At 42.0% G+C, this 57,671-nt stretch carries 45 protein-coding genes (1 of these 45 running past the window's edge); 7 read left to right on the forward strand and 38 right to left on the reverse strand.

Going from position 1 to position 57,671, the window contains the following annotated elements:
• The 7 genes from N482_RS02210 to N482_RS02240 all read right to left on the reverse strand — a co-directional run.
• Nucleotides 1-1,602, reverse strand: a 1,602-nt coding sequence (locus N482_RS02210) for a hypothetical protein (protein ID WP_196765288.1), incomplete at its 3' end; no start/stop codon positions are given.
• A 974-nt stretch (nucleotides 1,603-2,576) separates the two neighbouring features.
• Nucleotides 2,577-2,966, reverse strand: coding sequence for a hypothetical protein (locus N482_RS02215; RefSeq protein ID WP_063375532.1), 390 nt, complete (start codon nucleotides 2,964-2,966; stop codon nucleotides 2,577-2,579).
• Between the two features lie 99 nt (nucleotides 2,967-3,065).
• A complete protein-coding gene (locus N482_RS02220) occupies nucleotides 3,066-5,750 on the reverse strand; it encodes an ATP-binding protein (protein WP_063375533.1) in 2,685 nt (894 codons plus the stop codon).
• A 32-nt stretch (nucleotides 5,751-5,782) separates the two neighbouring features.
• Entirely contained in the window at nucleotides 5,783-8,014 is a 2,232-nt protein-coding gene (locus N482_RS02225) for a TonB-dependent receptor (RefSeq protein WP_063375534.1), read from the reverse strand.
• 113 nt (nucleotides 8,015-8,127) lie between these two features.
• Nucleotides 8,128-10,374, reverse strand: coding sequence for an NAD(P)-binding protein (locus tag N482_RS02230; RefSeq protein ID WP_063375535.1), 2,247 nt, complete (start codon nucleotides 10,372-10,374; stop codon nucleotides 8,128-8,130).
• An 18-nt stretch (nucleotides 10,375-10,392) separates the two neighbouring features.
• Nucleotides 10,393-11,352, reverse strand: coding sequence for a hypothetical protein (locus tag N482_RS02235; protein WP_063375536.1), 960 nt, complete (start codon nucleotides 11,350-11,352; stop codon nucleotides 10,393-10,395).
• Nucleotides 11,353-11,376: 24 nt separating this feature from the next.
• On the reverse strand, nucleotides 11,377-11,988 hold the full coding sequence (locus tag N482_RS02240; RefSeq protein WP_063375537.1) for a hypothetical protein: 612 nt from the start codon (nucleotides 11,986-11,988) through the stop codon (nucleotides 11,377-11,379).
• A 305-nt stretch (nucleotides 11,989-12,293) separates the two neighbouring features.
• Between N482_RS02240 and N482_RS02245 the strand changes: the two genes are divergently transcribed.
• Nucleotides 12,294-13,157, forward strand: coding sequence for a TIGR02285 family protein (locus N482_RS02245; protein ID WP_081227665.1), 864 nt, complete (start codon nucleotides 12,294-12,296; stop codon nucleotides 13,155-13,157).
• 35 nt (nucleotides 13,158-13,192) lie between these two features.
• Here N482_RS02245 and ttcA read toward each other — a convergent pair whose 3' ends face one another.
• From ttcA to seqA, 7 genes are all read right to left on the reverse strand, one after another.
• Nucleotides 13,193-14,086 carry a tRNA 2-thiocytidine(32) synthetase TtcA gene (gene ttcA, locus N482_RS02250; RefSeq protein WP_063375538.1) on the reverse strand — a complete coding sequence of 298 codons (894 nt, stop codon included), beginning with the start codon at nucleotides 14,084-14,086 and terminating at the stop codon, nucleotides 13,193-13,195.
• Nucleotides 14,087-14,292: 206 nt separating this feature from the next.
• On the reverse strand, nucleotides 14,293-15,870 hold the full coding sequence (locus N482_RS02255) for a dihydrolipoyllysine-residue acetyltransferase (RefSeq protein ID WP_063375539.1): 1,578 nt from the start codon (nucleotides 15,868-15,870) through the stop codon (nucleotides 14,293-14,295).
• A 9-nt stretch (nucleotides 15,871-15,879) separates the two neighbouring features.
• On the reverse strand, nucleotides 15,880-16,857 hold the full coding sequence (locus tag N482_RS02260; RefSeq protein ID WP_063375540.1) for an alpha-ketoacid dehydrogenase subunit beta: 978 nt from the start codon (nucleotides 16,855-16,857) through the stop codon (nucleotides 15,880-15,882).
• Nucleotides 16,857-18,074, reverse strand: a complete 1,218-nt coding sequence (locus N482_RS02265) for a thiamine pyrophosphate-dependent dehydrogenase E1 component subunit alpha (RefSeq protein WP_063375541.1) — start codon at nucleotides 18,072-18,074, stop codon at nucleotides 16,857-16,859. The genes N482_RS02260 and N482_RS02265 overlap by 1 nt, the downstream gene beginning before the upstream one ends.
• A gap of 245 nt (nucleotides 18,075-18,319) precedes the next feature.
• Nucleotides 18,320-19,351, reverse strand: a complete 1,032-nt coding sequence (astE, locus tag N482_RS02270; protein WP_063375542.1) for a succinylglutamate desuccinylase — start codon at nucleotides 19,349-19,351, stop codon at nucleotides 18,320-18,322.
• Between the two features lie 69 nt (nucleotides 19,352-19,420).
• Nucleotides 19,421-21,058, reverse strand: a complete 1,638-nt coding sequence (gene pgm, locus N482_RS02275; protein WP_063375543.1) for a phosphoglucomutase (alpha-D-glucose-1,6-bisphosphate-dependent) — start codon at nucleotides 21,056-21,058, stop codon at nucleotides 19,421-19,423.
• Nucleotides 21,059-21,067: 9 nt separating this feature from the next.
• A complete protein-coding gene (gene seqA, locus N482_RS02280; protein ID WP_063375544.1) occupies nucleotides 21,068-21,616 on the reverse strand; it encodes a replication initiation negative regulator SeqA in 549 nt (182 codons plus the stop codon).
• A 126-nt stretch (nucleotides 21,617-21,742) separates the two neighbouring features.
• Between seqA and N482_RS02285 the strand changes: the two genes are divergently transcribed.
• From N482_RS02285 to fur, 5 genes are all read left to right on the forward strand, one after another.
• Nucleotides 21,743-22,516 (forward strand): alpha/beta fold hydrolase, encoded by a 774-nt coding sequence (locus tag N482_RS02285; RefSeq protein ID WP_063375545.1) that lies wholly within the window; start codon nucleotides 21,743-21,745, stop codon nucleotides 22,514-22,516.
• A gap of 88 nt (nucleotides 22,517-22,604) precedes the next feature.
• Entirely contained in the window at nucleotides 22,605-22,826 is a 222-nt protein-coding gene (locus N482_RS02290; RefSeq protein WP_023399386.1) for a DUF2788 domain-containing protein, read from the forward strand.
• On the forward strand, nucleotides 22,826-23,104 hold the full coding sequence (ybfE, locus tag N482_RS02295; RefSeq protein WP_023399385.1) for a LexA regulated protein: 279 nt from the start codon (nucleotides 22,826-22,828) through the stop codon (nucleotides 23,102-23,104). The genes N482_RS02290 and ybfE overlap by 1 nt, the downstream gene beginning before the upstream one ends.
• Nucleotides 23,105-23,117: 13 nt before the next feature.
• Nucleotides 23,118-23,645 carry a flavodoxin FldA gene (gene fldA, locus N482_RS02300; protein ID WP_063375546.1) on the forward strand — a complete coding sequence of 176 codons (528 nt, stop codon included), beginning with the start codon at nucleotides 23,118-23,120 and terminating at the stop codon, nucleotides 23,643-23,645.
• Between the two features lie 115 nt (nucleotides 23,646-23,760).
• A complete protein-coding gene (fur, locus tag N482_RS02305) occupies nucleotides 23,761-24,204 on the forward strand; it encodes a ferric iron uptake transcriptional regulator (RefSeq protein ID WP_063375547.1) in 444 nt (147 codons plus the stop codon).
• A 68-nt stretch (nucleotides 24,205-24,272) separates the two neighbouring features.
• Here fur and N482_RS02310 read toward each other — a convergent pair whose 3' ends face one another.
• The 3 genes from N482_RS02310 to glnS all read right to left on the reverse strand — a co-directional run bounded on the left by N482_RS02310 (nucleotide 24,273) and on the right by glnS (nucleotide 28,292).
• Entirely contained in the window at nucleotides 24,273-24,578 is a 306-nt protein-coding gene (locus N482_RS02310) for a hypothetical protein (RefSeq protein ID WP_063375548.1), read from the reverse strand.
• 126 nt (nucleotides 24,579-24,704) lie between these two features.
• Entirely contained in the window at nucleotides 24,705-26,531 is a 1,827-nt protein-coding gene (locus tag N482_RS02315; RefSeq protein ID WP_063375549.1) for a protein kinase domain-containing protein, read from the reverse strand.
• Between the two features lie 99 nt (nucleotides 26,532-26,630).
• Nucleotides 26,631-28,292, reverse strand: a complete 1,662-nt coding sequence (gene glnS / locus N482_RS02320) for a glutamine--tRNA ligase (protein ID WP_063375550.1) — start codon at nucleotides 28,290-28,292, stop codon at nucleotides 26,631-26,633.
• A 519-nt stretch (nucleotides 28,293-28,811) separates the two neighbouring features.
• Between glnS and N482_RS02325 the strand changes: the two genes are divergently transcribed.
• Nucleotides 28,812-29,084, forward strand: a complete 273-nt coding sequence (locus N482_RS02325; protein WP_063375551.1) for a hypothetical protein — start codon at nucleotides 28,812-28,814, stop codon at nucleotides 29,082-29,084.
• A gap of 147 nt (nucleotides 29,085-29,231) precedes the next feature.
• On the opposite strand, the gene N482_RS02330 is transcribed toward N482_RS02325, so the two are convergent.
• From N482_RS02330 to N482_RS02430, 21 genes are all read right to left on the reverse strand, one after another.
• Entirely contained in the window at nucleotides 29,232-29,837 is a 606-nt protein-coding gene (locus N482_RS02330) for a hypothetical protein (protein WP_063375552.1), read from the reverse strand.
• A 53-nt stretch (nucleotides 29,838-29,890) separates the two neighbouring features.
• Nucleotides 29,891-30,382 carry a hypothetical protein gene (locus N482_RS02335; protein WP_063375553.1) on the reverse strand — a complete coding sequence of 164 codons (492 nt, stop codon included), beginning with the start codon at nucleotides 30,380-30,382 and terminating at the stop codon, nucleotides 29,891-29,893.
• A gap of 78 nt (nucleotides 30,383-30,460) precedes the next feature.
• Nucleotides 30,461-31,036, reverse strand: a complete 576-nt coding sequence (locus N482_RS02340; protein WP_063375554.1) for a hypothetical protein — start codon at nucleotides 31,034-31,036, stop codon at nucleotides 30,461-30,463.
• Nucleotides 31,037-31,263: 227 nt separating this feature from the next.
• A complete protein-coding gene (locus N482_RS02345; protein WP_063375555.1) occupies nucleotides 31,264-34,992 on the reverse strand; it encodes a contractile injection system tape measure protein in 3,729 nt (1,242 codons plus the stop codon).
• Between the two features lie 2 nt (nucleotides 34,993-34,994).
• The gene (locus tag N482_RS02350) at nucleotides 34,995-39,977 is read right to left on the reverse strand and encodes a hypothetical protein (protein WP_063375556.1); all 4,983 of its coding nucleotides are present in this window, start codon (nucleotides 39,975-39,977) and stop codon (nucleotides 34,995-34,997) included.
• Nucleotides 39,974-42,646: a hypothetical protein gene (locus N482_RS02355; protein ID WP_063375557.1), complete on the reverse strand. Its 2,673-nt coding sequence runs from the start codon at nucleotides 42,644-42,646 to the stop codon at nucleotides 39,974-39,976. Before N482_RS02355 ends, N482_RS02350 begins: the two co-directional genes overlap by 4 nt.
• A gap of 99 nt (nucleotides 42,647-42,745) precedes the next feature.
• The gene (locus tag N482_RS02360) at nucleotides 42,746-45,934 is read right to left on the reverse strand and encodes a hypothetical protein (RefSeq protein ID WP_063375558.1); all 3,189 of its coding nucleotides are present in this window, start codon (nucleotides 45,932-45,934) and stop codon (nucleotides 42,746-42,748) included.
• Between the two features lie 166 nt (nucleotides 45,935-46,100).
• Nucleotides 46,101-46,502: a GPW/gp25 family protein gene (locus tag N482_RS02365; protein ID WP_063375559.1), complete on the reverse strand. Its 402-nt coding sequence runs from the start codon at nucleotides 46,500-46,502 to the stop codon at nucleotides 46,101-46,103.
• 14 nt (nucleotides 46,503-46,516) lie between these two features.
• Complete coding sequence (locus tag N482_RS02370; protein WP_063375560.1) at nucleotides 46,517-48,106, reverse strand: phage baseplate assembly protein V; 1,590 nt, start codon at nucleotides 48,104-48,106, stop codon at nucleotides 46,517-46,519.
• A gap of 1 nt (nucleotide 48,107) precedes the next feature.
• A complete protein-coding gene (locus tag N482_RS02375) occupies nucleotides 48,108-48,845 on the reverse strand; it encodes a hypothetical protein (RefSeq protein ID WP_063375561.1) in 738 nt (245 codons plus the stop codon).
• A gap of 2 nt (nucleotides 48,846-48,847) precedes the next feature.
• A complete protein-coding gene (locus N482_RS02380) occupies nucleotides 48,848-49,081 on the reverse strand; it encodes a hypothetical protein (RefSeq protein ID WP_063375562.1) in 234 nt (77 codons plus the stop codon).
• Nucleotides 49,082-49,098: 17 nt separating this feature from the next.
• Nucleotides 49,099-49,560: a phage tail protein gene (locus N482_RS02385; protein ID WP_063375563.1), complete on the reverse strand. Its 462-nt coding sequence runs from the start codon at nucleotides 49,558-49,560 to the stop codon at nucleotides 49,099-49,101.
• A 49-nt stretch (nucleotides 49,561-49,609) separates the two neighbouring features.
• On the reverse strand, nucleotides 49,610-50,056 hold the full coding sequence (locus N482_RS02390; RefSeq protein ID WP_039609825.1) for a phage tail protein: 447 nt from the start codon (nucleotides 50,054-50,056) through the stop codon (nucleotides 49,610-49,612).
• 120 nt (nucleotides 50,057-50,176) lie between these two features.
• Nucleotides 50,177-51,877: a phage tail sheath family protein gene (locus N482_RS02395; protein ID WP_063375564.1), complete on the reverse strand. Its 1,701-nt coding sequence runs from the start codon at nucleotides 51,875-51,877 to the stop codon at nucleotides 50,177-50,179.
• A 346-nt stretch (nucleotides 51,878-52,223) separates the two neighbouring features.
• Nucleotides 52,224-53,561 (reverse strand): S1 family peptidase, encoded by a 1,338-nt coding sequence (locus tag N482_RS02400; RefSeq protein ID WP_063375565.1) that lies wholly within the window; start codon nucleotides 53,559-53,561, stop codon nucleotides 52,224-52,226.
• A complete protein-coding gene (locus N482_RS02405; protein ID WP_155730448.1) occupies nucleotides 53,546-53,851 on the reverse strand; it encodes a hypothetical protein in 306 nt (101 codons plus the stop codon). The genes N482_RS02400 and N482_RS02405 overlap by 16 nt, the downstream gene beginning before the upstream one ends.
• Before the next feature lie 10 nt (nucleotides 53,852-53,861).
• Nucleotides 53,862-54,731: a hypothetical protein gene (locus N482_RS02410; protein ID WP_155730449.1), complete on the reverse strand. Its 870-nt coding sequence runs from the start codon at nucleotides 54,729-54,731 to the stop codon at nucleotides 53,862-53,864.
• Nucleotides 54,732-54,737: 6 nt separating this feature from the next.
• A complete protein-coding gene (locus tag N482_RS02415) occupies nucleotides 54,738-55,679 on the reverse strand; it encodes a hypothetical protein (RefSeq protein WP_063375568.1) in 942 nt (313 codons plus the stop codon).
• Nucleotides 55,680-55,697: 18 nt separating this feature from the next.
• Nucleotides 55,698-56,675, reverse strand: coding sequence for a hypothetical protein (locus N482_RS02420; RefSeq protein ID WP_063375569.1), 978 nt, complete (start codon nucleotides 56,673-56,675; stop codon nucleotides 55,698-55,700).
• 146 nt (nucleotides 56,676-56,821) lie between these two features.
• Complete coding sequence (locus N482_RS02425) at nucleotides 56,822-57,334, reverse strand: hypothetical protein (protein ID WP_063375570.1); 513 nt, start codon at nucleotides 57,332-57,334, stop codon at nucleotides 56,822-56,824.
• A 7-nt stretch (nucleotides 57,335-57,341) separates the two neighbouring features.
• Nucleotides 57,342-57,671, reverse strand: the end of a protein-coding gene (locus tag N482_RS02430; protein WP_063375571.1) for an enoyl-CoA hydratase-related protein. It continues 459 nt past the right edge of the window; only the last 330 of its 789 coding nucleotides appear in the window; the start codon falls outside the window, past its right edge; its stop codon occupies nucleotides 57,342-57,344.

Below are 57,671 nucleotides of genomic sequence, written 5' to 3' on the forward strand. Positions count from 1 at the left end.
GTAGTTAGCTAGACGCTTACGATCAGTAGGAGCCCATAAGGCATTGGTAAATGACATGCTCACATCCTCTTGTGATATGTCTCCCAGTACACCACTTACATCAATATCAAAAACAAAACTGCCCGTACCGTCATAGTCACAACTGTTTGTTGGCGCATATTCGATATTTGCCCGATGATCTGTGCCTAGATAGGTGCTTGTACTAGTGTCATATTCAAAAAATTGTCTTTGTGTGTACGCTTGCAATGTATGGTCGTTTCCAGGTCCTGCCCAGTTACAAATAAACCCTTGAATTAAGCCACTTGTTTGGTCGATATCCGTGCCATAGCCAAAATGAGCTTCTCCATTCTCAAGCGTGGCATCATTGAATCCAATGTTTAAAATACGGCTGTGTGAATCGTTTACACCTGCTTGCCATACATAGGCATAGTCTCCTGCTAGGCTGGTCAAATCAAAATTGGCGCCGAATATTGCAAAGTTTTCGCTCCAACCGTCTGGGTTATCGGTAATATGGTATTTGTTTTTCACATCAACCTGTTGATCACTATTAAATGCACCACTCACGGCATGCCCGCATAGGGTTGCAGCCCTAGCTTGAAGTGACATGTGTTGCGCGTCACGCTCATAGGCAAGCGACCCAACTAAAGTACGTTGGTTTTGAGTACAGTTGCCACCAGGGAACTCAATACCCGATACACCCGTTTCACCTTCAACAGAGTAGTTGAGTAAGCCTGTGTAGTTGGTCCTGTCCCCACTAGGCGTATGCGTCATAGTAAGATCTATGTCATAGCTACTACTACCCACGGTATATTCCAATGTGACATTGTATTGCCAAATACCTGAGTTAAGGCTAATGGAAGCCGCACTAAAATTTATATTTGACAGGCCCTTGCTGTTCATTTGAGAGGTCAAGTCAATAGACGCCCCATCCTCTGGCAAACCTGCTCCATCATCGATAGCCGCTGATACCATACTTGCCAAAGTCATCAATGCCATTCTCGAACGCTCTTTTGTTCCATCTAAAAGTGCATTGGTTTGCGCAACCGCACAAGCATTACCTTCACTATCACTTGCAAGCCAAAGACCTAGATCACCTGAAGGGAGCGTACCAGAATTCGTTGCAGGATCTGCTGAATTTGGATGCCCTTGATAACTAATCTGGGGACCAAAACAGTCAGCATTATTACCAGCTCTGTAGAACGACCTCACTCGAAATACATCTAATAAAGGCGTTTCTCCATTGAGTAATGCGTCAATTCTACGCGTGGCCCAAAAATATGTAGGAGAAGCAGGGCCTCGTGACAAATAAAGCCGCTCTTCTTCATCACTACTGTCTCCAAAAGGAGAGGCCACTACCATAGATTTTGGGAAATATAACCCACGCTCAAGTGTAACCGGATCTTGCATATCATCACTTTGATCGGTTGAATCATTATTCGAGTCATCACCTTGGTTACTATTATCGGAATCCGTATTGTCAGTAGGTGTTTCTTGTGGTGTCTCTTGTTCAGTCGGGGTGGCCTGCTGAGTATTCTCATCACTATCTGATGACGAGCAACCTACCATCAGAGAAGCCATAATTACTGGGATATATGATTTCATGTCTGCATACCTCGTTTGTCTAACCTGTATTTAAGTTAATTCAAATGTGACTGCTAGACAAAATTACGCTGTTTATAAATGTGATTAAATATTCAAAAAACACCCACTTTAGGATTGCTTTTTGAACCTTTATCGAAACATCATTCCGTGAATATTAATTCACCAACACCAACTATTAATTCACAAACCTTATAACCCGCGGAATTTTTTTGAATTATCTCTGCATTTCAAATTTTAGTACAATCAAACATGTTCAATACAATTTATTACATATTACAGTGAACTTTCGAACGTAGAGATGAAAAGCATAAACATAGGAGAATAATTAGCAGAGTCAGCCTATGACAAGAGCATTAAACCTTAGAGTAACTTACCTTCTAAGCAAGATATGACGATAAATTAGAGTAAGGTTTACTTGCTAGTCTGCACCACTACTTGCAGCGCGCACTCAAACGAGTGCCTACTAAAATCGCAGAGCCCTATTCACTTTTACAACAGAGACCAAAAACAAATTTTATCGTTGTCAATGTCTCTGGCCTATGCTGAAAATCTCGCCCACTCCTACCATTACCTTTCCTTCACAAGCACCGAGTTGCTGTGGCAATAGAAATAGTCTTACTGTATTTATCAGTATCCGTTCTCAGAGTATGGTTAAACTCAGTTGCTCCAAAAAGTATGTAATCAATTAATTAAGACTGCAGGACACATGATACATGTGCCGTTACCCTTTTGTTTAAACAAGTGCACGTCAGAGATTCGGTATGAATAGAGATAACCCACTCTCATACCCTTTTTGCTAGCGCCTATTCAACAAAAATAAGCTTTATCAGATATGATAGATAGGAAACAATGGAGAGTAAGAATAGGGTTATATTACACCTTGCTAAAAATTAACCCTTGTTTTTAGCAAGGTGTATACAGCTCTAATTTTTAAAGCTTCATTCCTTCACTGAAAGACGGTAAAAATCCAGTGATTATTTAACCTTCTTCCACACTTCGTATTCGACAAACTTACCGTTTTCAACAAGCTTGTGGTGCCATAAATTACCTTTTATTTCAAAGGTAAACGCCATTCGTCTGCCGATTAGGTTCTCAACATTACCTAATGTGACTACCTCTATAAAATAATTGTCTTTAATTTCATATGTACCACCTCCGGCATAATGAAATTTATTATTGCTGCTGGTAATGTAACTAAAGTGGGTGTTATTTATTATCTTTGTAGATGTAACTGTCGGTGCTGAAGCACTCACCTTACCTTCTGGAGTCGCATACTCTCCTCTCACGAACTCCCATGTACCAACTAGCGGATTTGCCAATAGTAACGGTGAGATAAAGGCAAAAGCCAGTAGTATCAATCGCATTAGATATTCCTTGTTGTCGCTTTTTGAAACATCTTTGCAGTATATTGCTTTGTACCCAATCACAACAACACTAAACATCTTAACTTGCAGAAATTTCAGCTACACAGCTTGATCACAATCGGACTCTTTAATCACTTGATCGATCAGTTCAAACAATCTAGTCAGTGCCTTTTCTACGTCTAGGAAATTCTCTTGCTTGAGCAGCTGATCAATCTGTGTGACAGTTTGGTAGATCTCGTGGCAGTCAAACATCGCTGATGTTCCTTTTAGCGCGTGAATAGATCGTCCCAACCCTTCGTAATCTTTATATTTAAGCTGGTTTTGTAACTGTACGAGCTGCTCGTGGAGTCCATCAATGTATTGCATTTTTAGCTGTTTGAACTCTGCATCAGGCAAACTGAGCTCTTCATCAACCGTTATGTTAAGGTAATGAGAAATTTTCTGAGCAAACTTTGTTCGGTCGATTGGTTTAGCTAAGTGATCTGTAAATCCGAGCTTTATATATCGCTCAACTTCATGACGCATGGTATTTGCTGTCAAGGCAATAACAGGCGCAGTGCATCCGGTTGCTTGGATAAAGTTAAATGCTTGTTCACCATCCATAACAGGCATTTGAATATCCATTAATATGAGATCAAACTCATTATCTAACACTGCTTGAACTGCCAATTGACCATTCTCAACTGCCGTGACATTCAGGCCCATTCTCTCCAGAATCCTTGTTATTAGCCGGCAATTATCACTATGGTCCTCTGCTAATAATACCTCCCCTTTCAGATCTTCCGACTCTACCTCAGGAAGTAATGCTTGACTGGTATTGTTTGAGTGATGGATCTCATCAAATGAATTAACCCAAGTTGTTTTTTCAGTTGTAAATAGACTTAAAGACAAGGTAAATGACGTCCCAGAACCAACTTCACTGTCTACTTCAATATCTCCGTCTAATTTTTGTGCCAAGCTCTTGGAGATGTTTAAACCTAGCCCTGTACCACCATATTTACGCGTGGTTGAAGAATCCGCTTGATAGAAGGCACTAAACAGTTCTTTTTGCTCCTCTGACGTCATGCCAATACCAGTGTCTTTTACACATATAAACAAACGCTCATCATTGCAACTCACCTCAATTGAGATTTTACCTACTGAAGTAAACTTAAGTGCATTAGATGTCAAATTTAACAGTATTTGTCTGAGGCGTGTTGGGTCTATCACCACATAGTCAGGTAGTGGAAACTGATAATTCAATTCAAATTCGAGCCCTTTATCTCGGATCTGCTTTCCTAGCAATGACTCAACATGTGCTATAGATTGAAATAAGTTTGCTTCAATCAGCTCAACCTCGAGCCTATTCGCTTCAATCTTTGACATATCTAGAATGTCGTTAATTAAACCCAGTACGTGCCGAGAATTCTGTAAAATGACTGTAATTGCGTGATTGCGCTCGTGAGGCTTAATATCCCCTAAAATAATGCCGTCTGCATAACCTATGATAGATGTCATAGGCGTTCGGATTTCGTGGCTCATATTCGCTAGGAAACGACTCTTGGCTTCGCTCGCATCACGCAATTCAGATGCCAGCTGCTCCAGCTCATAGGTACGTTTAAGCACTTTGGCTTCGAGGTTTTTATTAAGCTCAATGTTCTCTTCACTGGTTAACCGAACTTTATCTGCGACAGCAAATGCTAAGAACATTGCATCCAAGGCAACCCCAACCAACCCTAGCAAGTAAAGATTAACTGCAATCGGAGGAAGCATTCCTAAATTGGTAAAGTTGCCTATCATATTAGGAACAGCCATACACACATAAGCTAAAATAAAGTATCTCGCAGGTTTAAAGCCTTCTAATATTCTTAAGATACCAATATAAAGACCTAAACATAGAGCGACCCCTGTAGACATCGTGGCCCACAAAAATCCGAATCCAGGGAATAAAATGCTGAACGGAGTACCTATTGCAGCAACAATACCAACCCAAATTGAGGCTGAGGACAGATTTGGGTGTGTTTCTTTAAGTTTTAACAAGCAATTGTAAAACAAGGCATTGCTGATAGGCGATAAAGTGAATCCCAACCAGTGTAAATGCGGGGAGTAGAAACCAAACAGCTGATCAGATATATGGAAAAAGTGGCTCCATGCAAACACCATAGTCGCCGCAAAAATTGCGTAATATAGGTGAGTTAAATCTTTTGAGCCTATATAAATTAACAAGTTATAAAGACCCAATACAATACCAACACTAAAGCACAGGATCATTATGAGGTTATCAACAACGATCTGTTCTTTAAAGTCAGGGACCGGTACAAGCTCTAGCTTGATAGGTGTATAGAAAAAGTCGCTTTCAAACAGAGTGACAATGTAATACTTTTGATTAGGTATGAGTTTTACGGTATTACCATAGTGAAACGCAAACTCATTTTGTACCATACCGCCAGTGTAGTAGCGCTCGACACCAGATTTAGAATAAATCCGAGTTTCAATATTTGATAGCACGGTATTGTATGGATACAGTACGAGTTGCTCATACATAGACTCGTTGACAATTTCCGTTACTAACCAATACCGCCCTGAAAACAGCGCTCTTTCTGTTTGCGGCTCTAAACCTTGTGCCCAAATTTGAACCGAATCGAATGAGCCAGGAAAACGCGTATCATCTTTGGCAGCTAGCACTAAGCCTTTATCGTGCAAATTGACGCCACGATCAATTCCATCAAATACATACTCAACGCTTTTAACATGAGTTGAAAAAAGTACTGCAATTAAAAGCAAGATATATTTAATCAAATGCATTAAAACGCCTAAAGTAAGCTTTAATAGCTCGCTTAAAAGTTATAAGTAACATCCAATCCAACTCTCTGTCCTTCTCCTTTGAAGTCCTCTAACATGCCAAGGAATGAACTTAAATCAAACTTTAGATGACTATACTCTTTGTCAAACAAGTTTTTGGCCCACACGCCGACTTCCCAATCTGCATATTGATATGAAACATTGGCTCGCCAAAGTGCATAGCTTGCTTGATTTGCATATGGGTTTTGATTTTGATCGAAGTAGTAATCTGACTGAAAGTCCACACCGATCACTGTATCTAGTTCTCCACCCTGAATACTCACCTTGTATGCAAGCTCCGCAGCGACATTCCACTCTGAAGTAAATGGCAATCGATTGTCTGTTAATGTATTTCCTAATGGGTCTGTAAACTCTTCAAAGTTGGCCTCAGGAATATAACCGATAGCCAACCTACTCGATAGTTCATTTGTAATAGTGTAGTCAAGCTCGAACTCAGCGCCATAAATCATCGACTCCCCGACATTTTCAAGTAGTTGCAATGGTGGAGCGCCAGGAGTTGAGGCAGCTTGATTCATGAATACTTGCTGGTCTTGGTAATCATAATAAAACACAGCACCTGATACGAAGTAATCCGTTCCGTTTAACTTAAAACCTATCTCATGAGACATTGTCTCTTCAGGGCCATAGTCTGCTAATTGCGCTTGCTCCGCAGAAGACAGTAACCCCCCATTATATCCACCACTTTTACTACCATTTGCCAATGAATAGTAAATCAAAAGCTCATCCGATGGCGTGTAGTTCCAAGCAACCTTTCCTGACACTCCATCATCATTAACTTTACCAACAACGGTATAGAAAGGAATGATTGATCCATTTAAATCAGTGGGATTAGTAATGAAGTTCAAGCGAGAGACCGAATCATAATCTACAGACTCATCAGAGTATCGTATTCCAAGCGTAAACATATGATTTTCAGAAAGCTGCCACTCATACTGAGAGAACAGCGCTATGGACTTGGTAATTATCTCATTATCGTAAAAGAAAGTCGTAGTTAATTGCGGCGCTAGTACGCCACGAAAATCTCGCAAAATGTCATTGTGATTATTTTGGTAAATACGCTCTTCAAGATGAAATACACCAATAGTCAAATGGTCTTTCCCAAATTCAGCTTGGTACCTTAGTTCATTTGTCACTAACTCGCTTTTAAGTCCCAATTCGCCCTCACACAGTTGTGCTGGGCTACCATCACAGTTAAATGCATGATCTCTGTCCAAGCGATTAAAACCATTTAAGTAGGTCACACTTGCACTGTCATTTTGCTGCCATTGCAGCTCCAACCCCCAGCCTTTATAGATGCTAAGGTGGGGTGAATTATTATTTACTCGAACAGCCCAGAAACCATCATTACCATCATTGAAACCAAAGCTATCAACGCAACCAATTTTTCCCGCTTCAGATGGGGTACAGCGAACTTGGTTTGTGGGATCTTTAAATATCCCTATATTGCCAACCGGTTGAACAATGCCGTCCCAATGTCCATAATAGCCTTTTACGTAGGCACTCCAATTATCCCATTCACCTAAATAGCTAAAACGTAAATCATTTTGTGTCAAGCCCGCTTCTGGTGACGTTTCTAAAAGGTTATAGCTGGTATACTCATAGTCAGTGTGACTAAACGCAACTCGAATTGCACTTTCATCATTCAATCGTGCATTATAGGCACCTTGTGCTCGCCGCCAGTCATCGGTTCCTGCACCAAGTTTTACATAACCATAATTCCCGTCATCAGGACGTTTAGTTCGGACTAATAACGCTCCCCCGGTACTATTTCTTCCAAACAGAGTACCTTGTGGGCCTTTAAGTACCTCCACTTGCTCTATATCAAAAAGGTTAGCAATTTGGTTATTTGCCGAGCCAACACTTAACCCATCTACATACATTGCAATAGGCGATGTATTGGCGGTGTTGTAATCTAATAGTCCGATACCTCGAATATTAATTGCTGGAGGAGTTCCCTCGGCAGCATTTTGACTAATCTTTAGATTTGCGACAAACGTTCCGAGCTCTGTAACATCTTTCACGCCTTGGCTTTCTATTTGTTTTGCTCCAATTGTGGATATAGAAACGCTTACATCTTCGATATTTTGTTTACGCTTTTGAGCGTAAACTTCAATGGTTTCCATCGCACTTTCGTCAGCTGAAAAACTAACCGATGGGTTAACGAATAATAAGGATATTGATATTGATAAGGCAGAGAGTTTAAACATGTCCGTTCTCGTTAATATTAGCGGTGTTCACTTTGCTCACTTGAGTATAGTCCAAAAGAAAAGACCTCCAATAAAATTGCAGGCCTTTTCTGTTACTTAAGTTCTATTTTCTCTCAAGTTCCGTCGGGTTCAAAGCCATTTTCACCACTTATTTCTTCTGGAAGTCCACAAATTGCTCTTGAGGTTTGCATACCAGCCATAACAGCAGCTTCAACACATCCTGCATTAACGCCAGTTTTTATCCAATCACCTGTAATATATAAGTTTTCAAACAAGGTACCGTCTGTTTTCAACCTAAAATCACTACTACCTACTACCGACAATACGTAACGCTCACTGGGGTCGACATTTACGCGCCAATACTGCGTATCAAAACGCACGTCTGTTGATGGTGCTCCGGGGTCGTACACAACATCCCACATAAAGTTCCCCGCTGAATCATACGCTAAAGGCCAAAGTGGTTTCATTTCACTGTGAAGTTTTTCAACCGCGTTAACTTTAACTTTAGCCGTTTGTTCTTTAGGGAACGAATGTTCGCTACTGGGTGGGTAATAGTCGCAAGTAAATGCACTACAAAAATAGGCAATGTTACAGGGGGCATCATTTGGCCAGTCCTCAACTTCCAGTAAGTTTGACATTGCTGCCCATGTGTCAAAAGGCTGAGAAAATGCACTAAGAATTGGTCGCTCTTCACTTGGAGGAGTGTAATTAAAACCCAGTTGCTCGTCAGTCTTGTTAAGCCATACCTGAAAAGCCTGAGTCGCAACCGTTTTTACCTGCGTGCTCTGTTGCTCAAACGCATAGTCTAATGCCAATAATTCCGGACACAAATGCTCTAACGACCCAACAGAGATACCAAACACTACCTGATCAAAATCACGCATTCTCTTCAGTGTTTTTCTAGGTAAGGGGCGTTGGTAGTGCTGTTCGTATATTTGTGGCCAATCACTCCAAAATGACTCTAGATTGACATTGTGCTGCTTGAGTAACGAGGCTTGCTCTGCATCAATTTGCTCTAAACTGGGCTTGGCGGGCCAACATGGTAAACCTTTAACATAAACCAGAGGGTCGTACTGCCCATTCTTCAATGCCACCTGTTCAATTACTGAGATTTCCTCTACAACATAGTTACCGTTTTCGTCTTGCCCTGGTTTTAATGATTCAATTTGATTGAAAAACTCAAACTTAACGCCACGTTCACTGAGTAGCTCATAGATAGGCGAAAATATAATGTCTCCCATGCCTGCTTGCATTTTCCACATTACACCTCCTTTGTAGCACAACATGATCCTAATCATCGCCAGCGACGCTACACCGGCTTCTACATCACCATTTTCAAAATCTCCGTCGACATAACCAAAAACAAGATCATAAAATCCGCGAACCGGAGCCGATTCAACTGCATATTCTTTATCTGCGCCATTGCGTGCCAGCCAATATTTAAAATCATACTGATTTAGCACTCCGAACCCTTTAGCATGTACACGATCTCGGATCATACCAACCGTCATCGCAATAGCGAGATCCGCACAAATGTATGCGCGCCTAACAGCGGGGTTATCGTCAATAAGCTCAAGCGCTTCGCTACGTAACCAACGTTTCAACTTTCTGACGATATACCAAGTTACGAGTCTATCTTTTGTATTCGACAGCTTTTTATCTTTGGCTCTTAAGCTCATTAGCTCATGTAACTGTGATATAAGCAGTTTTGGCGTAGAGATTATATCCTGTGCCTCATCAACCGCACTGTCGAAAAATGAACGAACTTTGTCCTCAACGCTGTCTACTGCATCCGAAATTTCACTCGCGAGGTGCTGTAAAAGGCTTCTGTCTCTGCTTTTTCGCGTTTGTAACTCAACTTGCTTGTGAGAGGCTTCTATTGCTTCTTCTAATTCATCTATCCATTTATGCAACCAAGCAACAACGAGTTCTATCAGTTGCCAAAAATGAAGATCTAGTGTGCCGTCAGCTGGATTGCCATCAATAAGTGGAAAATCCACTGGCCATGTTTCCCATTCATTATCTATATACTCCTGCAAAACCACAAAACTATGCGGTTTGAGGGCTTGCTGCCAAGTGTGAATCGGAATTGTTGACGGCCTATTTAGTTCATTATAAACAGTTTCAATAGCGCGAAATGAGTTCACATAAGCCCCAAACCATACATGCAAGCCATGTTCTTCTATTCGTTCACCATATTCCGCGTTTCTGCCGCTGGCGCCTTTGCCACCGAGACGCCAACCTAGCTGGTATACGGTAATATCGTATGAATCCTGCCACTTTTCTTTCTCGGTAAGGTATACAGCCGCAGTCATGGCCGATACCCCTCCACCTAAGATAGCGATATTCTGTTTTGTCATGTTAAATCCTTACAATCATTACAAATCTGCAGTAACTATTTCTTTTGCACCGTCTTGATCAAAGTCCATGCAAAGGAAGTAAGGCAACTTGGCAAATTGCTCTCCCACCTTGATCCCGAACATTTCTTCTAAAGGAAAGGCATCAACCTGATTAAAGGTCACTTTGTATTCATCTTTCAAAAACCCTAATTTGTGGATTTTCTTCACTGTTGATGGAGAATGCACGACTGCACTGTAAACACTATTTTCAGCATACCCATCTGGAAATTGCTTAAATAGAATTTGAGCTAATTGAGGATTAGAGAAACCAGTAAACAAGTGCTTAAAGAAATCAATACCAACACCTAAATCAAGGACACTATTATGAATAAGGTCCGCAACCTCTTTACCAATTTCAATGGCTTCTTCAAACCATGTGTCGTCGTCAGCAACTCTTTCTATCGACAATAATTCGTACCAAGCCATTTTTTTATCTGCTTTAAATGGCTGAAACGTTTCCAAACTTAAGGAAAAATAATCGGCGCGATGTTGACTTGATGGCATCTGATATTTGCACAAATACTTGTTATATCCCCAAGTTTCTCGGCCATTCACCAAAGCGTTAATATTGTTTACCGTGATAAATGCTGGAAACCAATACAGATGCGTCATCTTATTCTCTTGTTTACTAATTTGAGCAATTGGTAGCCACACGATAATATCCGTCTCTTGCATATAACCATAATTACTAAAAGGCGGCACTTTAGAGGCGATATTTTCAATATCTGTAAAAGTTAGCAAGCAATAAGAAGACAAGGCTCTAAAAGCAATGTTTTCACTTGGTACTGAATTTAGCGTTAAATCTACATAGTTTTGGATGGTATCGAGCTCACCTTTTACAAAAAAGCCATACATCATTGCGTTAAGCATTCGGCATGGCGGTTTTGCTATGGGGTTTCCCGGGAAGTGTCGATAAGGAATACTAGGCTGATCTGACATACATAACTCCTTCTACTTTAAGTTTTACATAGTCAATTCTAGTCCACTTTTTATTCTCCGGTTGGCTAATTTTAACTTAATTGCTTGTTCGATATTACCTTGGCAAATTCGCGTATAATGCTGATATGCCTGAGCACAGAAGTTTTCAGAAAGCGAATTCATAAAACCATGTGAGTAACGTGTTCGATAGCAATTAACACCATGCACACTCGATAAGTGCTCTATTACTGGCTTTATATCAAAATGGTTTTCTTCATAGGGGAAATAGATATCGACATCGCACTTTGGGTGTAACTGCAAATGGTTGCGTATCTGACCTGGATAAAATGCAATAAGCTTAGTAGCGCTCTTTATGGGCATCGCAGCTAATGCTCGCCAGCTTGCCACAGCGCCCGCTGAAAACCCAATAATCAAATCAGGCTGTTTACTTGAAATGGCCTCGACGACCTTCTCAACATATTTGTCGTGGCCTGTCATTTCTATAAATTGCTGATAAACGGTTGGCTCATCCCTATCAATGTGCCCCTGTCTAAATGGATAAGGCGAACAAATGGCTGTGCTGCCATCTAATTCATTTACAAAACCTTCAAGGCTTTTGGTTTGACCGAAAATATCACTCACTACAAGCGTAATCATAGCATTTCTCTTATTATTGAAATTAACTTGATACGCCAACCCTGTATTCTACCCAAAGCGTTTGGTTAAAAACACTTTTGATTTACCTAAAAACAAGACCAATCCTTGAACAGACTCTATTGGCCACCGCACTTATTCCCACAAAAAGGTTGGTGTACAAACTCAAATGTAGCAAAAACAATAAAATTGTAAAATTAATTACAAATCTAAGTTTCTAAATTTAATGTAAGTAAGTTAGTTAGTCTAGGTTGGAAATTACGCCGTTTTTGCTAAGCTTTATTGATAAGAAAATAAGAGAGTTAAGCGTGCGCAAAACATTATTTTTGTTATTAATGCTAATTGGGCCTGCTAAAGCCAAGTCTATAGATTGGATCATCACTGATTTTCCCCCATATTACATGATCAGTGACGACCTAGAAGGTACGGGTCGAGAAGAGTTAGAAGGTACGGGTCGAGACGAGCTAGTGATCAATTTACTTCACGAACACTTACCTGATTACAGTGAAAAAAAAATATTTTTTCCTGCCAGCAGGGCTATTAAAGCGTTAAGTGATAAAAGAAAAACTTATTGCATGTTATCACTGTACAAAACCAGAGAGCGGCAAAGGTTTATGCACTTTAGCGACAACTATGCAACAATAGGCCTTTCTCCTACCCTTGCAATTTCGAATAAAACGCTCGCCGCATTAAACAAGCAGCAGCTTGAAACAGTGAGCTTAAAGCAGTTTATTGAAAAAAATAATTTAGTGTTAGGCGTTGTCATGCAACGCTCTTACGGCAGTGTTTTAGATGATATCATTAAATCTCTGCCTAAAGAACAAGTGCTCACAAGACCAGGGCAAGACGCATTAGAGAGCTTGACAAATATGCTCATTAAGAACCGAGTAGATGCTGTTATCGGATATCCGAGCGAACACCATTATATACATAAGCTTACCCATACCAGAGCGCAGTTGTCACAACTGCTGCTCGATGACATAGCGCCACTGGCGTATGGTTATGTAGGGTGTACAAAGAACGATAATGGTAAGCAAATTATCAGTATGATAAACGAAACCATACCAGAACTGACTAACTCTCAAGCCTTCAAGAGCATCATGGTCAAGTGGCTGCCATGTTATTTAGAAACTAAGTTAGATAAATTATTGAAAGGCAAAGTAAGTTCTTAAACCAGACACGCGAATATGTATCTGGTTCAGATTTTTTAGATATTCGTTACATCAATAAACAAAGATTCATCGATGTTAGTTGACGACACTGTCGCTTCACTAAACTGATATTCGCCCCTTTGTGCTTCCCGGTCGATTGGTAAATTTTCAAAATCAAATAGATTCGTATCAGCTAGCTGGCTTGGGCTTACATTTTGCAGTGATTTAAAAATACTATCTACGCGCCCTGGTGTCTTTTTATCCCACTCAACCAACATCGCCTTAATATTTTGTCTTTGCAGATTTTCTTGAGAGCCACACAAATTACAAGGGATAATTGGAAATTGCTTATGCTCTGCATACTTAATCAGATCTTTTTCACGACAATACGCTAATGGTCTAATGACCACATTTCTTCCATCATCTGAGCGCAATTTAGGCGGCATTGCTTTTAATCTAGAACCATGGAACATGTTCAAAAACATAGTTTCAACGATGTCATCCATGTGGTGACCCAGTGCAAGTTTACTTGCACCAATCTTTTCCGCGAAAGAATATAAAGTACCGCGGCGTAATCTTGAACATAAACCACAGGTCGTTTTACCTTCAGGTACTTTTTCTCTCACTACTGAGTATGTATCTTTATCAACAATGTAGTATGGGATATCTAAACTCTCAAAGTATTCAGGTAAAATATGTTCAGGAAAACCAGGTTGCTTTTGGTCTAGGTTAACAGCGACAACATCAAATTTAATCGGTGCAGCTTTTTGCAGGTTAAGCAATATATCAAGCATTGCAAAAGAATCTTTACCGCCGCTAATGCAAGCCATTACAACATCACCTTCTTCGATCATATTGTAGTCTTTAATTACGTTACCAACGTTTCTACGCAGTTTCTTTTGCAACTTATTAAATTCAAGTACTTCTTTTCTATCGTCTTTCTGATTCATTACGACTTCTCAGGGCCCCACAAAACGGCTTATTTAATTGCTACGGGTAAAAAATTTTTAGGGTGTGGATTATACGGACTTTTACAACCAGTTGGAATATATCCGTGTAGATAAACTATAGCGACTGGGGTTGTTTTTAAACAAAAAGTAAAACGCCTCCAAAACAAAGGCTTTGGAGGCGTGTAAAGGTCCTTTACAATATAGATTTAGCGCATAGCCATCATCATTTTTGCAGGCTCCTCCAAGTAAGATTTCCAAAGGTTATTGAATCGGGCAATTGTGCCACCATCAATAACTCGATGATCTCCCGACCAACTTACTTTCATGATAGAACGTGATACCACGTTACCATTCGCATCAAAACGCGGTAAATGCTGTAATTTACCCAGAGCAACAATTGCCACTTCAGGTTTATTAATGATTGGCGTTGCAGTAGTACCGCCAATTGCACCGATATTAGATATCGAAATTGTGCCACCTTTAAGTGCATCAGGTGATACGCGCCCTTCTCTGGCTGCATCCGTTAACTTAGTAACAGCTTCCGCAACGTCCACAATCGACTTATTCTGGCAACCTTTAATATTAGGAACCAGTAAACCTAGTTTACTGTCTACTGCCATACCAATATTGTGATCGTCAAAATAAGTAATTTCTGTACACTCATCATTAACTTGCGAGTTTAGAATTGGAAACTCTTTTATCGCTAAAGACAGCGCTTTGATGAAGAATGGCATCATTGTAAGTTTAATACCTTGCTTCGCATACTGCTCTTTTAATGACACTCTCAGCGCGATTAGCTCCGTTAAGTCAATTTCATCACTGTAGGTAAAATGTGGAATGGTAGACACTGAAGCAACCATCTGCTTAGCCATCGCAGCTTTCATACCACGAATTGGTTCCACATGTGTACCACCAGAGCTTGTTACAACAGTTTCTGGTGCAGAAACTTTCTCAGGCGAGGATAAAACTGGCGCTGCCGCTTGACCGCCCTTCAGATACTTTTCTAAATCTTCCTTATAAACACGACCGTTTTTACCGCTGCCTTGCACCAAACGAATATCAATATCCATTTCACGCGCACGCCTTCTTACAGCTGGAGACGCAACCGCTTTGGCTGAAACAGCTTTGCCGTTTACTGAGTCACTACTTGGCTGAGCCGGTTGCGGTTTATGTATTTCTAACTGAGCTTCTACGGATTGTGCAGGTGCACTCTGTGTACCCGCAGAGCCAGAAATACGTACCTGAAATAGAGGACTATGTACCTGGGCAATATCACCTTTTTGATAATAGAGCTTTTCAACAACGCCGTCGTACTTTGCAGGGATCTGAACCAGTGCTTTGTCTGTCATTACATCACAAACTGCCTGATCTTCTTTGATCTCTTGCCCTTCGGATACTAACCACTCTACGATTTCACACTCAACAATCCCCTCACCGATATCTGGTAAGATAAAGTCTTCAAGGTGTGAACCCGTTACTGGTGCGTACTCAGTTGCATTTGAGTTTTCATTACTATTAGTCTCTGTGGCTTGTGGCGCAGAATCGCCTGCTACATCCATCGCGAATAACGGTTCGTGCACTTTTGCAATGTCACCTTTTTCATAGTGCAGCTGAGTGATCACACCATCATGTACAGCTGGAATTTGTACAAGGGCTTTGTCTGTCATGACATCACAAATCGGCTGATCTTCTTTTACTGTATCGCCAACCGCAACCAACCACTCTACAACTTCGCACTCTACGATGCCTTCGCCGATATCTGGTAAAATAAATTCTTTAGACATGACTTATCCTTAAAATTCCACTGACTTTTTAATCGCTTCAAACACTTTCAGTGCATCAGGCACATACTCTTTTTCAAGTGACAATGGGTAAGGAGTATCGAGTCCACACACTCGCTCAATTGGCGATTCAAGATGCAGGAAACACTCCTTTTGAATCGTTGCTGCAATCTCTGCACCAAAGCCATTAGTAATAGGCGCCTCATGGCTAACAACTAAACGCCCTGTTTTAGTTACTGACTTGATCAGTGTTTCTGCATCCCAAGGTAAAATCGAGCGCAAGTCGATTAGCTCACAGCTAATTCCTGCTTCTTCAGCTTTTTGAGCGGCTTGTTCAATAATTTCCATTTGGGCACCCCAAGCAAGCACAGTTACATCTGAGCCTTCTTTAACGACTTCAGCTTTACCAATTTCAATGCTGTAATCTTCTTCAGGTACTTCACCTACAGACGCACGGTAAAGTCGCTTAGGTTCAAAGAAAATCACTGGGTTGTCGTCTTTGATACACGCCCTTAATAAGCCCTTTGCTTGATAAGGGTTACGCGGCACAACCAACTTTAAGCCAGGTGTATGAGCAAAGTAGGCTTCCGGTGATTGAGAGTGGTATAAACCACCTGCGATCCCCCCCCCATATGGTGTACGGATTGTTAAGTTTCCTACGTTAAATTCATTACCTGAACGGTAACGGAATTTGGCTGACTCATTTACGATTTGGTCAAACGCTGGAAAGATGTAATCTGCAAATTGAATTTCAGCAAGAGCTGGGGCGCCAAAAGCAGCCAAGCCATTAGCAAAGCCAAGTATTCCCTGCTCTGTCAAAGGTGTATTAAAAACACGGTGCTTACCATACTTTTCTTGAAGACCTGAAGTCGCACGAAATACACCACCAAAATAACCAACGTCTTCCCCAAAAATACAAGCTTGTGGGTGCTCAGCCATGCTGATATCTAACGCCGAATTAATGGCGTGTAACATATTCATCTTAGCCATTATTTGATTCTCCCTGCTGTTACTGGATAGGCGTCCGGATATTTTTTGATATGCTCTTTTAGATCTTCATATTGCTGTTGTAGAGCTGGAATTGGTGTGTCGTAAACGTCAGAAACAAGCTCTTCTAACGCTGGCTTTTGTATCTTTTCAGCCACTTTTAACGCAGCTAAAATCTCTTCTCTGATCTTATCTTTGATAGCCTCGTCTTCATTTTCATCTAGCCAACCTTGTTTTTGTAGCCAAGTTTTAAATCTTGCTACAGGGCAGCTATTTTTAAACTCAGCTTCTTCGTCTTTTGTGCGGTAGCCCGATGGATCGTCTGAAGTTGAGTGCGCACCTAAGCGATAAGCAATAGACTCAATAAGCACAGGTTCGCCTGTTGTTACTGCGATTTCACGCGCTTTTTTGGTAGCTTCATATACAGCTAGTGTATCCGCGCCATCCACACGGATTGTTTTAATACCGTAACCCACACCACGTGAAGCGATGCCATCCCCTTTGAATTGTTCGTCAGCAGGTGTAGAAATCGCATATCCGTTGTTACGAGCAAAGAAGATCACAGGTGCTTTGTGCACTGCCGCCATATTCAGACCAGCGTGGAAGTCACCTTCAGAAGCGGCACCCTCACCGAAGTAACATATTGTTACGTTGTCTATTTCTGAACTCAACTCTCCTGAAGCTTTATCAATGTGCTTGAGTTTTTGGCCGTAAGCATACCCTGTCGCCTGAGGAATTTGAGTTCCTAATGGAGAAGAAATTGTTAAGTAGTGAAGTTCATTCGAACCATAGTGAACCGGCATCTGACGGCCTTTACCTAAATCTTTTTCGTTTGAAAAAAGCTGGTTCATAAACTGTTCTAACGTGAAACCACGGTAGTGTAATGCAGCTTGTTCACGGTATTGTGCCATGATCATGTCATCTTGCTTTAATGCAGCAGCACTTGCTGTGATTGCTGCTTCTTCGCCCAAACACTGCATGTAAAAACTGATACGGCCTTGGCGCTGCGCAGCTTGCATACGTTCATCCAACAAACGGATAAATCTCATTGTGCTATATATCTTAAGCGCCGTTTCTTTATCTAGCTCTGATGCTGTAGCACCATCCAAGATATCACCTTGCTCACTTAAGATTTTTAATGTTGGAATGTTAAGCGCATGACCATCGATGAATTCGAGTGCATGGCTTATATTTAACGATATGTTATTGGGGTTAGTCATAACCTACCTTCTCTTGTTGTCATCGCCAATTTGCAATACTTGCAGTCAATAGCATCGACATAAAGCCCGCGAATAGAGTTTTGAATAATTAGTGCGGTAAATGCAAATTACTTAAATTAAAGCTTTTGCCACTTTACGTTAACGTAAACGGTTATTCAACTAATCCTAGATGAATAACCGATAATTTGCATTTTTATTCTGGAAAGATTTCGATACGGCTATAAAAACACCTTTATTTCATATGGTTAAATAAAGTTTTCGTTTACTTCCATCGGAATTACGGTTAACAATGCACGTTGACCGAGTGCAACTTTAGCATTTGGGAAGATGATTGCCTCACCTTCGACTTCCGCAAAAATCTGATTTTCGCCGTCGGTGGCTAATAATTCACCTTTAGCAAAACCAGTGAAATTTACAGCACTGTCGGGGAATGGGAAAGAAAAGTCTTCACGAGTGCGATTTATTGTTCTGTGCACTGTAAACAATTCGAAATCTTCCGCATTAAATCTCTTATATTTTACCTCTTCTTGGCTAATTAATGCTTTTAAAGTTTGCCTTGTAGCTTCGAAACTCGCCATATTGTTCTGACCAAACGGCTTTACCTGTCCAAGTTCGACTGTAAATGCGTCTGCACCAAATTGCTTTGAAGAAAAATAGCTAAATGTAGTTGCTGCGGAGCTCATCATTAAAACAGTATTCACACCGCAAGATAATAAGAATTGGAGTTGTGACTTTTTCCACGGTTTACCATGCAAAAATGGGTAAACCGCAAACTTTTCATTTTTAGAACCCCTAATAGCAGTATGTAAATCATAGTGCGCGCGGTAACGACCTTCCTCAACAGTGGTAAAGAAAGTACGTACATAAGCCTCTAATTTAGCAGCTCTCACTTGTTCAGGGTTTTCTGAGCGATTTTCATGCGCGCCATTGAACAAACGATTTAAGTTTTCATCCACAAAACGCTGGCCGATATTGATCGATTTAGGGTTACCATAAATGAACAATACACGCTGTTTTAACTCGAGTTTACCCAGAATAATTTGTTGAATTAGCTCATCACAAATTTCAATAGGTGCAGTCTCATTACCATGCACCGCACTAGAAAATACGATGTCTTTACTGGTTTTGCACTTCGGCGTGAATTCAATAACACCGGTATCGATTACTTTAACCTCTGTACCATTGGCCAAGGTAAACTGGCTCGGCTCAAGTGAAAATTCATTTTCACGAGTTATGGTTAGAAAGTCGCCTGTTGTTTTTAATGTATCAAGGTACATACTGTCACCTTATGAGAGATAGAAAAAAGAAAAGGCCATTAATGAATGGCCTTTGAGGATTGTATTAACTTAACTAATAACACTATCTACTAGTGCTTTCGCTGCGCTTTCCAGTTCAGCTAAGTGTGCCTCACCTTTGAAAGACTCTAAATAAATTTTGTAAATGTCTTCTGTGCCAGACGGCCTTGCAGCAAACCAACCAGACTCCGTTACAACTTTCAAGCCACCAATCGCTGCACCATTGCCAGGCGCATGAGTTAGAATATCGGTAATCTTATCACCAGCCAGTGTCGTCGCTGTCACATCTTCAACGCTCAAAGCCTTCAAACGCGCTTTTTGTGGTTCAGTTGCAGGTGCATCAATTCGCTTATAGCTTGGCGAACCAAACTGTTGCTCTAATTCACGATATCTCTCAGACGCCGTTTTGCCTGTTACCGCTAATATTTCAGCTGCCAACAAGCCAAGAATAAAGCCATCTTTATCTGTGTTCCAAACGTCACCGTTCTTTCTTAGGAAAGATGCACCAGCACTTTCTTCACCGCCAAATGCTAGCCACTTGTCGCTTAGCCCTTCCACAAACCACTTAAAGCCAACTGGGACTTCATAGACTTCATGCCCGAGGTTACTAACAACTTTATCGATCATGCCACTAGAAACTAACGTTTTGCCCACTTTGATATCTTTTGCCCAATCACGATGTTGCAGCAAATAATCGATAGCAACCGCCAGAAAGTGGTTTGGATTCATCAAACCGTCTTTCGTTACTATTCCATGGCGGTCATAATCAGGGTCATTGCCTATGCCAATATCATAGTCGTCTTTCAGTGCAATCAGATTAGCCATTGCGAATGGCGACGAGCAGTCCATACGAATTTTGCCATCTTTATCTAACGGCATAAACGCAAAACGAGGATCAACTTCATCATTGACGACCGTCAACTTCAAGTTATAACGCTCAGCAATTACAGGCCAAAAATTAATGCCCGAACCACCTAATGGATCGATACCAATATTTACCCGTGCTTTCGCAATGGCGTCTAAGTCGATTACATTAGCCAGGTCTTCAACATATGGCGTGATCAAGTCCTCATATTTGATAAAACCAGAGCGCTTGGCTTTAGCAAATGGAAATAACTCTACTTCGACTAAGTCTTCACGCAATAATTGATTTGCTCTTTGCTCAATCCAATTCGTGACATCTGTATCAGCTGGTCCACCGTTTGGCGGGTTATATTTAAAGCCACCATCCTCTGGCGGGTTGTGTGATGGCGTCACGACAATCCCATCGGCTAGCTCCTGAGGGTGTGTCCTATTGTGACCAACAATCGCATGGCTGATAACCGGTGTTGGTGTGAAGTCATCTCCCTCTTGGGTAATCACTTGTACCTCATTGGCAACAAGAACTTCAATTGCTGAGTTAAATGCAGCCTCTGAAAGCGCATGTGTATCTTTGCCCAAGAAAAGCGGACCAAAAATATTGTTTGCCTTGCGGTAGTCACAGATTGCTTGTGTGATAGCCAAAATATGTGATTCGTTAAATTTCACATTATATGAGCAACCACGATGGCCAGAAGTGCCAAAAGCAACACACTGTTCCGGATTAACTTCTAAATCGGGCTCATTTAAATAATAAGCTGAAACCAGCTTTGGAATATTCGCGAGCTGGGATTTGGGAGCTGGTTTGCCTGCGTTTGGATGGTTTGCCATCACATTTCCTTATAGGTAGTCTCGAATGGTTTCTGCTTGTTGCTGAGAATAACCTAAGTTTAGGGCTACTTCGTGCAACATCATCTTTTTACGCGTGGTATTTGAATTGGTCATGACCCAGTATTCACTATCAGTGATATTTTTTGGATTCATACTGCTCCCACTTTCAAGTAACGCTTCTTTACTTTTTGCAAAGTAAATTCTATCTCGCCCTTTAATTTCAAGTACTTTATGAAACTGGGCTTTATGTGTTCTGTGAAATGCAGCCAAAATAAATAAAAACCTGCCCACTACGCCCTTTTGCATAGCAAGCTCTTCTTTATTCAAGATGTTAAACACATTTGCTGTTTCTTTTACTGGCTCAGGCTTCTCTTCAACCTCTTGAACAGGTTGAGTTGGTTCCGCTTTTTCATCTTCGGTTATCGCTGTTACCGAATCGACCTGTGAAGGCTCTAACTCTAATAAACGACGCAGGATCTGTGAGGCGCTCTCACCAATACTCTGCGTATTGCTTGCAATGTATTGATATAGCTCGTCATCTATTTCTATTGTTTTCATGCTTGTCCTGTCATTTTGTACATATACCGCATCTGCGATGGATTATATCTAAATTTATCTTATTCCTCTACGGCTTTGATTTTTGAATTAACACTGGCAAAATAGTCCCGCAAACTTGGAGGTAATATGTTACTCAATTTTAAACAAAGTGGATTGGACCAAAATAACGACAGAACAGTCATTCTGATTCACGGTTTATTTGGCTCTTTAGAAAATCTAAATGTCATCGCCAGAGCTCTGGAGCCCAATTTCAATGTCATCAATGTCGACCTTAGAAATCATGGTCGCTCTTTTAAAAGTGACGACATGAATTACCAAGTTATGGCGGCAGATGTACTCTCGCTTATAAGCCATCTAGGTCTCGAAAATGTTATTTTGGTTGGCCACTCCATGGGCGGCAAAGTCGCTATGCAAGTGGCGATGCTTGACGAACAAATCGTCGATAAGCTCGTCGTCCTCGACATTGCGCCGGTAGACTATCACCCTAGACACAACACTATCATTGCCGCTCTTAATGACGTTACCCAGCAATCACCTGCAAGTCGAAATGAAGCCGACAAAATCATGTCTAACTATATTGAAGAGCTCGGAGTCAGGCAGTTTCTATTGAAAAGCCTTGCGAAAAACCAGCAAGGCCAACTTCAGTGGCGTTTCAATTTGTCGGTTATCGAACAAAATTATTCTAGTATTATATCCAACATAGATACACCTCGTACCTGTTTGTGTGATACGCTCTTTATAAAAGGAAACAACTCCGATTATATTCTGGCAGAACATAGAGAAGCTATTGTCGGCGCTTTTGCAAAAGCCAAAGCAAAAATCATTCAAGGTGCCGGTCATTGGCTTCATGCCGAAAAGCCAGAAGCTGTCAATCGTTCAATTATTGATTTTATTCAATAATTGTCAGAGATTTTTATGCGGGGCAGCTTAATTTATTGTAGATAAATATGCTATAGTAGCCGCCGTTTAAGGTTTTAGTAGTGCAAAGATGATCAGTCAATACATAAATGAGTTTGAAACTCTTGGTTTTTACTTTGCTCTCGCATGTATATTCTTTCTTATTGGAATGGCGATACAGGACGTTCTAAAGAAGGGTGACGTGCCTAAATTTGGTCGATACATCGTCTGGCTGGTGTTGTTTTTAGGTTGTTCTGGTTTCATAGCCAAAGGTGTTATCCAAGTGTTTTGGCAAGGTGCGGGTGTTGGTTAATGGCCAAGTCTGAATTAGATAGAACAACTATCGACTTATTTGAAAATGAAAAGCGCCCTGGTCGGCCCAAAACAAATCCCTTACCTAGGGAGATGCAGCTTAAGATCAACAAGCGTAATCAAATTAAAAGAGATAGAGCAAGAGGGTTAAAGCGTGTAGAGTTCAAAGTTTCTTCAGAACTTTATCAAGCTTTGAGTGATATGGCAGAAGAGCAGAATATCAGCCGTAGTGCACTCATAGAGACCATCTTGCAAGAGAAATTAGCGATTAATAGATAAAGGTAAGTAATTAATGGCAAGCGTAGGTATTTTTTTCGGCAGTGATACGGGTAACACCGAACACGTTGCTAAACAGATCCAAAAAGAATTAGGCAAGAAATTAATTGATGTTAAAGATATTGCTAAAAGCAGCAAAGCTGACATTGCAGAGTTTGACCTAATTTTATTTGGTATCCCTACTTGGTACTATGGTGAAGCACAATGTGACTGGGATGACTTTTTCCCTGAGTTAGAAGAAATTGACTTCGAAGGTAAACTAGTTGCTATCTTCGGTTGTGGTGATCAAGAAGACTACGCCGAGTACTTCTTGGATGCAATGGGCATGGTAAACGACATTGTAACCGAGCGCGGTGCTATCGTTGTGGGACATTGGTCAACTGAAGGTTATGAATTCGAAGCTTCTAAAGCACTTGTGGATAACAGCCACTTCGTTGGTCTTGGTATAGATGAAGATCGCCAGCCAGAGCTAACTGAGCAACGTATTAAAGCTTGGTGCGCGCAGGTTTATGACGAAATGTGCTTGAGCGAGCTAGAAGATTAATTATTGAATTAACAAAACAAGCTTTGACTTGTTGCCCGTGCACGTTATTCTTAAGAAAATGTTCGTGCTTATTCTTAAGAATTGAAGTAAAAGAAATTAGATTGAGACAGATTAAATGACTGATCACAACTTAGAGCTTAAAAAGGCGGGCTTAAAAGTCACCTTACCGCGAATTAAAATTCTAGAGATTTTACAATCTCCAGAAAATCAACATATCAGCGCTGAAGACGTATACAAGATTTTATTAGACAAGGGCGAAGAAATTGGCCTTGCTACTGTATACCGTGTTTTAAACCAATTTGATGACGCTGGTATTGTGACTCGTCACCACTTCGAAGGCGGAAAATCTGTTTTTGAATTATCGGGCAGCACACACCATGATCACTTGGTATGCTTAAAGTGCGGCAAAGTTATTGAATTTGAAGATGACGTCATAGAAACTCGTCAAATTGAAATTGCAACCAGCAATGGCATTAAACTGACCAACCACTCTTTGTACTTGTACGGTGAGTGTGTCGATGAAGAAGCTTGTAGAAAGTTTACTGAGTCAGAAGACTAATAATAGCGTAAAGGCTATTTCGATATTGAAGCCAGCGCTATGCTGGCTTTTTTATGGATAAATTATTCCTACGTTACAGTTTTCTCTAATTCGTATAAAGCATCAGCAACACGCTTTAAATCTACTTCGGAAACAAAATCGTCCGACAATGTTAAAATCGCATTTAGATTATTTTTTAGCTTATCTTTACACATAGGCTCCGGTTTAAGCGCGGTTTGCAATAAGTGAAGGGACATGTCTGCTATCAGTAAGCGCTGCTTTTCAGGCCATGATTCGTCTCCTTGAACTGCTTTATGACGCACGATTGCCTGCTCTACTTCGTCATGGATCCCCCAACTTAACGTTAAGATTTCCTGCCTTTTATCTTTGTCCATAATTCCTCCTTTGAACAAAGGGTGCAACAAGCGGGTGAGAATTACAATTGACAATTCGTCATATACTATGAAGAAATTAACTAGTCTATTTGAGGTAGAAAGCGCTCGCCTTACCACCTTCTACATTCACCGTATCGGTTCAGTTTCTTTTGGGTTTTTTGGATAAAAGTGTTCAGACTGGCGAGGGCACAGCGAAAACTCACGCGTATTTTTATATGGTAGTTTCATAAACCCAGCTACACCATAATCTTGAATACTCACCGTATACTGAATTATCTCACGTAACAAAGCTGAAAACTTCTCTTCTTGTGCTGCATCCAACAATCGATAATAATAGTGGATTTTCAATCTGTCGCTCAATGACTCAAATATAATACAGCCAGTGTGATGAATTTTATTTAGCTCAAATACACATTGAATGATTTGCTTGGGTAAGTTAAGTTGCTCATCGGGGTCTTTACCATCTTCAAAATACGAGTGCGGACGTGTCACTTCCGATGCTACTACGTGGCTAACGCTATATTGTAGCTCCGGTAAATTTTCAAATATATACGCACCAGTGTCATCTCGTTGCAATTGAATTGTTTGGCGAGCATCAAACAGGCAACATTTAAACAGTCCCTTTTGCTCTATACCCTGTGCCAACATCACCGTAGCACTTACGGCATCAGTAAATGCTGCATTTAACGATTCATCATTTAGCATCAAGCTAGACTCTACAAACACAGATTCTTCTTGCCAATGAAAACTCAATCCTCCCACAACGGGGTATTTTGCCAAACGACTGATAGATGCCAAGAAGGCTTTTTCTGTATCTCCAGTATCAAACAAAAACTCTTTGTAATACCGGTCTAATTGAGCATCATTTACGTCCAATAATTGCTGGTTGTGATCAGCTCTGCGTAAAAACTGTTTACGTGAGCTATACACTACAGTATCAGGTTGTTCCTGTAAGTGCGTTATCCAAAAGGGAATAGGCGCTTTGCTTTGCGGTATTTCAAGATCAGGTAAATATACTTTTTCCATAGTCGGCATATTACGCATAAAGTAATCGCCCGCCAGATCTCTCACTTCTTTGTCTTTACTTAGCATACCATCTATAACGCGAGCAAACTCCTTTGGCAGTCCTAAGCTCGCAGCTGGAACCACACTCGCACCAAAGCGGCATGACTGCGCACTGGCCAATGCATAGATTGTCGAAGCGACCCCTTGTTCATCAAATCGAGGAGAAGAGCGCGAGCCTGACATTTGCTCATCCCCTATGAAGTAGACATCCCCCATTCGCGCATTGGTACTAGCAACGTCAGACGACATTAAATCCATAATATTACTCGCGATTGGCTCACCATACACATCCACTTGCGCATAAACAGAGCTTCCCCAGTCCACCAGCGAAAATGCATCTGAGGCTTGATCCCATACGATGTTCGAAGGCTTAATATCACCATGAACAACTGGCTGAGGTGACATGCCGTTTTTTCGCTCTCGAAGATCAACCAATACGTTTCGAAGCTTTAGGGCAAGCTGCACAAGATCTCGCGCGCTGAACCGACCTTGCTTAATTGAAATCTGCTCAAGGTCTTCGCCTTTTGCACGAGCCATCATTAAGATACCCTGCTTTTTAACACGCTCAAACGCGAAAAACTCAGGGACCATCGGGTTATCAATTTGAGACAACATGTAAGCTTCATCTTCAAGCCTGTCGCGAACGCTTTGTGCTAGGGTAATACGTGAAAATTTAAATACCCACTCTGCACCGCCCTCCTCAACTCCCGCAAACACAAAGCCAAAAGCACCTGAGCCGATCAATTCAACATTTTGGTAACCTAGTAAACTTAGCTGTTTTTTACATATGTTCAGCCATTGGCGATGTTTTTTTGCATCATGGTGGGACAACAAATAAATAGATTGCTGCTCATTGATATAAAAATTATGAATTGACTGTTTACCCACGGTCAGCGCTTCTCAAACTAATATGATGAATATATTGAAAAAAAGGCCGACATTTGTCGACCTTTTTTATCAATTACTGCAAATTATAATTGCTAAGCTTTATGCTTTTTCAATTTTTGCCCAAGAGTCTCTTAACCCAACTGTCTGGTTAAAAGTTAACTTCTCAGCTTTATTATCGCGGCTATAATAACCAAGTCTCTCAAACTGGAAACCTTGCTCAGCATCTGCTTTCGCTAATGATCGCTCTAACTTGGCATTGTCGATAATAACGAGCGAGTCAGGGTTTAGCGTCGCTGTAAAGTCTTCAGCAGCCGCAGGGTTTGGTACACTGAACAAACGATCATACTGACGTACTTCTGCTTCAATACAGTGCGTCGCTGATACCCAGTGGATCACACCTTTTACTTTACGGCCGTCCGCTGGGTTTTTACCCAAGGTTTCATCGTCGTAAGTACAGTAAATCGTTGTAATATTGCCAGCATCATCTTCTTCAATACGCTCCGCTTTAATTACATAAGCGTTGCGTAGACGCACCTCTTTACCTAATACCAGTCGTTTAAACTTTTTGTTAGCTTCCACGCGGAAATCTTCACGTTCAATAAAGATTTCTCTTGTAAATGGCAGCTCACGCTCACCCATGTCTAGAGTTGGGTGATTTGGTGCTGCAAGTATTTCAACTTTATCAGCATCATAGTTTTCGACAACAACCTTAATCGGGTCGAGTACAGCCATCGCACGTGGTGCATTCTCGTTCAAATCGTCACGGATACATGCTTCAAGCATACCCATTTCAACCATGTTATCTTGCTTTGTGATACCAATACGCTTACAAAACTCGCGAATTGATGCAGGCGTGTAGCCACGGCGGCGCAAACCAGCAACTGTTGGCATACGCGGATCATCCCACCCTTCAACTTGACCGTTTTCAACCAAGTCGTTCAGTTTACGCTTTGACATTACCGTGTATTCAAGATTTAAGCGTGAAAACTCGATTTGTTGAGGCTGACACTCAATGCTGATATTCTCAAGCACCCAGTCATAAAGACGGCGATTGTCTTGGAACTCTAGCGTACACAGTGAATGTGTAATGTCTTCTAGCGCATCAGAAATACAGTGCGTAAAGTCATACATTGGATAAATACACCACTTGTCACCCGTTTGGTGGTGATGTGCAAAACGAATTCTGTAAATAATCGGATCGCGCAAAACCATGAATGAACTCGCCATATCAATTTTTGCACGCAATACACATTCGCCCTCTTTAAACTCACCGCTTCTCATTTTTTCAAACAGCGCTAAGTTTTCTTCGACAGATGTATCTCTATGTGGGCTGTTTTTTCCAGGTTCTGTTAGAGTACCGCGGTATTCGCGAGCTTGCTCTGGAGATAGGAAACAAACATAAGCTAAGCCTTTTTCAATAAGCTCAACCGCATAGCCATATAAAGCGTCAAAGTAGTTTGATGAGTAACAAACCTCACCATCCCAATCAAAGCCTAACCACTTCACATCTTCCTGAATAGAATGCACATAATCGATGTCTTCTTTTTCTGGGTTCGTATCATCGAAACGAAGATTACAAAGACCTTTATAATCTTGTGCTATCCCAAAGTTCAGGCAGATAGACTTTGCGTGACCTATGTGTAAAAAACCATTTGGTTCTGGCGGGAAACGCGTATGGGTTGACGCGTGTTTACCGCTTGCCAGATCCCCGTCAATAATATTTCTAATGAAATTAGTTGGGCGATTCTCTGTATCCGCCATAGGAGGTATTTCCTCTGAATATGTAGCTTGTTAACTGGGGCATTATTACAAAATAATTTGGTAACTTACAGCGCTTATCTGCTGTTAAAGCCTATTTATTTAGTGTTTTTTAAACACTGAGCAAATTACAGACTATTTTGCAGCCAGTTTGTTTGGTTAGACTTTTGTTATGTGTCCAAGCTGCGAAGATTTCAAGTATTGCAGGATAACCATGGTGAGGGTATAAGCTCTATGAGACTTAACCGCAATGGTGAATTTATTTTTGATGCTTACGCAGCTATCAAAGTGCCGGCAGATAATGCGCCAAAATAGATGTAAATTCTCTTCATAGATGACAACGCCCTCTGAAATCATTTCCCCAAATTCGAATATAAAAATAGAAACATATTGCAACTTGAAAAGTTCCCAAGTTAATACTGTTCACTTTTCATTCAGTTTGTGTTTTAGTTACAGAGTCTTACTTAGAAAAACTGAAAAGTTCTCCCTCCATATATAGCATATATAAATCAAGGAAATAAGATGAAAAGAAGTGTATTAACGCGAGCTGCATTAGTTGCAGGTATAACAGCATTTAGCTTGAGTGCAACAGCAACAGAAAACGTTAGCACCAGCGCTACGCATAAAGTCTGTTATTATAAGTTAACCGCAGCACACAGTGACTCTACAGCACCACTTTGGGAAACAAAAACTGTACGGTCTTGGCAAAACTGTCCGCCAAGTTGGACAATTGCAGGCCCCGGTGGATGGGCGCCTGGCGGCGTGTATATTTATCAGTATTATACCTTTAGATAGTTTGGCTGTTGAGGCGACTTCACGCCTTAATTCATCGCTCGTGCCGAAACCCCAAATGGTTGAAGGCACAAGCTTTCGATAACACCTCTGCTCCTCTAAGAAGAACATAGCTAGTAACCTTTACGACGTCGGTCAAAATGCTCAGTGTTAGCTTTCGAGCAAATATGCAAGACGCTGTTTAAATCGCTCTCTTGGTACTTTATTCCAAAGTTCCTTATCCGACATTTCTTTGCTAAAAGACGCCAAGTCATTTTGTGCGACATAACGTTGAATTCTTCTTCGCGTAGTTGGTGTGTAATCGCCACGGTATCTCAAGTCTATTAAGATATCTTTAATTCTTTGATTTAAACTTTCCCAGTGCACCGCGCCATAAGCTTCAACGCAATCTGCTTTATCACAAATGCGTTTAACATCGTTTTCCATGTCTAAATAGATCTGTTCAAATAAATTGACCTGTTCCTGATGGCTAACTTCAAACTCTTGAAGGCCGTGTTTTTCAATAAATTCCCTGGCCGTTTCACCAAATAAACCAGACGCAGTTGAGAGTAATTTAGCATCTTGCAAGCAAACGCCTGCTTCAGAAAGTAAAGAGATAACCTCTTCGGGTTTGCGATGTTTCAAATCAAAACCACGCCCAATAGTTAAGCCAGAGCCATTGGTAGGTACATGAAGAGTGCGGCTATGATAGCGCCCACCTTCTTGCCCTTCCTGTTCAAATGTGAACAGCCCTATATTTGGTAATTTTATAGCCATTTTTCCCCCTACTTCACTGCTCGCTCAGCCCGTACACAAGTCGAGCCAATGTTTTATACAGATAATATACCGATATTGGGAATTATTTCATCCTTCTCGGCATGACCTATCCCTGCTTTCACTTTAACGAATGCTTGCTTTTGCCTTACAAGTTCAAAATATGCCACGCTAGCAAACAACCATTGCTGTAACTTTGATGCTGACATTCTATTGATATGCCCGATAGTTGCATCGCACATTTTCCGACTTTGCTTGATACCTAGATAGTATTGCATTTCAGCCAGTAACTCGCCTAATAGACCTTTGGATGCAACGAGCAATAGTAATCCTGCGGTCTTTTGATCATAAATTTGTGCCCCTTTTAACAATTGCCAAAGCTCAGACATGTACAGGTCTTCGCATAGTGCTGAGATCTCCTCTTGAGAAAATCCATGCACACTAAGCGTTCGCCATAGGGCTAAATTTTTTAGTCCTATCAGGGTTCCATTTGGATCTGTTGATTCTAAGTTAAACGCATACTGAAATGCTTTTTGATAATTCGCCACGGAGCCACCTCTTGATTCAACTTAACTGCTGACGCATTTCGGTGGCTTTTGTGAAAGGTTTTTCATTCGGTTATACAACTAACTTAGTTTGCCTCGAATTTGCAAAAATACTAAGCTCAAAAAATCTGACAACATCGACTTAAACTCACTATGGTCCTCAAAGTTTGGCGGGCAAGGCCAATGAGGGAAATGAAGCTCAGGAGCGGGAACATTTTTATAGTAATACTCATCAGCAAAAAACAGAGGCTGAACTTGGCTAGTGACCAGTTCCGTGAGGTACTTTGAGTAGATGAAAGAATGATTAGGTCGCGTAAAAATAAGCAATCGATTTAATCCGATATCTGGCTCTGTTTGATTACCCGAAAATAACAAAGTGACCTGACTTATGACTTCGATAGCTGAATCCCCTTCGTGCAGTGTTTGCTTTTCAATTTCAATTGAAGCTGTATACCCTTGCTCGACCAAAAGAACCTTCGCTGTTTCTAAATGCGGAAGCACTCTGTTTTCAAATAAGTTATTCAAGTGCTGTAAAAGACTATGTCGATTGTAATCCAAGTAAGATTGTACTTTAGATTCAGCCACTTGATACTGCTGTTGACGCACCTGGTGCTCTTCAATCAGGGCGCGTAAGTTTGAATAATTATTTACAGGCATACACTTCTCCATTTTAAATTAAGGTTGGATTAACATGGGTGATTCCAACCCGTTTAATACCTTGCCATTGGTGGGTTGAAGGACCAAAATCTGCTTTAGTCCGCTATTATTGTTTTTTTTAAAACGCGCGTAGGCGCAATTAGTGAATTTTTAAAAGAAAAGAACATGCAGAAGGACTAAGGATCTCTCTTGCATGCTCCAAGTTTATTTGATGGACCCGTTGCTAATTACACACCGTACTGCCACTCAATATTGATAAGATCATTAACTAACCAAGGCAGTTGAGCTATACCTAAGCCCCAAGGTAACTTCATCATTAAAATATCCTGTGGCTTAGTCTCTACGACAATGCTTACGCCATTTGAAGTCAAGTTAACTTCACCATTTCGATGCAAAAACATCTCCCTAAATACATTAACTGGCATTCCCTTGAGCGCCTCCCAGCGCGCAACGGCCACTTCAAGCAATCGTTCGAGCTCTGATGATTCCGCCTCACCTAACGGCTCGTCATACTCATAGAAATGATCTAACGGTAAGCCAAGCAATGCGTTTATTGCATAGGTTTCATTGTTTTGGGGATCTGTACTCACCAAATAGCAAAGTAATTGATGCGCCTTTTGCTGACACTGTTCATTGCAAAATGCCACATCGCCAGATTCATGTTCGGTAAGCAGTTCAAATTTGCGATATAAGGTCTCTAAAAAAGGCCATAACAATACAATGCCAGCATCTTCGCTCACTAGCCTTTGTGTACTTGATTGATAAGCGCTTTTAGCGCTCTCAAGTGCCTGTATAGTTTGCTTTTGTAACTGAGAAAAGCCCGCCGTAAGAATACGAGCCTCATGTTTTTCTGCTTGTTTTTCCAGCCGCTTTATCAGCGCTTTACTTTGCGACACAATGCGCTTTGCACTCGAATAGAAGTGCTCTGTTTTGCGTTGTCGTGAAGCTTCTTCTACACCTGGAAAAGCCACTTTTAATTCGTGATCTAAACTTACTTTGTCTTGACCCGATGTTTTCTTGTCGACTGTCCGTTCATCATTTATCCGCTCACTCACTTTTGACCGCTCAACATTTAAGAGCGAGTGGGCACCAAATGCATCCGTTGTTTCTTCCCTTGCCAATTCTAGTGGTGGCGCAGCTGATTGAACCTCAACTAAATGACTGGGTAACGTACTCAATTTATTTTTGACTAACATCTCTTCAACGCCATCGATGAAATGTGTCAATGTTTGCAGCACCTCATGATATGAACTTGCGGACTGAATACTAACCAAGTCTATCAATAAATCAGTTGGGGCATAGCTCAGCGGTTTGTCTGACTGAGTATCTAATTCGATGCACTGTGGTGAACTCGACTCCTTTACCAGTTCGCGTGCGTTAGAAATTTCAATGTCCCTGCCCATAGCGTACAAGTTCGTCAACGCGTCAACGCTACTGTGTAAAAGCCCGCCCCACCAACTAGACGTTTTCTGAGTTAAGTTTTCGAGGTATGGATTTAAGACATGAATCTTTTTTTGCAAACGCTGTAATTTAAGTAAGCTTTTGTCTATCGTTCGATTCACTTTCATCGCTATTTCAATAGTTTCGCTCTTATTCAATAGCGTTCGCCAGCTAACAAAGCAAAGTGATAACTCAACTGCTAGCTGATGGATACCCCTAAGGCTGACTGTTGCTGCGACGCTGCCTAGTTGCTGTTCAAGAGTACTAAGGTAGCGACGTATTCGAGTCAAAACTTCAAGTAATTGAGCTTGCTTTAATTGCTTGATGGCTGAGTTGCTTTTATCCACTGTTAACTGTAAATCTGGCACAGCGTCATGCTCTACCGAACTTACCGCTTCAACCCCGGTTTCTTGGGCTTTAGCACGCTTTTCCAAGGTCATACAGGCAGCATGGACTGCGCCGCGCAGTGTATTACAAAGGGAACTTAGCTCAGTAGCAGCCTCGCTTTCAAAGCGCTGATTAACGCGCGTATGGGTTTTGATTACGTCGTCACTTGCTGAGTTTTGCCCACTTAATTGAAGAGCACCAGCGCCATATTTTCGCACCAGAAGAGCAAGCACTTGCGTGTTGGCTCCTATTATTTGCGTCTCAAGTATGGCTTTATCTGCTAAGTTTAGTCCTTGTTTAATAACGCTAAGCGCCAAACGATACTGTGAAACCTGAGCTTGCTCAAAATATCTTGTTTGTTGCTTTGCTACCAATTTAGAAAGAGGTCCTTGCAATTCTATAGCGCAGGCCAGCGTATTTTGGGTGTCTGACTTTGTTCCGTCGGTTATATTACCTTGCTCAACATATGTTGCTGAATCTAAGTCAGTATAAAGCTTAGGCAATTCGGATAGACGCCCAAACGCCTCATTTTCCGGTTGCGTGACATCACAGCCCAGATTAAATACATGCTTTTTTTCCACCAGCCAATAACTCAGTTCATTTAATAACTCGGTATACGCCTTTAAATTGACATTTTGTTGTAGTGGAGTACCCAATATTCGCACGGCACTGCAATGATTTTGCAACTTCTGCAAAATGGCAGCTGGCGCACTGTCGAATGTACACACCAATGTTCTAATTCTATTTGCATAAACGTAATTAAGCAGTCGTTCTGGGGCTTTACTTATTGCTTGTAGTTCGCGCTCAACAAGCTTAAGTAAATAGTCGATCTTTTTTAATTTTTTTTCTGTACTAGGTCTTTGATAAATAACTGTTTGCCTGATGTGTTCAAGCAGTCTGTAAATAGGTTGCGGCAATTCACCCAAAGCATCTACTTCTGCAAAAAAAGAAAACCACCTTTTGCTATCAAACAGGGGGAGTTCCAGATGTTCACTACGATCAACCAACAGCTTGTTAAGTTTTTGTAACGCAAAATACGACGACTTGAAACCCTGCTTAAACTGGTGGTAAAGCGGCATAAGCATAAGCTTTTCTTGCGATCCCAAAGACATCTCGTTGACGCCTCTAAAGCTGGTATCACTGCTAAATTCTTGCAATACATCTTTTAAAGATGTCTGGGTTAAGGCTTGCTGGAGAATATAGACTAAATCCTCTTCTGCTTTTGAATTTGTAAGCACCCCATTGGCAATCCGAGTCAAAGTGCTCCGGTCATCGTTAGCCAATTGACTAGACGACTTTATCGCGAACCAGGTTTTCAACAACTTCAGCTCACTTTGTGGACGCAGTAAAACAGTTACCACTCGATTTAATGTTGAACGGTCAAATTCATCATTGTTAACAAAGCAACTATAAGCGCTCACCAGTACTTTAAGGCGCTCTTGTTGCTGAGGCTGGCTGCTTTTCATTGCGCAGTAAATTGACTCAATATCAAGCCAAAATAAATATCGCTCTTTTTCTGACAGCTTTTTGACGACACCAATGATATTTAAAGAGATAAATTTACCAATGAATACGTCAATAAAAGAAGCTATTTGCTGCGTATCAACGCTCATCGCTTTGATAAAACCATTACGCACAGCGGGCCATTCTGCAGAGGCTATTAGATTCAAAAATACCTGTTTATTTTCAGCTATACATCTAAAGAACACCTCTTTTAAACAGGCTATTACCTTTTCATCTAAATGCGCTAAATCGATATCCGCCACACTCGATACAAGCTCACTCGCTTTAGTGTTTGTAGCCGAGTTTTGTGCATTTAATTGTACCTCAATCGAGTGCTGTAACACTCGTCTGATGACTGGGCTAAATTCGCGTTCAAAGTACCCTTTTGGGTCTGCCTGTAAAGCGTTTAAGTCAATATCTGGTAGTTCAATGCTGATGTCATCTAAACAGACTTCATTACCTTTTAACAACTCAGTTTCAGATACATCTAGTTGCAACTGATTAATTGCATGATGCAGCCATTTTTTTAATAGGGACTCAAGGGCACTTACACTGTATTTCCCTGAGTCAATGAGAGATGAAGGGGCATCAATATCAGCCCCTATTTGCGCGATTGCTAGTTTCATAATTACACGTGGTCATTGCGCCAGAAGTAGCGAGAATCATTCATTGGTCTGTCTAAGAATAATGCATGCCAAAGGAAGTCGCCGTTATGTTCCTCTTGCTCTTCTAGGTGATAACAACCAGCGCTGTATATATGATCTCCCTCACCTTTCTGAGCAGTATTGCGACGCCAGAAGCCTTTACAGATTAAGTTCTGACACTTGTAAGCGCCACCACCGTGTAACTGAGCAACATTGTTAATCGCCAACACTTCGCTTTCATCGCAGTGTGCAACTGCACCACCGCGCTCTGCTTGGCAATGCTGAGCTTCTATTCTGGCGTAACGCAGGCCATATGCTGCTCCACCTTGACGCCCTGCACGACAGTTACGAATATGCTTGGCCTCAATATTTGTTGCATCTTCACCATAAATTGCCCCGCCATCACCACTAACGCAGTGATTTTCAATAACGCAGTTAAGTTCAATTTGGTCCACATAGCGAAGGTTAAACGCACCGCCATTGCCTTCATACATACTCATCTCGCGAGATACTTCATGGATCGCACCATCAAAAGTAAAGCCATGCATGGATACGTGTTTTATTGTTGCATCACGGTCGCCACGAACAATGAAACGGCAACCCACATGTGCTTTGACAATTCGTGTTTCACGCTCATTAAACCCGATGATACTTAGGTTAGAACCGACCTGGACAGGGTTTTTAAGTTTATAAGCACGAGAAACTTGTCTGTGACCATTATGAGGAAACAACAAAATAGTCATATTGTTTAAATTTTCACGGCTAAAGACCGCATCGAACTCATCTTGATTATGGATCGCAACCACTTTCTTACCGCGACCAAATCGCCATGCATGCTCATCCACATAAGCTTTAACAGCAGCTTGCGTTGCAATCACATGATCTGACGGCGTTTCACCACCCAATTCAGTATCTGCAGACGTCGCTTCAATACCCGGGCCAACTGGCATTTTCAATGTTGTCGGTGCCAACTCACCTTGTACAGAGCAATCGCCAACAACCTGTGCGCCTTGATCTAAATGAAGCTGACTCTCTAGAATCAGTTCGCCTTCGACCTTTAATTGCTCAGTAACACGCACATCACCTTGCACGTCTAGCTTGTGCTGCGGTTGAGCACATCCTAAACCTAGGTTTGCATTACCATCAAATACAAGCTCAGAATTACCTCTCACACCAATATCAAGGGCATTCTCTCCTTCGCTAGTATTAACAGCCAGCATTGCGATGTCGGTATGTACATCACCCACAGAGACTTTATGCTGCACATCTAGCTTTTGCGCTCTTACCATGTCGCTAAACTTAGCGGTACCTTGCACTGAAAGCGTATTGAGCATATTTACAGCAGGCTTTAACGCAACCTGAGACTGAGGCTCTAAGCCTTCAACGATTAGACTACCGCGAATTGTCGCATCTTTATCTAGATGGACAGCATCCTTGAAGTACGCATTGCCCAAAGTGGTGAATTCACCTCCCAGATGCAAGCTTTTAGCAAACACAGCGTCACTCTCGAGTGTTAACTTGCGCTCGATAGTCGTTTGCCCTTCAATAGTTACCGTATCTTTGAACAAAGAGTCATCATACACGGTAAGATCTGAGCGTAGCTCAACATCACCTAGTATTTTCGCGCCATCTAAGCATTCAAGTTGACCTGTACCCCGAAGTACGCCGTTAAGCTCTATGTCGCCCTCAACTTTAACATCACCTACGATATCCAGTTCAGCTTCGGGCCTATCATTGCGGATCCCCACTTTACCGTCTTGGAATACAATCGGGTTTGCGCCTTTGTGGTATATTGCGAAAGCGTGTTCGAAATGATTTTGTTCAAGGCTAAGCTGGGCGCTGCGTAGAATTTTCACTTCATCTTCGTCAGATGCATGCATCGCAACACCAATGCGCGTTTCACCGAGTAGTTCTGATGTGCCGTAGACATTTACATTGCTTCTAAAGCTCGCGTATTCGTTCACATGCAGGCTGTCATCTATCTCGAGGCGACCTTGGATTGCTAAGTCCTTTCTAAATCGCGCATCTTCGGCAACGTCTAACATAAACTCAGGTCTTTCCATACCAAGCCCTAAGTAACCGCGGCTTACAACCATTTGCACATTGCCCGCAGGATCGTCGACACGTATCGCTTGGAAATCTTTCTCACTGATATGCAATCGCGCACTTGCTTGATAAGGCGCAAGCGACAAGTTGCCAGCAACATCTAAATCGGCCCTAAAGCTCACATCGTTATTTACCGTCAGCGCATCTCTACCTTCTGTGCCCTGAATCTCAACGCTCCCAGCAGCATAATGCTCTCCGTGAACATTTAGGTCTTCTACAATAATGACCGAGCGTCCAACTTCCAAGTTTGAACTGATTGCGGTATTGCCCCGCACTAGCAAATCATGTTCAAGCGTGGCTTTTTGAGTAACATTCAGTTCACCATCTAGCAGAGACTCACCAGACACCTGCAAAGCCGCACGCTGCGTGTCACCCGTGTTGTTTGTAACACTCACCGCTAAGCCATCTTTAAGCGTCGCATGGCCCATCAATTTTGTTCTGCCCTCGACGGACAATGCATCACCGTTATTGCTGACATTTAATTGACCAGCAATATCGGCGCGACCTGTCACTGCCAAATTAACCTCATTGCTGGGCAGCATTTGGTTAATTGCGAGTTGACCAGGGGCTGCATTCAGCTCAGCGTCTCCAGCGATATTCGTCACTTTGAAAATGGGAGTTCCTGCCTGCTGTATAAGCGTCAACTGGCTCGCGGAGAAGTTAACCGCAATATGCTCGTTTTCTACAATTGAGAACGCGCCGTGCAAATCCGTATTACCATATACGCTGAAACCTGCTGACTTTTGTGATGTCCCCACCATAGTCTGCGAAAGCATTGCACTGAACCCACCTAACTCGCTGTTTTCATCCGTAATATGGACCCCAGTTAGTGAAGTAACATCTTTGTCGAATAGTGCCACCTCACCTACATGAAATTGTGCCTGAGGGTTTGCTTGAAAAAAGCCGATATTTTTTGCTTTAGCATGTATCAAAGAAGTCGTATTGAGACCATCAAAATAACTGATATCAACACTTTGAGGTTGCTCATTGTGCGCTAAAACAGATAGCTTCGCATCTGTAGTCCAATCACTTTGTAAATTGTGCTTTGCAATAACCACATGATCGCTGAAATCTGCTTGCTTGACCTTAGCATGCTCAGTCACTTCTAGTCGTGGCGTATTTACATCGCCTTTGACATCAAGAGACAATGTGGCATCCGAGCTGCCCATGACTGCTTGGCCATGTTTAAACCGTACTAAATGGTTACCATCATTGTCTTTCACAAGGAGCGCTGGGGTTTCAGCAGCGGTGCCTTTAACGGTAAGCGTAGCATCATCTGAAATCGTATTTTCACCGACGGTTAGCGCTTGTTTAGCAATCGCTTCTGGCGAAACAACCTGGACATCTGACTCAATGACGTCTGCTGCGTGAATCGAGGTAAAATCGGCGTGTGCTTTGACATCTAACGTCGTGTTAATAATTGCACCCGCGTCACTTTGAACCGGCACATTAGGTTGCTCACCTACTTGTAATTGACGCGTGCGCGTCTGCCCAAGAACCGTTGTGTTTTCAGCAACATCCAATCTGTCCAAATGGGTATCACCGGCATTCAAAGTCATTTCAATCTCGGCCTGTTTTGCAGTCACTTTTTCACCTACATTCAGGTTTTCAGAAACTTGCGTGTTTGCCCAGATATTAACTGGTTGTTCACCTACTAAAGGCGAATTCGTGACTTTGACCAACGAGTCATTGGTGTTGCCAAGGTTAAGAATATCGCCTTGATTACTTTGTACATCTAGCTTCGCCGTCGGCGCATGAGCGCCCACTGAGAGGGCCGTTTCCACATGAGCATTTGCGCTAAATACCGCACTGCCTGCGACATCTAAAGACTGTTCAATCTCCACTTTTCCAGCAAAAGAAGCGCTACCATTATTTCCCAACAGAATGTGGGCTTCGTCTTTGCTTGTGCCAACCAACACCCTATTGGTTACATGAAAACTCTCATCGGGCGTCGCAGTACCCACACCCACTCTGCCTTCAGGGTTAATTATAAATGGTGTTGCATCCTGATTTAGGTCATCAACTCGCAATAAATCGTCTGTGTCCGTAGAGCGCTTACCAATATGTACCTTAGCAGCTGTGCTTTGCTCATCTAGACCGACGCCTAACTTAGGTACTTCTACATGTGACTCAAAAATAGACTGCTTGGCTGCGAATAGCTCCCCCTGTAGCATTGTTTTTTCTGCAACAGTTAGTTGATGTGCTGTTGTAACACCACCCAGTTCGGCTTCACCTGAGACACTCAAAGATTCTGCCTGAACGCCTTTTTCTGCAATGACAGACTCTTTCGCAGTAAGCGTGCCTGTCGTCGTCACGTAGGGCTGATTGTCTGCATCTAATCCTGCCTCTAGTGCCTTAGCCGCACCTTTTCTCACGCTGAGCTCACCCGCTGTTACACGCTCACTCACATTGGCTGATTGTGATTTAAGTTCACCTGTTGATTTCACATTACCGCTAACTTGTAGCAAGTCATTTGCATCGCGGTCGACCTTTACCTTGTCGTACATTGTCAATGCATCAGCTTCGACCTTTAATGCTTTCACCTCGCCACCATCAGGCGAAACGTGAAGTTTATGATCAACCATTACCGCAGAATCATCAACTTTGAACTGCTCAGTTTGACCGTCTGGGCTCACTGATAAGGCAGACGTAACAGAGATTTCTTGCTCATCGCCATCTTGCGAGACGGCTATCGGATCGTCAACTTGATTAAACCCTGAGCGGATCAGGGATTCAAAATCATCGCCTGTTGGCGTTTTAAGATCGTCAAATTTATCAATCAATTCAGCCCGACTGTTTTTGGCAATCACAGATGTTGAGTCGCACTCGGCTACAATTTCTTGGTCACTGACTTTGTTCATTCTTCGTTTCCTTCAGGATCTATTCGATTTGGCACGCTGGTAGCGACGATGAATTTCGAAACTACCGCTGTATTTGAGTTAATTTGAGAAAAAGACACCGGCAAAATCGGCTTAAGGTAAGCCAACGGCGAATAGCCTACGGTGAATCGCGTGTTGCTATTTGGTTGTGTAAATGCATTCGGCGTACAGATATGATCGATACATAATTGTGTTGCAAGGTAAATCACTTGCTGCGCATTGAACCCTTGCGGATACAAATCAGGGTGCGTTGAGATAACTTCTGTGATCTTTTCCATAATGGCTTGATATGAGTCGCCATTTAGTTCTAAATCATCAGGTAATTCAGCCGATGCATAACCTTGTAGTATTTGCAGCAGGTATGTTTCTAGCACTTCGCCACCTTGTGGCTTAGCTAAAACATACTCAATGATAAGCTCAATAATTCTGCCACAGTCCAAAAGTAGCGATTCCAACAATTCACCAATGTCTGTCGCTACGCTTGCGATGTGCTCTTGACCTTGGAAAAACCGCTCTCGTTGTGCCTGTCCATAGAAATTTAACCACCCGTAGTACAGCCGCTCAAACAAGCTCATTTGTTCACGTTGCAACCATACGCAATGCACCGTCATATGCAGTGGGACGTGTTGCACAATTTGGCTTTCTACTAGGCGCTGGAAATTTTCATTGTTCAGTCGCGTTGTCCAATTAGGCAGCACAAAAAACAAGATATCACTTTGCTGTTCGCTAATGAGGTCTCCCTCTAGCAAATAAAAGCTTTCTCGATTGTGTGTTGCCAATGGCATTTGCCCTTGGTGAGAAAAGCCTAAGTTGCGCATAACAAGTTGGCTTAAACTGGACAGGTGTGCAGTTTTTGGGCTTTTTGATAAATAGTTAAAACCGCGGCAACGATTGTGACCTAATGCACCAATTTCATTGAGAAGTCGACATTTGTCGATATACTGGCGGAGCAATACCAAACGTGTTAATAAATCTTCTCCATGGCTTGGGTCCAATTCGCACCCAGAGAGTGCACTAATATAAAAACTAAATGCTTCGCGATACTTCAACAGATTGGCATTGGGCAGCTTAATTGCAAACCTAGACAAAAGGTGTGCCGCGCTGTCGTTCAAACGGGTAAGCTGTGCAATTGAAAAATCAATTTCCAGTTGCTGTTGTAAGCCTTGATCGAGATAGCTAGGCATGGCTAACCTAATGAGGTGATTGACACCACTTATACCTGTAACCGCTTGGCTCAACTGCGTATGAGGCAATGAAATTGCGCGTTGCCAAAACTTATGCAGCATCTGCTCAGAAATGGCTTCACTGGCTAACATACAGTCTAAGACCATGCCTAAAAATTCAAAGCTTTGCTGTTGAGGTAAGGCCAACACATGGGGCAATATATCGATTTGTTTGTGCTGATCCGCTAGAAGTTGGTCAAAAAGGTGCAAGTAGCCCTTAAATTGTAATAACTGTGCTTTTTGTTCAGAGTCTATTTCCCGGTTGAGCATTTGCTCAGTAACCGCATATGTCTTGGGCAGCTCATGCTGTAATGAGTCATAGCGGCTCAAATGCATATATTGCCCTTCGCTTCGTGCAAAACTCTGCTCAAGAATCGTCGATTCTGCATTCAACTTAGCAGCGATACCCAATTTTATTTGCGTGGTTTCTTGCTTACTTAAGTGGTAGTCCTGACCTTCAATGACCAACGACAGCCCTTCAAAGAAAGCGTCACTTGAAAACCCGAGCTCTGGCGCCAAATTGCTTTTAGTGGGATCTAACTCAGCTACTTCAACTTGCCAATATTCATAACCAGGCTGTGCGCCACCTTCGGTGATAAACTTAAATTCCTCAATTTGCTTGATGTTTTGGTGCTGGCGCAAAACATCAAGAATATCGGAGCTATATATGTACTTTTTAATTGGCGTGTTTTCGAGATCACTGTCTAATATGTACCCATTGTTAAGCCGTGGTCCTTGATAAACATCCTGAACATACATCCCCATGGCAAACAACTCTGTCGCGCTATATCGTTTAACAGAGGGGGAAATTTCTAATGCGACTTTAGCCAATATATCAACCAAAGCGTCAACGATGCTATTTGTGTTTTCAAGCACCATTTTCATGCCTAGCCTAACATCAGCAGGGTTATAGAAAGCAATGTCACCCAGTTGGTGTGTCACGCATCGCGCTTGTGAGAACACTAGATGAATACGGTTTTTTACTTCTGCTATTTGCTCTGGTTCATAGTTATAAAGTTGCACCACCAAATCGAAGCAAGTTTCACCGCTCTTCGTTTTGTCGCTGGTCTGAATAACTAAGTTTTTGATAAATGGAATATCCAAAAACAAGCGTCGATAATCGGCAAGTGTTACACAATGGCTAAACATCACCGCTTCAGACGTTAAAAACTGATTAGGTTGGCAGTCACTTTGGGGGTCCACTTCAAGTAGGTCCGCCACGGGGTAGCTCAGTTTGTAACTTAAATCAGACAACACGTAGGCGAGTACTTCGAGCAAAGTAATGCCAGGATCAAAAAGGTTATGATCACTCCAAGTTTCAGGTGCCAACTTTTGCAGCTGCTCAACCCCTTGCTGGCGCAACCCTGTTAGGTCGTGCCCGGGATGCAACGAAGCATCTGAAGCAATTTTCAGTGCATTGGGTTCCATGTTTTTCCTCTGGGAATTTGGTCAATATTTGAATAGACGGAGTGCGTTCATATCTGTGAACGCAGATGTGAGTGTTTAGAGACCGTGGTCAGTGGTGCACTACTGCACCACAAAGTTATGTTGAATTTTCCACTTTCCGATACCTTCAAAAACATCTCCGGCCACATTCGTCAGGGATATCTTGTGGTTTCGGCTGGGCACCAGAATTTCGTCCATGCTCTTAGGCGATACCTGTGCATATTGACGAATTTTGTCATCGAGACGCTTGCCTCGGATAACTTGTACCATTTTTACTGCCTGATGCATTTCTAAAGCTTGCGCAACATCCGCCAAATAGATGGTATGAGATAATTTCTCATCACTCTTATTCCATGGTGTTAGGGTATCGACAACAAGAGCGTTAAGCTCTATCACGGTTGTTTGGATATCAAACCGAGGATCGATTTGAATAATGATCTCTAGTTGGACTTCCACATAGATTGGGTCAACAACCGTGATGTCTAAGTTGGGCACCGAGCGTAATTCAACTTCGTCCTGGATCTGACGCATCAAATATCTGGGTACTTTAGGCTGTAATAGTTCAGTGTCATGGTTAAGTGGGATCACCATCATGTTTACACCGTCACTCGTTTTATAAGCACGCACCGTATGCAATTCAGGGAATGTTTGCAGTGTATGATGTTCAAAGTCCCAACCTGTTAACAATCGATCCCTATGCCTAAGGCGTTCACTCACACGCAAGTTAATACGGCTATCATCTTCTTTAACACGTGCGCCGAAACTATCGAATGGTTGCTCGACGGATGATATTAGCGGATCTGTTGTTACCAGTTTTGTAATGGTCTCAGCAGGAAGAGGCTTCAAATAGTGAGGCTCTGGATGCCCTGTTGAACCCAGTGTGACTTTTACCGCCTGCGAATGAACGCCTTTTAGTCTAGAGTAGATTGGGTGTGTGTAATCACTCGATAGTACTGAAGAGTCAATTGCAGCACGGATCCAAACTTTGCCGTCGTGATTAAATTGATCGGTTAAATCGAACTCGGGGAAAGAGAAAATAATGATGCCAGAATCCAATAAATCATAGGTGTTGTCTTGCAAAATACGACCTTCACCACCTATACCTTGAGAGTCCTCGCGACTAAAATGATGCCACTTCCCTTGGTTGTAGTATTCCCACTTAAACTCCGGCTGCTCAACAAAGTTATACCCATCAACCGCTTCTACTTGAAATAGCACGCTGCATTGACCTGGTGTCACCATAGTGCCGAGTGCAATGTATAAATAGCCTAAATTTTCAATCTGCGGTAACAGGTGCAGACTGTTCTGGTCTTCAAGTAACTGTAATTGCCTGCCGATTGGAGAAATATGTTCAATCCAAATTGAATTGCCAATGGCATCCCTTTGTGCACGTGAAATACTCTGGCTGTAATAGTTGAGTTTCATGGAGTCTAGTAATGGGGTATAAGGCTCCGGTACCTGAACAGGCATAAAGTCCCCACCTGTTGGGCCCCTCGTGATTAAATTAATGCTGTTTTGATATGCGTAATACTCAGCAACTTTTAAATGGTATGGGTGTCCAAAGTCCTGATTCGACAATTCAAATGTATACCATTTAGGCCACTCTTTCGCTTGCGTTAAATTGAAAGGTAACGTCAAGTAATCGCGAGTTCCATTGTCATCGTCAAAGGTGAAAGCGAGCCGATTCGTCGCAATATTATTTTCGTTACTAGGTAAACTTTTTGCTTGTAAAACCTGTACCTGCTCGCTATCCCAAAGGTCGTCGTTATAAAATAAATCCGACTGTATTTTGTGATGGGTATCCCCATAAGTTTCATCTGACTGAGAAATGAGGACTTGGTTTATTGGCCATGAGGGCGTTGTTTCCGGCTTCTTTGTATCTAGAGAAGATGTAACGATACTTTGGTAGTCGAGATAAGTCTTGTAATACTTATCAAAATCATCTGGTCTCCCGACCCAATTTAGCTCGACGCTTGCTCGCGTTACACGTTTACACAGTAACTCTGGATGCGTAAATTCAAATTTTTCGGCTAATTGCGGCGCGAAACCAAAGGGCTCAAAAGGCTTAGTCATATCTAAAAAGCCAATGCCGTTGTTACCTATTAATCCATATGCGCCTATCACTAATACGCAGATCCGTACTTCTTGCACTTCATTTAAGGTAAGGGACTCTAATAATTTTTCACGTTTGTCTAAGTCGATGCTATATAGCGCTTGGTACTTAGATTTTTTAAGTACAAACGCCAAATAAGGGAGCACTTTATCTTGCCCAATATAGGTGTCAGATACTGGCGAAATTGGCGCAAATAACTCATCAATGGTGATGTTAATTTCACTGTTTTCGGAATTCAGAGATAGCTGCTCTGCTGACAACAAAACGGGGCCATCTTCAGTACTGACCCATACATCAAAGCTCTCTAACCAAGCGGTTAGGTCCAGCGGGCTCTCACCAAATTCATCTCTGGAAAATCGCATTGAAATAATACGTTTACCACTAGATAGGAACAAGTCTTGTGATGCTACTTTGAAGCCAATTTCCACTTCAGGCTCTAACTCATTTACCTTGTTGTCACCAAACGTCATCACGCTCGATTCGAGCTCTATACTCTGTTCAGTATCACGGAGTACATGGCGGCATATATCTAAACCAGACGCTGATGTGAGCTTATTTACAGTGGTGACATTGTCAACCACTGCTCGATTAATGGCATTGGGTTCAGTTGATAGATATGTAAGATCATTGCCCTCTTCATCTTTACCGCCATCGAACTCGGTCCCTGGCTGTAAAGTCATTGAGTCCACTTCATTGAGAGCAATCAGTATATGCGCAGCATCAGGTTCGGCAGCCAAAGGCTCAAAACCAAGGACATCACGGTAATAATGGTTTAAGTGAAGTTCAATAAATTCATTAAATTGACGCTGGGTATGAGACAGTAAATCAACAAAAGACAGTAACAACGCTAAGTCTGGACGTTCTGCAATTTTGGCCGTTAACTCATCAGCTTTGCCAGTCAATACATATGTACTCAACGCTGCGAACTTTTCTGAATCAGGTAGTATCTTGTACCAAGTTTGCACTGGACGCCATGTATCTGTGCCAATAAAGTTTGTTTGTTCAGCTATCTTAGTTAGATAGCTCAGCCACTGCTCAATTGAGCGCGGCTCTATTTCGTAAAACCCACTTGAGAGCTCAGGTATTAGACGCCCAGTTTGACTCAACCCGGTTTGGTAATGGGTAATATGTGAAAGACTACGAGACTTAGAAGCCATGTGATTACCTTATAATTTCGAAAAACGAACGCGTAAACGTAACCACACGTACCAACCTAAGTTGGCAAGCTGTTGTGTATTACGGCGTTCATGCAGATTGCAACAGTGCAAAGATAAAATAAGTAAAGGTGTCGCTCAGAGTGTGAGGAACCACCAGCAAAAGCTGTTAGACAGACTGTTCAGACAAATAAAATGGAAATACCATATTGCTGCGGCTGTTTGTCTTACGAATCAGATAGGTCAGCTCAATCAGTAGTACTCCGTCATAGAGTTTTTGTGGGTCGAAGGAAATATCTTCTAATATAATCCTAGGTTCGTGATTGAGCAGAGTGGCTGAAATCTCTTGCTTTAAGGTAACAAGCGCGGCTTCATTAGCGTCCTCAAACACAAAGTTTGATAGCCCTGAGCCAAGTTCAGACCAAAATGGTCGCTCACCTTTTAGTGTATTCAAAGCTGTGGAGATCGCCTGCTTTACAAGCTCTTCTCCTTCAGCCATTTCAGGCCCTGAGTCTGGACTTGCAAATTGAGGTGGAAAGCCCCATCCCCTTCCAAGAAATGATTGGTCCATATTATAATTCCTCTTTATCCAATTTCCATTTTGTCCGTCACTACAGCGACTTTCTGACTTTCAAGGGTGATGGATTTATCCATCTTGATTTGACTGTCATCTGGAGTTTTAATCACCACATCAGTTTTTGCAGTCATACCCGCTTTGTCTTTTTGCGACAAGCTATAGCCCGAGCTTTCACCCAGTGAAATTGAGTGGTCTTTACTGCCTTCCATAATGATGTGTGGCTTTTTAAAGGTAAATTTCAACCCCATAGCCTGCTCTTTGAACACTAACCCTCGGACGTCATATTCCTTTTTATAGCCACCTAGTGGAGGCTTAGCGACGGGGTTGTGAACAGCGCCTATAATGACCGGAAATCTTGCATCACCACCAATAAAGTCCACAATGACTTCTGTATCTTGATCTGGCGGTAAAAACAGCCCTTCTTCGACACCAACGTAAGGAGTAAGTAACCGAGCCCAAATAGGTTCCGTTGTTAGACTATGTAAAGTGAGCGGGATCCGATGAAGCTTTTCTTTGTCTTCTTTGAATTCAGCGACTTTACCAACTACGACGGGGGTTGGCGTTAACTTTTCCCACTGTGACCAACCACTGTTTACTAAAGATAAGCCTAAAGTGAACTCGCAAAACCACCCTTGATTGGACAAGTGATGATGAATTTCGCTGATCATGTAGTCCGCTTTATTGCTCTCACCAGCACCGGATACAGTTATTGCTTCTAGCAACTTTACGTTATGAAGTGACTCAGCCACAGACATATCAACTTGAATGCGCCCTTGTTGGGTATCCCAAAGGCGGTAGGTTTGCTCAGCTTTTGCTTTCGCCGCTATCTCCACTTTGTCTATAGGTGCTTGAGACTTGATGACAATATCAGCGGTCCCGCCATCCTTTTTTTCACCCGAATCATGGTCTTCAACAAGCATAGCCTGAGTTTTAATATCCCAAGCACTGTGATCGACTTTTTTCGCGTAGGAGCTGTTATCTAAACAGAGTTCAAACTCAGTACACCCGTCCATTGCGACATTAAACCCTGTGGTGGTTGGAGTATGCTTAGTCAAATCAACGATATTAATGCCGCCCTCTTCTTCGTAAAAAACAAAGCCATTGGTCAAAATTCGGTTCATCAACACTTCCCATGGCTTTTTCTCAACCATTAGATATTGATAATGTTTAATTTTACTGTCAGCTACCGTCTTTTTACCCGAACAAGGCGTAAGCAAATCATTCAGGATGTCTGTGTCAGTTGAGTCAGGCTTGTACAGTTTACTGATTCTCGATTGGCAAAGCTTATTTGCCTCTCCTTTCGCGGAGACTTGCACAAAAGGCTCGCAACAATAGCCAATTTTACCTCCAGTGATCACCCCAGAAAAAACGGTAATTTGCGCGGCATCACCGAAGCCAGCTTTCACTTCAATTGATTTACCCGGCGGAAAGTCTTTAGACAGAGACAGCGAGAAAGTTTCTTCTGCCATGTCTCCATCAGCGAAAATAATTGATAATTCGGGGATCTGATTTACGCCTCTACGAGCGACCATCTCCTTAACACCGACTTCCAGTTTTTTTTCACTGCCGTCGACTAAAATGGTGTAACGTATATCCATATCAGCGCTCCAAAGGCGGGTAAATAATTTCAGCTCCCACATCAGCGCTGCGAATTGAAGCCAGTTTATTCACGCTTGCCACCTGATGTACGTAGCTAGGTTCGCCATAAATTGAAGTGACTTGGGCTATCACACTATCTCCAGCCTTATGTTGGAGTACATGGGTTAAGTCTGGCGAGCTTTTACCGGTCCTGAGTTTAATTTCTTTGTTCGACAGGCACTCAGATACGTTACAAACAACCTGTGCTTTGACGCGATTGCCTTTGCCATTAACAAGTTCACTGATGACATTGATGTCATTGAGCATACCGTGGAAACCACCATCTGCACCGTGATTTAACACCATATTCAAAGGCATAATGGTCACGAATGCAGGCAAATGAGTTTCACCTTGCACGGCAAGACCGTACTTTAACAATTGTTGAATGCTGTCTTCAGTCTCTGTTTCACCACTTTCTCCCATCGCAAGCTGACCAGGCGTTTCAATGATGGTATCGTCCAATAGGAATTTAATAGTAAGAATCGAGGTTGGTGACTTCTGGTATCGAGCTGACCCACTCTCCGAGCCAATGATCTTTGACTCTACCAAATGATTCTGATGCGTCACGTTTAGAGATTTTGGGTCATAAGGCAACGTTAATTCCCCTAATTTATTACCATCTCCTCGTTCAATTTTCTTATAGAATGTCACCTTGCAAAGTGGCAAACCACTTGCGTTAATTCCGCTTGATTTATTCATAGTCAGGGCCTTTTTTCTTTACCAAACTTTGCAAACCTAAATTCAATGTAGCGCTTTAAATCCGCTTCCAATTGACAAAGCAACTCCTGAACTTCATAGCGGCCGACCGCATTACTATGTTTTTCGATTGCTGGCGCCTGTTGAGAAGAGTCGGCTGAACTTTCAGCGGCTGCATCACCTGATTGGTCCGCTCGAATACGTGCTTTGACATGCACTTGATTACACTTTATTTCCATATGTTGCTTACTCCTTGTTATGAAGGTAAGCCTGGAATTGGCACAGAAATGAGGTCTCGATAACTAAAGCTAAGTGACTCAATTAAAACGTCATTTCGGCCAGCATCAACACCTTCCCACTCCCAACTTTCCAAAAATGCATTTTGAACGAGCCATGCTTGAGAAGGCAAAAAGTTGTCATCTAAAATCGTGACTAAGATATCGTTTTTAACCAAATAGGTGCTCCACGCATCGCCAAATACCAAGTTTTGTAGCATTAATAAACTACCTCCTTGGAAAACGCCTCTTTTTAGGGTCAAGGCTCTGGCCTGCTTTGCATTCGCAACACTTACTCGGTTGTTGGTATATTCGACGCTCCTAGCCATTTTCAGCCCACTGACTTCTTTAAATAAAATATCAACGGGGTTGGGGATGCCGGCCGTAACAATGCTGACAAGAAAACGATACCCAACCATTGGTGTTCTAGGATCTTGAAACATATTTCACACCTAAATGGGCACTCTCGTGCCCCAAAAAAAGAGAATAAAATTAATGAAATTCGATCTTAATATCGTCAGCCATCATTTCTAGTGACTCAACACTCGCTTCATTTGAACCACCATTGATGCTAGGTGCCGTCAACTTCTTAGGAAATGCATTGATTACTTTCCAAGTAACGAGAGGCTGAGAGCGATCTTCATTGGTTAGTGAAATTGTGATGTCCTTTTTATCCACAAGGTTTAAGCTGATAGAAGAAATCCAATCGTAGAACTGGCTCTTTTGCTTAACTAAGCCGCGCTTTAGCGTAATGTTCACGTCAGTTGGTTGCCCAGGCATATGCTTTTTGCCATAACCATCTTTGTAAGTGATAGTTTCAACACCAATATCTAGGCCAGAAACTTCTGAAAAAGGAATGCTTTCTTCGCCAAAACTGACAACAAATCGATAGACCGGAATTGGATATTCTGCTGCGATATCTGCTTTAGTAGTAGCCATTTAATAACTCCAAAAAATACTGTAATTACAGCTATGCTGTAGTGAAAAATAGGTGTCTATTTGGCATCTCAATGGGCCAAATAGACGTTGTGACTCGCTGATAATCAAAAAGCGCTAAGGTTAGCCCTCTAAGCTTTTGTGAGAGAAAGTTAGTACGATGAATTCAGCAGGACGAACCGCTGCAAGACCAATTTCAATGTTCATCAGGCCATTGTTAATATCATCTTCAGTCATTGTTTGACCTAGGCCGACGTTAACGAAAAACGCCTGCTCTGGCGTTTCACCAAAGAATGCACCAGAACGCCATAAGCTTTCTAAATAACTTTCAATCATGGTTTTTAGCTTTAACCATGTGAATGGCGTATTTGGCTCAAATACAGCAAAGTGTGTTGCTTTTTGAACAGACTCTTCAACCATGTTGAACAAACGACGAACAGACACGTAGCGCCATTCATTGTCATTACCGGCAAGCGTACGTGCACCCCATACCAGTGTGCCTTTACCAACAAATGTGCGAATAGCATTGATTGACTTACCTGATGTCGCATCAACGTTTAGACCTTCTTGGTCTGCATTGTCGATAGTTAGTTTTGGCATGAGTACTTGTGCAAGCGCTGCATTAGCTGGCGCTTTCCATACACCGCGGTCCTTGTCCGTTTTAGCCATAACACCAGCTATTGCAGGTGAAGGAGGTAGATCAAGGTAGTTTTTACCAAGTTCAGCTTTAACTTGGTTGTAAACATCTGCTGATGAGAATGGATAAGCTGGGTCCCCAATCGCTGCAAGTTGAAGTGAATCCAATGTAACAGGTGTAAGTTCGAATTCGTCTTCGATTACTAATGGAGTACCACCTGTTTCAACGATTGCACCGTTTTCAAGCTTAACTTCAACACCATCAGTTAAACGGTAATAACTTGTATCATCTGTAGCAAATACTGTTTCAGGCACTAAGTAGCGTTTGCCAGATGGATCGTAATCATCACCATCAATAACATCTGTATTATTGCCACTTGGTAGCAAGTAGTCTTCACCGATATCGGCCCAGTCAGCGCCGTTTAGGCAAACCAATTTGTGTGACGAGTCTTTTGGCCACCAGACTTGTGCAGTCAACGGCGCACTCACAATGACTTTAGTCGCATCATATGCACGGGCAATCGTCGTTGTAAGGTATGGATAATATGCGGCACCATATTTAAGACCTAGTGTCGCACCCGCGCGAAGTGCTGTTGCATCTTCAGAGATAGGGTCGATGCTGTCTTCAGCAGCTTGCATTTGTACATCGACAAGTGCAAAACGGTCCATTCTTTTTTCAGCATGTACGAGCGTTTTATTTTGTACTTCGTAGTGCTTTGTTGTATCCAAGCCAATTGACTCTGGGCTAGATATTAGCGTTACTTCGTCAACTTTATTAAGTAAATCAATTGCCTTAGTGAAGCCTTCAGCTGATAACGTTCCACCAGCAGTACCAATACTTATGATGTAACACGCGCCACCGCCATTAGCAAAGTAGTGGCTTACAGCTTGATGCAAGAAGTATTGTGCATCTTCTAGCTCACCTTCTGGAGACATCACAGCAAAGCCGCCCGCTGACTTAGGTTTAAGCTTAAAGCTCTCTTGATAAGCACCACCAAATACAGCTTCAAATTCAACCATGCTCGTAATACGAACTGGTGTATTCTCGTATGCTGGAGCATCACCTGCTTCGTTCAGTTTGGTAGTGTAACCAATGAAAGCCGGAATGGCCGTTGCAACTTCTGCCACAGAAGGCGGCAGTGTTGATTTCTCTTGGACATAGACGTCTGGGGTTTTATATTGAGGCATAATATTTCCTTACGTTGATAATTACATTCTAATGAGCCAGTACGGCAAGAATTGGGTAAATGAGGCGCAAACCCGGCTAACTTAAAAACCTATCGAGTGGCAAATCAATGGGAATAAACCCACTCAAACAAGCCTGCGCCTTTTAAGACAAAGAGCCTTTACCACGGCTCCGCCACATCAGTCCCAACCGATGTGTCTTGTAAATTATTTTGTATGGCTAAGACGCCTCTTATTTGGCGCTGTGAAAAATAACTGTGACTTTTTTGAGATACACATGCGCCGCTTATAAACGGGCAGAAAAGCAGATAGCAAAAGTACGTAAAAGAAGAGAGAGGTTTTCGTTTAGTTATAGACTATTGAAACGGTTGGAAAAGCCTGTCAGGTGAACACTGGCAAGTAATGAGAATGCCGTTTCCAAGGAAAGACAGAGTGAAACTTGTTCACTAGATAATGAAATTTTCTTGCAGTTTAATTTGGGGTTCTTTAGTAGTTGACTCATGTAGTCATCGTTAAACTGGCTGTTAATCGCTTGTGCTTGCAACCAGCTTTCTCTATTGGTTGCGATTGAAACGTAATTCACTTCATGACGTAAAGTCATGGGCTCATTAAAGTTTGCGAATAAACCATTGGCCACATATCGCCTACCTCCAAACTCTAATAGCTGCCTAAAGTCTTTATATTCTTCATAGACGCCTTCCTCGTTTAGTTCATTCCAATGTTCGTCTAACTTACGAAATAAAAAAGTCATCGCGTCTTTTTCAATATATTGCCTTTGTTTCGTATTTAAATCCCTTGCATGATACTGAAGTTCAAAAAAGCACAACTGGCACAACTGCTCGCTTTTTGCTAGCAAGTAACCATCATCATCGGTGTACAGCTGTGTACCTGAGGGAATAACAATATTAAGTCCATAATAGGCGTCTGAGTAGACATCGAAGGCTTGCGCTGCAAAATCCAACTCTATATCACCAAAAATAGATCTAAAGAGTTTTACCACCTGCACAATCTCTTCGGGGTTACCACTGCTATGTGAGAATTGGTTTAGGCTGCGAGTCTTTATCTTAACAAATTGAAAGTTTTGGTAGTTTACGCGGCTCGGCGGAGAGATAAATGGCACAAATGTTGTATTTTCTACTGACTTGGTAGTTGCCACCGCACTGTTAATCAACCACTGCCAAGGTGCTTGCCACCCTATGTTGTGATGAGTTTTGGCCGTACTGCTGACCTTATCCAGAGTAAATAAACTGGAGGATTCTCGTAAAGCAGCAGGAATGGTTTTGTACTCTGATGCAATAAGAGAATCTAAATGGCTTGCTGGTATCACCCAACTTACATTTGCAGCGCCATTTTCCAAACCACCATTACCAATGCCTATCAAGGCCCCTTCACTATCGAAGATTGGCGCGCCTGAGAAACCAGGTAGCAAACTGCCATCTAGATAATAAATGGGTAACTCGATATGGGGGGATTTCGTTTTCGATAGCATTTTTACCGCATAAGGCGGAAGAAACTGCTTTAATATTTCTGGCTTGGCATATCCTTTGAGTAACTCGCGGGTGCTCATCGCAAGCGCCCCATGATGGAACCCGAGTGCAGTAACACTTGCTCTATATTTAGGCTTATTTGATTTAAACTGCTTGATAGGTTGCCACCCTGAGACCGGTCTTGCTACTTCAAGTAACACCAAATCTGCCTTAGGTAGTACCCGATGAACTTTAGCAAGGCGCTTTTTTTTTTACCGTAGTCAATAATCACTTTGCTTTTTGGTTCTGGGTCTAGCACATGTAAGGCGGTAACCACCCAGTGAGGTTTGAGCCAAATAAACCCTGTCGCTACGCTCATTTCTCCATGTGGCTTTTTGACAATCACTCTTACGGTGCTGCTACTTAGCACTTCTGGATCTATAGCAGCCTGACTTGTGCCAACTGGTCCTGTTATTAAGAGCAATATAGTAAGCATGATTCGCGGAATCACACATCACCGCCTACAACGCTGTACACAAAGTGTTATGTGTCAATTTCAAGACAGTAAACTTTTGCTCGTCAGTGATTTTTGCCTCAGAAATACTATCGAAAACAGGCTGCCAATTTGGCCCAAACTTCGTTTGCGCTAGAGACAAACTAGAAACCTGAGACCATGTCACACCATCTGGGCAGTGCTCAACATAATCTTTCGACATGCATAGTGCATCTCGCGTAGCGAGTAGGACATACTTTTGCTCATTTGCCTCGTAGAGTGAAGACACATTCTCGGCTATTTGCGCCCACAATCCTCCGGTCAATTCAAAGTTGTTGAGTACCTCGTCGAGAGCAAGAGTTTCATCAGTATACAAAAGCTCATCACATCCGCTTACCTCAACGGCTGCGCTGAATAACAAGCTGCTATGCTGATTGTTCATACGAGTCACTTGAGCGTCGTGCACCAATGGCATTTCATATGCCGGTAGTGAGTCTGAGTCTGTTTGCAGCGGATGGCTTGTTGAACTGACTTGACTTAGATTTAAACCGAACTCTTTTAGAGTTAACAGCTGCAAAGCTTGCTGTTTGGTGTACCCAACAGCCATATATTGACCTTTCAAATCAGTAAGCGATGGCGCCAGCAAGTTGTGAGTTCTCACGTAAACCCCTAAATATGCGCCCAATACACACGCTATCCCAAAGGAGCCTATTCTGACGGCTTTGGCATCATTAAAGTGACGATCGTTTAAACCCAGTATTGCGGCCAAAATAGTTGTTAAGGCACCTAACAACAAGGTTACCGTTGGCGTAACCGTAGTACCCATAACAACCCCAAACAGCAATCCTATTCCCGCTCCACCAAATAACGCAATTTTAAGATTCACTGCTTTTTGCATATTCATTTACCTTATCAATAAGTTAGGTACTTTATAGTTCCTTTTCCGCCTTTTGGTTTTGTAACTACTAAAGCGATATTCAAACTTCATTGCAATAGTGAGAATAGAACGATTATTTGAAAGCCAAAGTTTTTCTAGTTGCAGTGCGAGCAATGAACTGCCTTGAAAGCGATAAGCTAACTCTGAAGAAAGTGCATATCGACCTTGACTACCCCAATAACCAAGTGGGTTGTGATTTGGGAACCAAGACACGCGTGCGCCGATAAAACCACTCAACTGACCTGTCAACGGGTATGCGTATTCAGTCAAAATACTATGGTAAACCTGTCCTCGCGCGGCGCTCTCTCGATTTCCAGGTATCAACCTTCGGTAGCTGGCTACATAATCAATGTCTAATTCAGCAACTCCCAGCTTAATGAGTTTACTGGCAATAAATGCGCCGCCCATTTCTTTATCCGTGATGCTACTGTCTTTTTGTCGATAACGCTCTGAACCACCGTATATATCAACTCCGACACTAACTCCATGTTCAAAGGCATGCTCATAAAAAACTTCTAGCATAGACTTATACCTACGGTAACCAACAAAATCTGAAAATCGCGCTTCGCCTACGCGACTAATTTCGCCTTCAAGCTCAGTTTGGTCGAGCGTCAACTCGGTATATATCGAACCTGAAGGGAATAATTTACCACCTATTGATAGGTTTGCTTCAATTGCAGTCGCATCACCATCAAAACTATCTGACTCAATGGCTGAGTTTACAGGCTGTCGACCAAGGGATAATGATTGCCTTTGAGTAGATACGCTACCAAAGTAATTTAATTTTTCTTGCCAAGTACGCGTTTCTATTTTCGCGCTTTTTTGGCTGAAAATAGGCGCAGAAACCGATGTAAAGCTAACGCTCAATATGCACAGCAGTATACCGCAATTAATAACTTTGATATTCATATCTCATCAATCCTGTACTTAATTGCTTCCACCACTGCCCCCTGAGATACGACTTTGCGCATTGACTACTTCGATTTGCGCAGATAATGCTTCATTTGCCGCGATCAATGATTCAAATTTTATTTCATTGTTCTTTGCAAGTTCTATATTTGTGGCCACCGATGAGGGTAGGTTTGACACTTCGCCACTATCAACAAGTCTTTTGGCGCTCCCCATTAGCTCCGTTTTCAGTTTTGATAAGTTAACGCGATCCACGTCGCTATTTGGATTGTTATTAAAATCAGAAATCGCATGAGAAATATTTGAAAGTGCTGACAGGTCAGCTGCCATGGCAGCATTGACAATTGCCAATATTGTTGCCTCATTATTTTGTTTCTGTTCATCGCTTGCTTGGTCTAAATAAAGAACGTGTGTATCTAGCAAGTTGGTTTCATCTATATCTAAGTTAAGGGCAGTCAAAATAACCTTGCTGGCATCACGAGCAACTCGTTCCAGCCCGCTGTTAGAAATGCCATCTTCTAACCGCCCCTCCACCTGATCATAAACAAGAGTTGTAAATGCATTAACTTGAAAGGAAGTTTTGGTTGAATTTGAAGAGCCTAATGATTTTAATTGAATATTGCCAAGCTCAGAGAGTAAAACCTCTTCTGCATAACTAGCAATGAGGTTGCCACGTTGATCAAAACACTCCAACGCGTCACAAATCATCTCAGTGCTTTTCTCAACTCCCATACGTACAGTAAATAAGCTATCTTCAACAATACTTAAACGGCTACTAAAATTACCGTGCTGGTCGCTAGCACCTTGCCAAATAACTTTATTTTCATAGTCAGTAATGGTGATCGTCGCACTACTCACAGGCCCTTTTAACAAGCTGCCATTTAATATCAGCTCGTTACTCCCCTGAATAAAGCCCTCCTTATAACACCCACTGAGAACCCAAAAAAAGCCAGAGGCACAAATTATCGTTCGCGCTGTTTTCTTTGAATAAAACATGTAATTCCCTTTTATCGCCCATTTTTAATGGCCGCCCGACTTGTAATTAAATTGAAAACAGATTGCAAGTAAAGTGAAAGTATCTCTTCTTTGTGCATTGTCTTATTTGAAACGTACAACACTTTCTCGCTACGCCAGTTGTAAAGTTATTTAGATACAGTAATTGGCTGAGTAGGCACGAACTTTACGGTTAATTCGGTAGGTGGAGACGGGTCTGGGATCCCTTTATCATTTAAAGCTGGAATGACGCTTAGTGAACATTTTATATCACCTTTTAAAACAATTGGCGCACCACCTTTGAATGTGACGTCAGACAATACGATATCGTTAATTGCACTAAAAGTTACTGCGCCACCAGCGACGTATGCCCCCTGAATGTATGGAGACATATTTACTTTTTTTTGTAAAAACTTTTCTATATCGTCTTGAACAGCAATTTCACCTTGGCATATCATTCCCTTAGAGACGACGTCTAAAGGTCCTGCAGTAGGTACAATTAACACTCCTTTGTCTAGGAGTAAGTTAAATATCGTGCTTGCGTTGAGTATTTCTATCATCTGTATATTCTCGTCTAATGGGCGGACTAAAAGTACAATTTCCTGAGTGAAAAAAGGCAAACTGTGCCCCATCCTTGCGCGCAAGACAGTTTGCCAACTCACACTACTCTCATTCGCTTTGCAATCGCCCGAGTCTGCGTAAATACTGCACGAAGCGAGCGTCACAATCGCTGATATTTGAAACCCACTTATCCACCAACAACTTTCTTGTTCTATGTGTTAGGCCAACGCTATTTTTTCGATAGTTTTGTAAAGCAATACGCCCGTAATGAGACTGCTTTGCACGCGCGATGATCTCATAGACTTGCCTCTCTGCATCCCCTTTTTCACACACCACATCTATCATCCCCAATTCAAACAATGCTTGTGCGCTATATCGTTTACCGGAGCAAAGCACTTCCATAATCACGTCACGAGAGGCACTGTTACGTAACTTTTT

Origin of the sequence: Pseudoalteromonas luteoviolacea NCIMB 1942 (assembly GCF_001625595.1) — a bacterium.
Classification (GTDB): domain Bacteria; phylum Pseudomonadota; class Gammaproteobacteria; order Enterobacterales; family Alteromonadaceae; genus Pseudoalteromonas; species Pseudoalteromonas luteoviolacea_A.

What these genes read in the sequence shown, in the direction of transcription:
- fldA (WP_063375546.1), top strand. Translation starts at nt 23,118, where the DNA reads ATGGCAAGCGTAGGTATTTTTTTCGGCAGTGATACGGGTAACACCGAA.
- N482_RS02420 (WP_063375569.1), bottom strand. Translation starts at nt 56,675, where the DNA reads ATGTTTTATTCAAAGAAAACAGCGCGAACGATAATTTGTGCCTCTGGC.
- N482_RS02285 (WP_063375545.1), top strand. Translation starts at nt 21,743, where the DNA reads ATGTTACTCAATTTTAAACAAAGTGGATTGGACCAAAATAACGACAGA.
- N482_RS02220 (WP_063375533.1), bottom strand. Translation starts at nt 5,750, where the DNA reads ATGCATTTGATTAAATATATCTTGCTTTTAATTGCAGTACTTTTTTCA.
- N482_RS02385 (WP_063375563.1), bottom strand. Translation starts at nt 49,560, where the DNA reads ATGTTTCAAGATCCTAGAACACCAATGGTTGGGTATCGTTTTCTTGTC.
- N482_RS02290 (WP_023399386.1), top strand. Translation starts at nt 22,605, where the DNA reads ATGATCAGTCAATACATAAATGAGTTTGAAACTCTTGGTTTTTACTTT.
- N482_RS02415 (WP_063375568.1), bottom strand. Translation starts at nt 55,679, where the DNA reads ATGAATATCAAAGTTATTAATTGCGGTATACTGCTGTGCATATTGAGC.
- N482_RS02390 (WP_039609825.1), bottom strand. Translation starts at nt 50,056, where the DNA reads ATGGCTACTACTAAAGCAGATATCGCAGCAGAATATCCAATTCCGGTC.
- N482_RS02260 (WP_063375540.1), bottom strand. Translation starts at nt 16,857, where the DNA reads ATGGCTAAGATGAATATGTTACACGCCATTAATTCGGCGTTAGATATC.
- N482_RS02395 (WP_063375564.1), bottom strand. Translation starts at nt 51,877, where the DNA reads ATGCCTCAATATAAAACCCCAGACGTCTATGTCCAAGAGAAATCAACA.
- N482_RS02330 (WP_063375552.1), bottom strand. Translation starts at nt 29,837, where the DNA reads ATGGCTATAAAATTACCAAATATAGGGCTGTTCACATTTGAACAGGAA.
- N482_RS02365 (WP_063375559.1), bottom strand. Translation starts at nt 46,502, where the DNA reads ATGGACCAATCATTTCTTGGAAGGGGATGGGGCTTTCCACCTCAATTT.
- N482_RS02410 (WP_155730449.1), bottom strand. Translation starts at nt 54,731, where the DNA reads ATGCAAAAAGCAGTGAATCTTAAAATTGCGTTATTTGGTGGAGCGGGA.
- N482_RS02375 (WP_063375561.1), bottom strand. Translation starts at nt 48,845, where the DNA reads ATGAATAAATCAAGCGGAATTAACGCAAGTGGTTTGCCACTTTGCAAG.
- fur (WP_063375547.1), top strand. Translation starts at nt 23,761, where the DNA reads ATGACTGATCACAACTTAGAGCTTAAAAAGGCGGGCTTAAAAGTCACC.
- N482_RS02370 (WP_063375560.1), bottom strand. Translation starts at nt 48,106, where the DNA reads ATGGATATACGTTACACCATTTTAGTCGACGGCAGTGAAAAAAAACTG.
- N482_RS02225 (WP_063375534.1), bottom strand. Translation starts at nt 8,014, where the DNA reads ATGTTTAAACTCTCTGCCTTATCAATATCAATATCCTTATTATTCGTT.
- N482_RS02340 (WP_063375554.1), bottom strand. Translation starts at nt 31,036, where the DNA reads ATGCCTGTAAATAATTATTCAAACTTACGCGCCCTGATTGAAGAGCAC.
- ttcA (WP_063375538.1), bottom strand. Translation starts at nt 14,086, where the DNA reads ATGAATCAGAAAGACGATAGAAAAGAAGTACTTGAATTTAATAAGTTG.
- N482_RS02255 (WP_063375539.1), bottom strand. Translation starts at nt 15,870, where the DNA reads ATGTCTAAAGAATTTATTTTACCAGATATCGGCGAAGGCATCGTAGAG.
- N482_RS02240 (WP_063375537.1), bottom strand. Translation starts at nt 11,988, where the DNA reads ATGATTACGCTTGTAGTGAGTGATATTTTCGGTCAAACCAAAAGCCTT.
- N482_RS02355 (WP_063375557.1), bottom strand. Translation starts at nt 42,646, where the DNA reads ATGGAACCCAATGCACTGAAAATTGCTTCAGATGCTTCGTTGCATCCC.
- N482_RS02350 (WP_063375556.1), bottom strand. Translation starts at nt 39,977, where the DNA reads ATGAACAAAGTCAGTGACCAAGAAATTGTAGCCGAGTGCGACTCAACA.
- ybfE (WP_023399385.1), top strand. Translation starts at nt 22,826, where the DNA reads ATGGCCAAGTCTGAATTAGATAGAACAACTATCGACTTATTTGAAAAT.
- glnS (WP_063375550.1), bottom strand. Translation starts at nt 28,292, where the DNA reads ATGGCGGATACAGAGAATCGCCCAACTAATTTCATTAGAAATATTATT.
- N482_RS02265 (WP_063375541.1), bottom strand. Translation starts at nt 18,074, where the DNA reads ATGACTAACCCCAATAACATATCGTTAAATATAAGCCATGCACTCGAA.
- N482_RS02235 (WP_063375536.1), bottom strand. Translation starts at nt 11,352, where the DNA reads ATGTCAGATCAGCCTAGTATTCCTTATCGACACTTCCCGGGAAACCCC.
- astE (WP_063375542.1), bottom strand. Translation starts at nt 19,351, where the DNA reads ATGTACCTTGATACATTAAAAACAACAGGCGACTTTCTAACCATAACT.
- N482_RS02215 (WP_063375532.1), bottom strand. Translation starts at nt 2,966, where the DNA reads ATGCGATTGATACTACTGGCTTTTGCCTTTATCTCACCGTTACTATTG.
- N482_RS02360 (WP_063375558.1), bottom strand. Translation starts at nt 45,934, where the DNA reads ATGGCTTCTAAGTCTCGTAGTCTTTCACATATTACCCATTACCAAACC.
- N482_RS02310 (WP_063375548.1), bottom strand. Translation starts at nt 24,578, where the DNA reads ATGGACAAAGATAAAAGGCAGGAAATCTTAACGTTAAGTTGGGGGATC.
- pgm (WP_063375543.1), bottom strand. Translation starts at nt 21,058, where the DNA reads ATGGCAAACCATCCAAACGCAGGCAAACCAGCTCCCAAATCCCAGCTC.
- N482_RS02230 (WP_063375535.1), bottom strand. Translation starts at nt 10,374, where the DNA reads ATGACAAAACAGAATATCGCTATCTTAGGTGGAGGGGTATCGGCCATG.
- seqA (WP_063375544.1), bottom strand. Translation starts at nt 21,616, where the DNA reads ATGAAAACAATAGAAATAGATGACGAGCTATATCAATACATTGCAAGC.
- N482_RS02380 (WP_063375562.1), bottom strand. Translation starts at nt 49,081, where the DNA reads ATGGAAATAAAGTGTAATCAAGTGCATGTCAAAGCACGTATTCGAGCG.
- N482_RS02325 (WP_063375551.1), top strand. Translation starts at nt 28,812, where the DNA reads ATGAAAAGAAGTGTATTAACGCGAGCTGCATTAGTTGCAGGTATAACA.
- N482_RS02345 (WP_063375555.1), bottom strand. Translation starts at nt 34,992, where the DNA reads ATGAAACTAGCAATCGCGCAAATAGGGGCTGATATTGATGCCCCTTCA.